The sequence below is a fragment of the Pantoea sp. B550 genome (assembly GCF_024158165.1).
Classification (GTDB): Bacteria; Pseudomonadota; Gammaproteobacteria; order Enterobacterales; family Enterobacteriaceae; genus Pantoea; species Pantoea alfalfae.
Map to the genome: position 1 here is coordinate 3388288 of NZ_JAMYXI010000003.1, position 56070 is coordinate 3444357.

The 56070-nt window shown below is 54.7% G+C and carries 60 protein-coding genes and 4 tRNA genes (2 of these 64 cut by a window edge); 39 read left to right on the forward strand and 25 right to left on the reverse strand.

The features are described 5' to 3' along the window. A protein-coding gene (locus NIM72_RS18830; RefSeq protein ID WP_222924211.1) for a metal-dependent hydrolase crosses the window boundary here: on the forward strand, nt 1–569 show its 3' portion. 406 nt of this gene lie to the left of the window's left edge; the window shows 569 of its 975 coding nt (coding positions 407–975); the start codon falls outside the window, past its left edge; it ends in the stop codon at nt 567–569. A gap of 46 nt (nt 570–615) precedes the next feature. On the opposite strand, the gene cycA is transcribed toward NIM72_RS18830, so the two are convergent. Continuing rightward, complete coding sequence (cycA, locus tag NIM72_RS18835; RefSeq protein WP_253421548.1) at nt 616–2001, reverse strand: D-serine/D-alanine/glycine transporter; 1386 nt, start codon at nt 1999–2001, stop codon at nt 616–618. 286 nt (nt 2002–2287) lie between these two features. On the opposite strand from cycA, the gene NIM72_RS18840 reads away from it, so the two are divergent. The 3 genes from NIM72_RS18840 (at nt 2288) to NIM72_RS18850 (ending at nt 5610) form a co-directional block, all read left to right on the forward strand. Further along, nucleotides 2288–2983: an extensin family protein gene (locus tag NIM72_RS18840; RefSeq protein ID WP_253421551.1), complete on the forward strand. Its 696-nt coding sequence runs from the start codon at nt 2288–2290 to the stop codon at nt 2981–2983. A gap of 1170 nt (nt 2984–4153) precedes the next feature. Then, a complete protein-coding gene (gene sdiA, locus NIM72_RS18845; protein WP_222924209.1) occupies nt 4154–4876 on the forward strand; it encodes a transcriptional regulator SdiA in 723 nt (240 codons plus the stop codon). A gap of 122 nt (nt 4877–4998) precedes the next feature. After that, nucleotides 4999–5610 carry an acyl-homoserine-lactone synthase gene (locus NIM72_RS18850; protein ID WP_161733856.1) on the forward strand — a complete coding sequence of 204 codons (612 nt, stop codon included), beginning with the start codon at nt 4999–5001 and terminating at the stop codon, nt 5608–5610. Nucleotides 5611–5643: 33 nt separating this feature from the next. Here NIM72_RS18850 and NIM72_RS18855 read toward each other — a convergent pair whose 3' ends face one another. Next, entirely contained in the window at nt 5644–5868 is a 225-nt protein-coding gene (locus tag NIM72_RS18855; RefSeq protein WP_003849983.1) for a DUF2594 family protein, read from the reverse strand. A 431-nt stretch (nt 5869–6299) separates the two neighbouring features. Between NIM72_RS18855 and uvrY the strand changes: the two genes are divergently transcribed. The 6 genes from uvrY (at nt 6300) to NIM72_RS18885 (ending at nt 9841) form a co-directional block, all read left to right on the forward strand. Next, nucleotides 6300–6959, forward strand: a complete 660-nt coding sequence (uvrY, locus tag NIM72_RS18860; protein ID WP_013357383.1) for a UvrY/SirA/GacA family response regulator transcription factor — start codon at nt 6300–6302, stop codon at nt 6957–6959. Then, complete coding sequence (gene uvrC, locus NIM72_RS18865; RefSeq protein WP_161733847.1) at nt 6952–8784, forward strand: excinuclease ABC subunit UvrC; 1833 nt, start codon at nt 6952–6954, stop codon at nt 8782–8784. The genes uvrY and uvrC overlap by 8 nt, the downstream gene beginning before the upstream one ends. A gap of 69 nt (nt 8785–8853) precedes the next feature. Continuing rightward, nucleotides 8854–9402: a CDP-diacylglycerol--glycerol-3-phosphate 3-phosphatidyltransferase gene (pgsA, locus tag NIM72_RS18870; protein ID WP_013357385.1), complete on the forward strand. Its 549-nt coding sequence runs from the start codon at nt 8854–8856 to the stop codon at nt 9400–9402. 152 nt (nt 9403–9554) lie between these two features. Then, nucleotides 9555–9630, forward strand: a tRNA-Gly gene (locus NIM72_RS18875). A 40-nt stretch (nt 9631–9670) separates the two neighbouring features. After that, nucleotides 9671–9744 (forward strand) — tRNA-Cys (locus NIM72_RS18880). A 10-nt stretch (nt 9745–9754) separates the two neighbouring features. After that, nucleotides 9755–9841 (forward strand) — tRNA-Leu (locus NIM72_RS18885). A 133-nt stretch (nt 9842–9974) separates the two neighbouring features. Here NIM72_RS18885 and NIM72_RS18890 read toward each other — a convergent pair. Continuing rightward, nucleotides 9975–10232 (reverse strand): hypothetical protein, encoded by a 258-nt coding sequence (locus NIM72_RS18890; protein ID WP_033732209.1) that lies wholly within the window; start codon nt 10230–10232, stop codon nt 9975–9977. A gap of 209 nt (nt 10233–10441) precedes the next feature. Between NIM72_RS18890 and NIM72_RS18895 the strand changes: the two genes are divergently transcribed. Then, nucleotides 10442–10517 (forward strand) — tRNA-Lys (locus tag NIM72_RS18895). A gap of 161 nt (nt 10518–10678) precedes the next feature. Next, nucleotides 10679–11524 (forward strand): substrate-binding domain-containing protein, encoded by an 846-nt coding sequence (locus tag NIM72_RS18900; protein ID WP_161733843.1) that lies wholly within the window; start codon nt 10679–10681, stop codon nt 11522–11524. Nucleotides 11525–11555: 31 nt separating this feature from the next. On the opposite strand, the gene NIM72_RS18905 is transcribed toward NIM72_RS18900, so the two are convergent. Beyond that, nucleotides 11556–11723, reverse strand: a complete 168-nt coding sequence (locus NIM72_RS18905; RefSeq protein ID WP_202604934.1) for a hypothetical protein — start codon at nt 11721–11723, stop codon at nt 11556–11558. Nucleotides 11724–11916: 193 nt separating this feature from the next. Here NIM72_RS18905 and NIM72_RS18910 point away from each other — a divergent pair, with 193 nt between their 5' ends. Next, nucleotides 11917–12117 carry a DUF6404 family protein gene (locus tag NIM72_RS18910; protein ID WP_161733841.1) on the forward strand — a complete coding sequence of 67 codons (201 nt, stop codon included), beginning with the start codon at nt 11917–11919 and terminating at the stop codon, nt 12115–12117. A 35-nt stretch (nt 12118–12152) separates the two neighbouring features. Here NIM72_RS18910 and NIM72_RS18915 read toward each other — a convergent pair whose 3' ends face one another. The 4 genes from NIM72_RS18915 to NIM72_RS18930 form a co-directional block, all read right to left on the reverse strand. Beyond that, entirely contained in the window at nt 12153–13658 is a 1506-nt protein-coding gene (locus NIM72_RS18915; protein WP_253421556.1) for a SulP family inorganic anion transporter, read from the reverse strand. A gap of 137 nt (nt 13659–13795) precedes the next feature. Continuing rightward, nucleotides 13796–14056, reverse strand: coding sequence for a biofilm/acid-resistance regulator YmgB/AriR (locus NIM72_RS18920; RefSeq protein ID WP_161733837.1), 261 nt, complete (start codon nt 14054–14056; stop codon nt 13796–13798). Nucleotides 14057–14450: 394 nt separating this feature from the next. Beyond that, nucleotides 14451–14858 (reverse strand): DUF2000 domain-containing protein, encoded by a 408-nt coding sequence (locus NIM72_RS18925; protein WP_222924206.1) that lies wholly within the window; start codon nt 14856–14858, stop codon nt 14451–14453. Between the two features lie 41 nt (nt 14859–14899). Beyond that, nucleotides 14900–15748: an AraC family transcriptional regulator gene (locus NIM72_RS18930; RefSeq protein WP_253421560.1), complete on the reverse strand. Its 849-nt coding sequence runs from the start codon at nt 15746–15748 to the stop codon at nt 14900–14902. A 145-nt stretch (nt 15749–15893) separates the two neighbouring features. Here NIM72_RS18930 and NIM72_RS18935 point away from each other — a divergent pair, with 145 nt between their 5' ends. The 6 genes from NIM72_RS18935 (at nt 15894) to NIM72_RS18960 (ending at nt 21251) form a co-directional block, all read left to right on the forward strand. After that, a complete protein-coding gene (locus tag NIM72_RS18935) occupies nt 15894–16325 on the forward strand; it encodes a MarR family winged helix-turn-helix transcriptional regulator (protein WP_013357394.1) in 432 nt (143 codons plus the stop codon). A 2-nt stretch (nt 16326–16327) separates the two neighbouring features. Continuing rightward, on the forward strand, nt 16328–18013 hold the full coding sequence (locus NIM72_RS18940) for an MFS transporter (RefSeq protein ID WP_161733831.1): 1686 nt from the start codon (nt 16328–16330) through the stop codon (nt 18011–18013). Further along, nucleotides 18010–19104: an HlyD family secretion protein gene (locus NIM72_RS18945; protein ID WP_161733829.1), complete on the forward strand. Its 1095-nt coding sequence runs from the start codon at nt 18010–18012 to the stop codon at nt 19102–19104. The genes NIM72_RS18940 and NIM72_RS18945 overlap by 4 nt, the downstream gene beginning before the upstream one ends. Continuing rightward, nucleotides 19101–20486, forward strand: coding sequence for an efflux transporter outer membrane subunit (locus tag NIM72_RS18950; protein ID WP_253421563.1), 1386 nt, complete (start codon nt 19101–19103; stop codon nt 20484–20486). The genes NIM72_RS18945 and NIM72_RS18950 overlap by 4 nt, the downstream gene beginning before the upstream one ends. A 407-nt stretch (nt 20487–20893) precedes the next feature. Beyond that, nucleotides 20894–21037, forward strand: coding sequence for a hypothetical protein (locus NIM72_RS18955; protein ID WP_010246429.1), 144 nt, complete (start codon nt 20894–20896; stop codon nt 21035–21037). Between the two features lie 40 nt (nt 21038–21077). Beyond that, nucleotides 21078–21251, forward strand: coding sequence for a hypothetical protein (locus NIM72_RS18960; RefSeq protein ID WP_253421566.1), 174 nt, complete (start codon nt 21078–21080; stop codon nt 21249–21251). On the opposite strand, the gene NIM72_RS18965 is transcribed toward NIM72_RS18960, so the two are convergent. Continuing rightward, nucleotides 21218–22402 carry a beta-glucosidase gene (locus NIM72_RS18965; RefSeq protein WP_253421569.1) on the reverse strand — a complete coding sequence of 395 codons (1185 nt, stop codon included), beginning with the start codon at nt 22400–22402 and terminating at the stop codon, nt 21218–21220. The two genes, NIM72_RS18960 and NIM72_RS18965, sit on opposite strands and share 34 nt — an antisense overlap. A gap of 155 nt (nt 22403–22557) precedes the next feature. On the opposite strand from NIM72_RS18965, the gene NIM72_RS18970 reads away from it, so the two are divergent. Continuing rightward, a complete protein-coding gene (locus NIM72_RS18970) occupies nt 22558–24018 on the forward strand; it encodes a phospholipase D family protein (RefSeq protein WP_161733825.1) in 1461 nt (486 codons plus the stop codon). A gap of 191 nt (nt 24019–24209) precedes the next feature. Here the strand turns inward: NIM72_RS18970 and mdoC are convergent, their stop codons facing one another. Continuing rightward, nucleotides 24210–25334 (reverse strand): glucans biosynthesis protein MdoC, encoded by a 1125-nt coding sequence (mdoC, locus tag NIM72_RS18975; RefSeq protein WP_253421572.1) that lies wholly within the window; start codon nt 25332–25334, stop codon nt 24210–24212. Nucleotides 25335–25602: 268 nt separating this feature from the next. On the opposite strand from mdoC, the gene NIM72_RS18980 reads away from it, so the two are divergent. From NIM72_RS18980 to NIM72_RS18990, 3 genes are all read left to right on the forward strand, one after another. Continuing rightward, on the forward strand, nt 25603–27138 hold the full coding sequence (locus tag NIM72_RS18980) for a glucan biosynthesis protein G (RefSeq protein WP_190285891.1): 1536 nt from the start codon (nt 25603–25605) through the stop codon (nt 27136–27138). Next, the gene (mdoH, locus tag NIM72_RS18985; protein ID WP_161733821.1) at nt 27131–29683 is read left to right on the forward strand and encodes a glucans biosynthesis glucosyltransferase MdoH; all 2553 of its coding nucleotides are present in this window, start codon (nt 27131–27133) and stop codon (nt 29681–29683) included. The genes NIM72_RS18980 and mdoH overlap by 8 nt, the downstream gene beginning before the upstream one ends. A 157-nt stretch (nt 29684–29840) precedes the next feature. Then, nucleotides 29841–30053 carry a YceK/YidQ family lipoprotein gene (locus NIM72_RS18990; RefSeq protein WP_161733850.1) on the forward strand — a complete coding sequence of 71 codons (213 nt, stop codon included), beginning with the start codon at nt 29841–29843 and terminating at the stop codon, nt 30051–30053. On the opposite strand, the gene NIM72_RS18995 is transcribed toward NIM72_RS18990, so the two are convergent. The 3 genes from NIM72_RS18995 to NIM72_RS19005 form a co-directional block, all read right to left on the reverse strand. Further along, nucleotides 30044–30445 (reverse strand): MysB family protein, encoded by a 402-nt coding sequence (locus NIM72_RS18995; RefSeq protein ID WP_013357421.1) that lies wholly within the window; start codon nt 30443–30445, stop codon nt 30044–30046. The genes NIM72_RS18990 and NIM72_RS18995 overlap by 10 nt on opposite strands. A 130-nt stretch (nt 30446–30575) precedes the next feature. Then, nucleotides 30576–30842, reverse strand: coding sequence for a hypothetical protein (locus NIM72_RS19000; protein ID WP_237566701.1), 267 nt, complete (start codon nt 30840–30842; stop codon nt 30576–30578). Nucleotides 30843–31382: 540 nt separating this feature from the next. Continuing rightward, on the reverse strand, nt 31383–32306 hold the full coding sequence (locus tag NIM72_RS19005; protein ID WP_253421576.1) for a Kdo(2)-lipid IV(A) acyltransferase: 924 nt from the start codon (nt 32304–32306) through the stop codon (nt 31383–31385). Nucleotides 32307–32559: 253 nt separating this feature from the next. On the opposite strand from NIM72_RS19005, the gene NIM72_RS19010 reads away from it, so the two are divergent. Further along, entirely contained in the window at nt 32560–33609 is a 1050-nt protein-coding gene (locus tag NIM72_RS19010) for a rhodanese-related sulfurtransferase (RefSeq protein WP_150009771.1), read from the forward strand. A gap of 39 nt (nt 33610–33648) precedes the next feature. Here the strand turns inward: NIM72_RS19010 and NIM72_RS19015 are convergent, their stop codons facing one another. The 9 genes from NIM72_RS19015 to grxB form a co-directional block, all read right to left on the reverse strand. Further along, nucleotides 33649–34224 (reverse strand): YceI family protein, encoded by a 576-nt coding sequence (locus NIM72_RS19015; RefSeq protein ID WP_253421578.1) that lies wholly within the window; start codon nt 34222–34224, stop codon nt 33649–33651. 1 nt (nt 34225) lies between these two features. Beyond that, nucleotides 34226–34801, reverse strand: coding sequence for a cytochrome b (locus NIM72_RS19020; protein ID WP_253421579.1), 576 nt, complete (start codon nt 34799–34801; stop codon nt 34226–34228). 295 nt (nt 34802–35096) lie between these two features. Further along, the gene (gene solA, locus NIM72_RS19025; protein ID WP_161733815.1) at nt 35097–36209 is read right to left on the reverse strand and encodes an N-methyl-L-tryptophan oxidase; all 1113 of its coding nucleotides are present in this window, start codon (nt 36207–36209) and stop codon (nt 35097–35099) included. Between the two features lie 94 nt (nt 36210–36303). Next, nucleotides 36304–36558, reverse strand: coding sequence for a biofilm formation regulator BssS (gene bssS, locus NIM72_RS19030; RefSeq protein WP_013357427.1), 255 nt, complete (start codon nt 36556–36558; stop codon nt 36304–36306). Nucleotides 36559–36802: 244 nt separating this feature from the next. Continuing rightward, nucleotides 36803–37075 carry a hypothetical protein gene (locus NIM72_RS19035; protein ID WP_150009763.1) on the reverse strand — a complete coding sequence of 91 codons (273 nt, stop codon included), beginning with the start codon at nt 37073–37075 and terminating at the stop codon, nt 36803–36805. A 144-nt stretch (nt 37076–37219) separates the two neighbouring features. Continuing rightward, nucleotides 37220–37465, reverse strand: coding sequence for a DNA damage-inducible protein I (dinI, locus tag NIM72_RS19040; RefSeq protein WP_003849907.1), 246 nt, complete (start codon nt 37463–37465; stop codon nt 37220–37222). A gap of 62 nt (nt 37466–37527) precedes the next feature. Then, nucleotides 37528–38571: a dihydroorotase gene (pyrC, locus tag NIM72_RS19045; RefSeq protein ID WP_253421581.1), complete on the reverse strand. Its 1044-nt coding sequence runs from the start codon at nt 38569–38571 to the stop codon at nt 37528–37530. A gap of 133 nt (nt 38572–38704) precedes the next feature. Beyond that, a complete protein-coding gene (locus tag NIM72_RS19050; protein WP_013357430.1) occupies nt 38705–39268 on the reverse strand; it encodes a lipoprotein in 564 nt (187 codons plus the stop codon). A gap of 116 nt (nt 39269–39384) precedes the next feature. Next, on the reverse strand, nt 39385–40032 hold the full coding sequence (gene grxB, locus NIM72_RS19055) for a glutaredoxin 2 (protein ID WP_161733809.1): 648 nt from the start codon (nt 40030–40032) through the stop codon (nt 39385–39387). A 288-nt stretch (nt 40033–40320) separates the two neighbouring features. Here grxB and rimJ point away from each other — a divergent pair, with 288 nt between their 5' ends. The 4 genes from rimJ (at nt 40321) to murJ (ending at nt 44148) form a co-directional block, all read left to right on the forward strand. After that, the gene (rimJ, locus tag NIM72_RS19060) at nt 40321–40914 is read left to right on the forward strand and encodes a ribosomal protein S5-alanine N-acetyltransferase (protein ID WP_150009757.1); all 594 of its coding nucleotides are present in this window, start codon (nt 40321–40323) and stop codon (nt 40912–40914) included. A gap of 13 nt (nt 40915–40927) precedes the next feature. Beyond that, the gene (locus NIM72_RS19065; protein WP_161733805.1) at nt 40928–41566 is read left to right on the forward strand and encodes a YceH family protein; all 639 of its coding nucleotides are present in this window, start codon (nt 40928–40930) and stop codon (nt 41564–41566) included. Between the two features lies 1 nt (nt 41567). After that, nucleotides 41568–42488 carry a Gfo/Idh/MocA family protein gene (locus tag NIM72_RS19070; protein WP_222924198.1) on the forward strand — a complete coding sequence of 307 codons (921 nt, stop codon included), beginning with the start codon at nt 41568–41570 and terminating at the stop codon, nt 42486–42488. Nucleotides 42489–42609: 121 nt separating this feature from the next. Continuing rightward, the gene (murJ, locus tag NIM72_RS19075; protein ID WP_161733801.1) at nt 42610–44148 is read left to right on the forward strand and encodes a murein biosynthesis integral membrane protein MurJ; all 1539 of its coding nucleotides are present in this window, start codon (nt 42610–42612) and stop codon (nt 44146–44148) included. Nucleotides 44149–44452: 304 nt separating this feature from the next. Here murJ and flgN read toward each other — a convergent pair whose 3' ends face one another. From flgN to flgA, 3 genes are all read right to left on the reverse strand, one after another. Next, nucleotides 44453–44884: a flagellar export chaperone FlgN gene (gene flgN / locus NIM72_RS19080; protein ID WP_161733799.1), complete on the reverse strand. Its 432-nt coding sequence runs from the start codon at nt 44882–44884 to the stop codon at nt 44453–44455. Between the two features lie 5 nt (nt 44885–44889). After that, nucleotides 44890–45195 carry a flagellar biosynthesis anti-sigma factor FlgM gene (flgM, locus tag NIM72_RS19085; protein ID WP_161733797.1) on the reverse strand — a complete coding sequence of 102 codons (306 nt, stop codon included), beginning with the start codon at nt 45193–45195 and terminating at the stop codon, nt 44890–44892. 104 nt (nt 45196–45299) lie between these two features. Further along, nucleotides 45300–45959: a flagellar basal body P-ring formation chaperone FlgA gene (gene flgA / locus NIM72_RS19090; RefSeq protein WP_253421584.1), complete on the reverse strand. Its 660-nt coding sequence runs from the start codon at nt 45957–45959 to the stop codon at nt 45300–45302. 154 nt (nt 45960–46113) lie between these two features. Between flgA and flgB the strand changes: the two genes are divergently transcribed. The 11 genes from flgB to flgL form a co-directional block, all read left to right on the forward strand. Beyond that, the gene (gene flgB / locus NIM72_RS19095; protein WP_003849889.1) at nt 46114–46527 is read left to right on the forward strand and encodes a flagellar basal body rod protein FlgB; all 414 of its coding nucleotides are present in this window, start codon (nt 46114–46116) and stop codon (nt 46525–46527) included. A gap of 2 nt (nt 46528–46529) precedes the next feature. Next, entirely contained in the window at nt 46530–46934 is a 405-nt protein-coding gene (flgC, locus tag NIM72_RS19100; RefSeq protein WP_013357440.1) for a flagellar basal body rod protein FlgC, read from the forward strand. Nucleotides 46935–46946: 12 nt separating this feature from the next. Next, nucleotides 46947–47621, forward strand: coding sequence for a flagellar hook assembly protein FlgD (gene flgD / locus NIM72_RS19105; protein ID WP_013357441.1), 675 nt, complete (start codon nt 46947–46949; stop codon nt 47619–47621). Between the two features lie 26 nt (nt 47622–47647). Then, complete coding sequence (gene flgE, locus NIM72_RS19110; protein WP_253421586.1) at nt 47648–48904, forward strand: flagellar hook protein FlgE; 1257 nt, start codon at nt 47648–47650, stop codon at nt 48902–48904. Between the two features lie 20 nt (nt 48905–48924). Beyond that, a complete protein-coding gene (locus NIM72_RS19115; protein ID WP_013357443.1) occupies nt 48925–49680 on the forward strand; it encodes a flagellar basal body rod protein FlgF in 756 nt (251 codons plus the stop codon). 17 nt (nt 49681–49697) lie between these two features. Then, nucleotides 49698–50480, forward strand: a complete 783-nt coding sequence (gene flgG, locus NIM72_RS19120; protein WP_003849881.1) for a flagellar basal-body rod protein FlgG — start codon at nt 49698–49700, stop codon at nt 50478–50480. A gap of 60 nt (nt 50481–50540) precedes the next feature. Then, complete coding sequence (locus NIM72_RS19125) at nt 50541–51251, forward strand: flagellar basal body L-ring protein FlgH (RefSeq protein ID WP_033732242.1); 711 nt, start codon at nt 50541–50543, stop codon at nt 51249–51251. A 9-nt stretch (nt 51252–51260) separates the two neighbouring features. Continuing rightward, nucleotides 51261–52370, forward strand: coding sequence for a flagellar basal body P-ring protein FlgI (locus tag NIM72_RS19130; RefSeq protein WP_161733791.1), 1110 nt, complete (start codon nt 51261–51263; stop codon nt 52368–52370). Continuing rightward, nucleotides 52370–53332 carry a flagellar assembly peptidoglycan hydrolase FlgJ gene (gene flgJ, locus NIM72_RS19135; protein WP_150009739.1) on the forward strand — a complete coding sequence of 321 codons (963 nt, stop codon included), beginning with the start codon at nt 52370–52372 and terminating at the stop codon, nt 53330–53332. The genes NIM72_RS19130 and flgJ overlap by 1 nt, the downstream gene beginning before the upstream one ends. 122 nt (nt 53333–53454) lie before the next feature. Next, a complete protein-coding gene (gene flgK, locus NIM72_RS19140; protein WP_161733786.1) occupies nt 53455–55104 on the forward strand; it encodes a flagellar hook-associated protein FlgK in 1650 nt (549 codons plus the stop codon). A 14-nt stretch (nt 55105–55118) separates the two neighbouring features. After that, a protein-coding gene (gene flgL, locus NIM72_RS19145) for a flagellar hook-associated protein FlgL (RefSeq protein WP_161733784.1) crosses the window boundary here: on the forward strand, nt 55119–56070 show its 5' portion. 14 nt of this gene lie beyond the right edge of the window; only the first 952 of its 966 coding nucleotides appear in the window; it begins with the start codon at nt 55119–55121; the stop codon falls past the right edge of the window.

Genomic DNA, 56070 nt, shown 5'->3' on the forward strand with positions numbered 1-56070 from the left:
CGTTGCCACTGCTGATAGGGCTGAGTGTCGCGCTGTGGCGTCGTGGTGACAAAGGCATGCGTGGGAACCGGATCGGCCTGGCGCTGAGTACGCTTTATCTGGTCTGGAGTGTGGCCATTCAGGGTGTCGCAGGCTGGCAGATCAGCGCATCGCTGGCGGAGCAGGGTATTCCGGACAATAAAGTGCTGGTGACGCCGACGGCCTTTAATACGCTGGTCTGGCGCAGCGTGATTATGACGCCGGATCGCTATGGCGAAGTTTACTGGTCGCTGTTGTCGCCCTCACGGCCACTGCAGGTGGCTTGGTACCCGCGTCATCCTGAACTGTTCGACGCCTTCCGGGGTAGCTGGTATGCAGAACGTGTTGCCTGGTTCAGCCACGGCTTCTACGCGCTGCGTGAGCAGGACGGGCAGACGACGATTGCCGACCTGCGCATGGGCGAAGGCGATAACTATACCTTCACCTTTGGTCTGGGCACGCCTCAGCAGCCCGATCCCCGGCCGCAGCGCTTACCTAATGAACGTCCCACGTTGTCCGCCATTTTCTCTGCGCTCAGTGAACGCCTGTAAAAAAAAGCCCGGTCAGGTGACCGGGCTTTTTTCATGCTGTCAGCGATTAGCGGCTGCGACGCGTACGCAGCATCCAGCCCACACCCAGCAGCGCAAACCAGAGTGGCGTCACCATCAGGGCCTGGCGTGTATCTTCCTGCAACGTCAGCAGCACCAGCACAAACGCAAAGAAGGCCATGCAGACCCAGCACATGAATTTGCCTAGTGGCATCTTAAAGGCCGATCTGGCATGGCGCTCAGGATGCTTTTTACGGTAAGCCAGATAGCTGCACAGAATGATGGTCCAGACGAACATAAACAGAATGGCTGAAACGGTGGTGACCAACGTAAAGACCTTCATCACATCCGGGATCAGGTAGATCAACGCCACGCCGAGTAACAGACACAGACAGGAGAAGAACAGGCCGGTAGTCGGGACCGAACGGGCAGAGAGACGGCCAAACGCGCGGCTCGCGACGCCCTGCTGCGACAGGCCATAGAGCATACGGCTGGTGGAGAAGATGCCGCTGTTGGCTGAAGAGGCGGCAGAGGTCAGCACAACAAAGTTAACGATACTCGCCGCAGCAGGCAGGCCAATCAGCACGAACATCTCAACAAACGGACTGCGGTCAGCCATAACCTGGGTCCAGGGCGTTACCGCCATGATCACCATCAGCGCCAGCACGTAAAACATAATGACCCGCAACGGAATTGCATTAATCGCGCGTGGTAAGACTTTATGTGGGTCGTGGGTTTCAGCGGCTGCCGTTCCAACCAGTTCAATGCCGACAAAGGCAAACACCGCAATCTGAAATCCGGCAAAGAAGCCGCTGAGGCCTTTCGGGAACATCCCGCCGTGATCCCAGATGTTGCTCAGCGCCGCGGTGCCGCCACCGGGTGAAGGGTAGTGAATCGATACCAGCACAATCCCGGTGACGATCAGCGCAACAATGGCGACGATTTTGATTATCGCGAACCAGAACTCCATCTCACCAAACAGCTTAACCGTGGCGATGTTCAGCGCCAGAAAAACCACCACGCAGAGCAGGGCGCTCATCCAGATTGAGAAGCCCGGAAACCAGAGCTGGAAATAGGCGCTGATGGCCACGACGTCGGCGATGCCGGTTACTACCCAGCAGAACCAGTAAGTCCAGCCGGTAAAATAGCCCGCCCACGGTCCAAGCAAATCCGCGGCAAAATCGCTGAAAGACTTGTACTCAAGGTTGGAAAGCAGCAGCTCTCCCATGGCGCGCATCACGAAGAACAGCATAAAGCCGATGATCATATAGACGAAAATGATCGAGGGACCAGCCAGACTAATGGTTTTACCGGAACCCATAAAGAGGCCGGTACCGATAGCACCCCCTATGGCGATCAGCTGAATATGGCGATTATGCAGGTTACGCTGTAGCTTGTCGGGCGCGTGTGCGGTTTCTTTAGATTGGTCAACCATAGAATTGTCTTTCCTGTCTTGATGTTGTGTCAGCTCTGCTGGCTGTTAGTAAACGAGTCTGCCCGAGGGGCAAGTGGGCATAAGATAGAGGAAGAGGGCCGGAATCGGGTAACGCTTTTTTATCAATTGTGAAGCCTGACGCCCCGCAAGCCGTAATAACGGGCAGTTTCGTTCAATCCTGCGTCAGTATGGGTAATTATTCATCACGTTATGTCAGGCAGACTGCGTGAAGCGGAATGGGCTTCTACACTTTTTAGTTATTAATCATTATGCTGCAAAGAGAATTATGCGCACGCTTATCCTGTTTCTGCTGTTAATTGCGCTGGGATGGGTCAGCTTACCCTGGCTTAAGCAGCATCTCCCGCCGCAGTTCAATCCCTTTACACCGCTCTCCGTCACCGATCCTCCAGGCTGGATGACGCAGATAAAGATGAAAAGGCTGGCCCAGAATCCTGACGAATGTCTGGCGGTGATGCGTCATGCCCAACAGGCGGGCTGGGTCAGTTTCAGCGAGCGTCCTGCTGTCACGGGCAACTGTCCGATCAGCCATCCACTGCGAATTCAGAAATTTGGCCCGGTCAGCCTCAGCAGCAGCTTTCTCGCCAGCTGTCCAATGGCCGTCGCCAGCACCATGTATGCCCTCCGCAGCCGGGAACAGATTGTCCGGGATATGCACAGTCCACTGGTACGAATTACCCATGTCGGCAGCTATGCCTGTCGTAATATTTATCATCGCGCAAAGGGGCGGCTCAGTGAGCATGCCACCGCAGAGGCCTGGGATGTGACCGGCTTCCAGCTGGCTGATGGCCAGCGGCTTGAGGTCAGTCGTCACTGGCAACAGCCAAAAGAGAAAGCGGCCATGCTGCACACGCTATGGCGTGGCGGCTGTGACGTATTCGGCAATGCGCTGGGACCGGACTACAACGCCGCGCACGCCTCACATTTTCATCTGGGTATGCGTGGCGCGGGCTACTGCCGATAAATCATCAGGCAGGATTAATACCGTGTTTGATTAAGAATCAAACTGCCGGTAAGGGAAAAACCAAACCAGTTATCATTGCCAGCGCGGACATACCTGACAATGAGTAGCAACAAATCAGGCGGCTGATCAGGCAGCCTTTTTCAGGGCCGCAAGTGACAACAGAAAAGTGCCCATAAATGCAATCAGCCGTAAAGTTTCGCCGCCTCATCTGGACAGTGCGAGCAACGTCAGGATGAAATTAATTCACGATGCTGCAAAGTGAATTAAGGGAAATTAACTGCATCGATAAAGTGTGCAGAATTAAATAACGATCGGGGATTATACCTTGGATTTTTTTAGTGATTTTGTTGCGTGACTATCGGTATAGTGATTTTCGTGACTAAAAGAGAGCCAGCGTTGAGCGTACTGCTGCCATAACATACTGTCAGCATAAATAGTGATCTGTACCACGCATTAGGTGCAGGCAGGAGATAAATAAAGCTGATTTTCTTTAATACGTTGCTTTCGGTTCAGATTATTCTCAGTCAAAAATTGTTTAAGGGTTGAGCGGGTCAATTTGTCCGGTAGTGATTGCTGTCGGGCAGAATATTCTAATTAAACAACTCTTCGCTACGCCTGTCGGATAGCTAAGGCAAAGGGAGCTGAATCAGCATTGAGAGGCGGCAGATGTAGTCTGCGCACCTGTTAGCTTTTCCGGTCAGAGAGGCGCGTGCTTCCGTGTAGAGAGACTGTGCACAGGAATGCGGTATCGCCTGAACAGCAGAGCTTATTTCCTGATAAAAAATATGCCAGCAATTTTCGGCTGCCGCTTCGCTTATTAGGACGCAATTAACGCATTGTTTACACATTATTTACTCGACATCCCGTAGACCGATTCAATATTCCCGACAGCTTTTCAACATCTGAGATGAAATTGATTCATTGGCAGGGATTGAATTTCTATCAGAAAAATCTTATTCTCCTGAGGTGATTGAAATTGCTGTGGCTGGCCTCACATTACAGGGGCAGGGGCATTTTTTCACTCTGCCATAACGTTGAATGGCATTTGCGCTGTTTAGGGTGAAGGATTCACCTCAACGATAAATTAATTTTCTAAGATTAATTAAATTTATCCGATGAATCCGAATGAATAATACCGGAAGGGCGAGTGAAAATTAACGCTGAGGCAATATGAGTACTGAAAACTATTTCGCCTGGCGAAATGAGGTGAAAGAAAAATTTCAGGCATTAACGGCTTCTTCTGAATTGAAGACGTTATTGCAACAGTTTACTGAATCATTAGGCTTCGATTATTTTGCCTTTTTGATTCAGCATCCGGTGCCATTTACCCGGCCGCGTTTTCATTTACATAGCACCTATCCCAAATTATGGGTTAAACGTTATGAGAAGCAGAATTATTACGCTGTCGATCCGGTGCTCACATTGTGTCAGCGACCGGGCAGAGGGATGGCCTGGATAGAGGAACAGTTCGCTGACGCCGGCAATCTTTGGCAGGAGGCGAGAGAGTATGGGCTCCAGAGCGGATTTTCTTGCTCCGCAATGGCACCAAATCGCGTCATTGGTATATTATCTATATCGTCGCAACAGCCCATTTCTGTCCAGCTCCGCCATGCTGAGCTGGAGGTGAAACTACACCTTTTAGCGGAACTAAGCCTGGATACGCTGGAACGCTTTAACGATGATGCAATGATGGTACTAAGAAAAACGTTTAGTCAGCGCGAGTTGGAAATTCTGAAATGGACAGCCGAAGGAAAAACGGCGGTCGAAATTTCACTTATTTTATCCATCTCTGAACATACCGTTAACTTTCACCAGAAAAATATGCAAAAGCGTTTCAATGTTTCCAATAAAACGCAGATTGCCTGCTATGCAGCGGCAATCGGACTGATTTGAACATAATACAACTGCTACATTTGGCAGTTCCTTTGTACAGGTCTGTTGTCTACCCTGCGCCGGGGCTTTGCCGGGCTGGCGCAAAGAAATCATTGCAAATATGGGGATGTCAGAGGCGCATGATGAAAATAGTGCAAACGCAATTAAAGGATATGCCATCCTCTTTGCTTGCCGAACTCGGCAGCTACCGTTATAGCGTTTTTGCGCGCGGCGAAGGGTGGTCAATACCCCCACGCCTGAGCACGCCAGGGCAGGAATATGATCGCTACGATCGTTCAGATGTCACCTGGCTAATCGCATGGAATGCGCGCGAGGGCATCAGTGGCTGCGCGCGTCTGATGCCCTGGTTCGAACCTGAGCAGAGTGAGGGCATTGTGCTGCCTTTCAGCCATGAGAAAGTGTGGGAGATGTCGCGCTTCTCGGCACGGCTGGAAGTTGACGCTGAACTGCCGCTGAACATTCTCTGGCACGCGGTACAGCTGGCAGAGCTGAACGGCATGGAGTACATCATCAGTTCGGCAACGCCGATGCTGGAGACGATGTTTGAGGAGCATGGCGTGGTGTATGAGCCGCTTACGCCGGGGCTCATTCTGTCAGAAGATAATCTGTTTGCGATCCGTATTCCGGTTGTTCAGCCCACTCTGGCAGAAAAATATCGGGGAACACGTCGTTTCAGCCCGGAAGAGGTACTGCCAACGCTGGGCGTTTCAGTTAACTGGCAGGCGCACAGTTAGCGTATTTGCCCCCACTACCGGGGGCAAAAAAGCTTACTGACGGTAGGCTGTTTTGATCTGTTTGATGGTATTGCTGAACACTTCCGCCTGAGGCTTGTCGCCCAGCGTCTGCACATAGCGTTCCATGTTAATAATCACTTTTCCGGCATCAGCCTGTCCCATACCTTTGAGAATCAGGGTAATCATCATCTTCAGGCCCGCGATTTCATCCGCTAATTTCCGGGCTTCCTGGGAAGTTGCAAAATCTTCATCGCTCATGCGTTTCTCCTTGGTGAATGACAACGTGTCGGCAATCTGTCCGAACAGCAGTGCGTGAGTATATCACAGGGGCGGTAAGTTGCTGAGACGGCCGCTCCGCTTCGCCCTGAAAGGCGGGTTTGTCCAGTACAACTAATCAATCGCTGAAAGTAATCACAGGCTTCATCGGCTCAGCAGCCGCGAGGATGCACGGCACTGAACCCTGAAGCGATACGGTCTTAATACACTGAAAAAACTATCATTTAACGGTTATTTCGCCATCTGGACACAATGCATAACCGTCCCTGAATCTCTTCAGGATGGACCTGGCAGCAATCATGTAATGCTTACACTGTTTTGCTTTGTTGATGTGCTTTTGAGGTAAAAGCGGGTATGATTGACGCCTGAAATCGTGAATTACTTCTTCTTTTTTAGCCTCTGGAGTTTCCCCGTTGATCAGTGTGCTTCTTGTTGATGACCATGAACTTGTCCGCGCGGGTATCCGTCGCATCCTGGAGGATGTGAAAGGTCTGGCCGTGGTCGGAGAGGTCAACTGTGGTGAGGATGCCGCCAGATGGTGCCGTGCCAATCAGGTTGATGTGATCCTCATGGACATGAACATGCCGGGGATCGGCGGACTGGAGGCGACGCGCAAAATCGTGCGTTATAATCCCGATATCAAAATTATCATGCTGACCATCCACACGGAAAATCCGCTGCCTGCTAAAGTGATGCAGGCGGGTGCAGCAGGCTACCTCAGTAAAGGTGCTGCGCCACAGGAAGTGATTAATGCGATTCGCTCGGTAAATGCTGGTCAGCGTTACATCGCGTCAGACATTGCTCAGCAGATGGCGCTGAGCCAGATTGAGCCGCAAAAAGCGGAATCGCCCTTTAGCTGTTTGTCGGAAAGGGAATTGCAGATTATGCTGATGATCACCCGAGGACAAAAGGTGACGGAAATTTCCGAGCAGTTAAATCTCAGTCCTAAAACCGTTAACAGCTACCGCTACCGAATGTTCAGTAAGCTGAATATCAGTGGCGACGTAGAGTTAACGCATCTGGCCATTCGACATGGCCTCTATAATGCGGAGCCGTTAATCAGTAGTGAATGACGTTTTTGATTCCAAAGCCTTTCTGAGTACGGTAACCAGCAAACCCGGTGTTTACCGCATGTATGACGCCTCAGGCACCGTCATCTATGTGGGCAAAGCCAAAGACCTGAAGAAGCGTCTCACCAGCTACTTCCGCACCCAGGTCGGCAGCCGCAAAACCGAAGCGCTGGTCAGCAATATCCAGCACATCGATGTCACCGTTACCCACACCGAAACCGAAGCGCTGCTGCTTGAGCATAACTACATCAAGCTCTATCAGCCGCGCTACAACGTACTGCTGCGCGATGATAAATCGTATCCCTACATTTTTCTTAGCAGTGATACCCATCCGCGGCTGGCGATGCACCGTGGCGCAAAGCATGCCAAAGGCGAATACTTTGGCCCGTTCCCCAACGGCTATGCGGTGCGTGAAACGCTGGGCCTGCTGCAAAAAGTTTTTCCTATTCGCCAGTGTGAAAACAGCGTCTACCGCAATCGCTCCCGGCCCTGTCTGCAATATCAGATTGGTCGCTGTCTTGGTCCCTGTGTCGCGGGTCTGGTCAGTGAAGAGGAGTATGCGCAGCAGACTGATTACGTACGCCTGTTTTTAGCCGGTAAAGACGATCAGGTTCTCAATCAGCTGGTCAAACGCATGGAAGAGGCGAGCATTGGCCTGCGCTTCGAAGAGGCGGCACGACTGCGCGATCAGATTCAGGCCGTGCGCCGCATCACCGAAAAGCAGTTTGTCTCCAATCAGGGGGATGACCTGGATGTGATGGGTGTAGCTTATGAAGCGGGTATGGCCTGTCTTCACGTGCTGTTTATCCGTCAGGGCAAAGTGTTGGGCAGCCGTAGCTACTTCCCGAAAGTGCCGGTGGATACCGATCTTGCCGAGGTGGTTCAGACTTTTGTCGGGCAGTTCTATCTGCAGGGCAGCGAGGCACGGACGCTGCCGGGTGATATTCTGCTGGACTTTACCTTGCCGGAGCGCGAATTGCTGGCGGAGTCGCTCAGTGCACTGGCGGGACGCCGCGTGAATATCCAGAGCAAGCCGCGTGGCGATCGCGCCCGTTATCTTAAGCTGGCGCGCACCAACGCCGCGACGGCATTAACCACGCGTCTGTCGCAGCACTCCACGATTCATCAGCGGTTGATGGCACTGGCAGAGTTTCTTGAGCTCGACCGGATCACGCGCATGGAGTGTTTCGATATCAGCCACACCATGGGTGAGCAGACCATCGCCTCCTGTGTGGTGTTTGACCAGAATGGTCCGCTCCGTGCTGACTATCGTCGCTATAACATTACCGGCATTACGCCGGGCGATGATTACGCTGCCATGAATCAGGTGTTACGACGCCGGTATGGTAAGGCGATTGAAGAAGATAAAATCCCGGATGTGATTCTGATCGATGGCGGTAAAGGCCAGCTCTCTCAGGCAAAGCAGGTTTTCGCGGAGCTGGATGTGCCCTGGGACAAAAACCGGCCCATTTTACTCGGCGTTGCGAAAGGCAGCGACCGTAAAGCCGGACTGGAAACGCTGTTCTTTGAAGCGGAAGGTGAGGGCGTTTCGCTGCCACCGGATGCGCCAGCACTGCATGTGATTCAGCACATTCGTGATGACGCTCACAATCATGCCATTTCTGGTCATCGTAAAAAACGAGCCAAAGTAAAGAACACCAGCGCACTGGAAAGCATTGAAGGGGTAGGGCCTAAACGGCGTCAGCAACTGCTTAAGTACATGGGGGGCCTGCAACCGCTGATGAATGCGTCGGTAGAGGAGATCGCCAATGTACCCGGTATCTCCCACGCGCTGGCAGAAAAAATATACTACTCGTTGAAACACTAGCATTGAAACGGGGGGGGCAATGTAGGAACATAGGCTAAATTTTACCTATATCCAGACAGTTACCGGCATATGCAATTAAACATCCCGACGTGTCTCACCCTGTTTCGAGTCGTGCTCATCCCGTTCTTTGTGCTGGCTTTCTATCTGCCGTTCACCTGGGCACCGCTGGCTACCGCACTGATTTTCGTTTTTGCTGCCATCACCGACTGGTTTGATGGTTTTCTGGCGCGCCGCTGGAAACAGACGACGCGCTTTGGTGCGTTTCTCGATCCGGTAGCGGATAAAGTGATGGTGGCGATTGCGCTGGTACTGGTGGCGGAATATTTCCACGCGTGGTGGATCACGCTGCCTGCAGCCACCATGATTGCCCGCGAAATCATTATCTCTGCGCTGCGTGAATGGATGGCGGAGATTGGCAAACGCAGCAGCGTGTCGGTTTCCTGGATTGGTAAAGTGAAAACCACCGCACAAATGTTCTCTCTGTTTGCCTTGTTGTGGCGTCCTGATGCCACCGTTGTCGCGGTGGGCGTAGTCGCGTTATACATTGCTGCCGTGCTGACTTTCTGGTCTATGTTCCAGTATTTAAGCGCCGCGCGCGGCGATCTGCTCGAACCGTGATCGATACGATTTAAAAAGCAGCAAACGGACACGCTGTAAGGATAATTTTATTGACTCATTGCGTCATCTAAGTAGAATGCAACGCATCGAACGGCAGCCAGGCTGCCAGAAGATAAATGAAATCAGCAGGTTCGACGAAATTGCTGAAAATTGCGGGAATAGCTCAGTTGGTAGAGCACGACCTTGCCAAGGTCGGGGTCGCGAGTTCGAGTCTCGTTTCCCGCTCCAGATTCGCAGGTCAGGTTAACCTGACGGCATATCAGTTTAAGGCGCGTTGGCAGAGTGGCTATGCAGCGGATTGCAAATCCGTGTACCTCGGTTCGACTCCGGGACGCGCCTCCAGTTACACCCTGCCCGGGTGGTGAAATCGGTAGACACAAGGGATTTAAAATCCCTCGGCTGTAAGGCTGTGCGGGTTCAAGTCCCGCCCCGGGCACCATATTTCTGGCGCAGAAAAACGAATAAAACAAAGTAATATGCAGTAATGTCGTAACCGCCCAAGGGCGGTTTTTTTGTGCCTGTTATCTGGCATGACGGCGACGAAACCATCCGACTGGCGGTATTAACCGCCGTCAGCCGCGGGAGCTGAACACCAGTTCATCATCCGTATCACTTACCAGCACCATTCGTTGCGCCTCTCCACTGGATGAAACAAAGGTCACTTCATGCCCGATGCTGATTGCATCGAATGCATCTGTTGGCTGTGACTGCTTCTGGATCTCCAGAACCATCCGCGAGGCAAAGGGTTTATCATTGACCCTATCCAGACGATAGTTGGCGGTAAAGCTCAGTTCGGGCTGATCAACCACGTAGAATTGTCCTGAAGGCATAGTCTTGACCTCTGTGTTGTGTTGGCCATATGTCCCGGCCGGGACAGGCTGCCTGAAATTTAAGGTTAGCGGAATAATCAATGTCTGCAGGTGCCCGTGCCTTGTTTATGGGATTATGCCGCGATTGCTGACTATACACGCCGCTTGCGCTTGTCAGTTCTGAAAGGAGTACTAACCTTGTTTACACAGTGCGCTTTCCTGGCAAACTTTCGGGCATGGTATAAAGGTATTACTGCAACTCTTAATGGGTTGACGATGCGGGTTCAATTCCTGCTGCCCGGTCCATCTCTCGCCTCTTCTTAACCCCCGCTGCTCTGCCTCCGCAAACCCAGTTACATCTGATTTCACTCATTTTTGCGGCCTGCATCGAACTCTGTAACCTGTTGTCACACCCTTGCTTACCGTAAAGTGGGGGATTGTTTGTCGTCTCAGAGAAGTTAACGCCAATGAGTTCACCTTCTATTCCTGTTTTAACGGAACCGGCTTTACCCCCGATTATCGGCGTTGTCGCCAGCCAGCTGCTCAACCCCTGCCAACAAAAAATGCTGGATGAGGTAACGCGCCAGCTCAATGCGCGCGGGGTTATCACCGTGCTGCTGAATGCCGAAACCGACGTGGCACTGACCGCACTCATCCAGCAGGCGACACCCCTTGCGCTACGGGGGTTGCTGCTGTTGCCCGGAAACAAGGCTATCAGTGCCTGCAATCTGCCGGTGCTGGAGATTGACGCAGAACCTGAATGGCAGGCGGATGCGCTACGGGCGGGCGAAGTAACCGCAGCGTTACTGCTCGCGCAGGGGCATCAGCGGTTTGGCTTTTTGCAGAGTCAGCCCGGTGACATGGCGCAGAAGCAGAGCTACTGCACCACATTACAGGCGGCCGGCATGACGCTGGATGCAGAACTGACTGCTGGCGCTGACGACCGTGACGGCGCTTATCAGGCGATGATGCAGTATCTGAAAAAAACCCGTGCCGCTGAGCGCATTCAGGCACTTTTCTGTGAAAGCGATCTGCTGGCGTTTGGTGCGATACAGGCAGTACGCGATTTTGGTCAGGGTACGCATCTGGCGGTGGCTGGATTCGGCGACAGTGAGGAAGCCCGCAGTCCGACCTGGCATCTGACCAGCTGGTCACCTGACATCAGACAGCTCATTGGCCGGGCGTTAGATCGCTGGCTGGGGCAGCAGGCAGAAAACAGCGGTGAAGAGGGGCAATTACAGCAGCGTCATTCTCATTCTGGCAAAGTCATTCCGGGTGAGATGTCAGCCTGCGGCTGCGCCTTCCGGCACTAGCCAGCCTGCGAGGCAGGCTGGCTAAAGAGCATTACGCCTGCGGCTGTCCTGCCGGGCCGACACCGCCCGGTGCACCCACTGGCTGCTGTCCGCCTGGCGGTGGGGGTGGTGGGGCATCTCTGCCCGGCGGTGGCGGTGCACAGGCGGTGAGAGTAGCAAGAATAGCCAGCGTCGATAACAGATAAGCCGTACGTTTCATCGTAATTCCCTGATCAGGTAAGCGGAACGTAAAGTATAGAGAATCGCCAAAAAATCGCGCAGTCAGCGTTGAGCGCCCACAACGTTGCGTAAATTAAGGGTGATTATTTGAAACGCCTCTCAACTCCTGCAAGCCGGAAATGCATTACGGGCAGGAGCACGCTAAGGTAGCGCTTTATTTAAGAGGAGTCGTTATGAATGGCATTATGAAGTTCGTCCGCGGCTGGCTGGTGTTCTCTGTACTGTGGGGCGTATTCATGTGGTTTATGTCATGGCAGCAGCAGGGCAAGGAGCCTGGTCTGGCGATTCTGACAAGTCTCTACGCCGGTTTAATCTATCAGGCGTTGATTACGATGGTGGGCCGTTATCGGGCGCGCCGACAACAGGCTGAGTAAATTCTGCTGCCTGAGAGGCAGCAGAACACACCCTCTTATCCGAAATTACCGGTCAGGCGCTGATGGAAATCAGTACTGCGTGGATCCAGCCCCTCAATGGTCACCTCTGCACCATAACGCTGATAGCGATACTCAATGCCATCCAGTGCCGCAACGCTGGATGCATCCCAGATTTGTGCGTGGGTTAAATCGATCGTCACCTTTTTCGGGTCATGTGCATAATCGAAATGCTCAAACAGATCGTTGCTGCTGGCAAAGAACAGTGGACCACGCACCACATAGCGCACTGACCTGCCATCGTCGCTCAGCTGGCGTTCCGCATGAATAACGTGGGCAATACGGCGGGCAAAGAGCAGCATCGCGAGGAGCACCCCAGCCAGCACGCCCAGCGCCAGATTCCCTGTCCAGACCGTCACTGCCACCGTCAGCACCATAATCAGCGTCTCTGACCACGGCATACGTTTCAGGGTAGCGGGCTGCAGGCTATGCCAGTTAACGGTTTTCACCGCCACCACCATCATGATCCCAGCCAGCACCACCATCGGGATTTGCGCCATAATCCGGCTGAGGCCGGTCACCAGTAACAGCAGCACCAGACCGGCGGCTACGGTGGAGACACGGCTACGCGCCCGGCCCAGCTCAACGTTAACAATCGTCTGCCCTATCATCGCGCACCCGGCAATGCCGCCATAAAAACCGGCAAAGATATTTGCTACCCCAAGGCCCCAGGCTTCACGTCGCTTACTGGAGGGGGTATCGGTCAGATCATCGACCAGTTTGGCGGTCAGCAGTGATTCCATCAGTCCGACAAAGGCGATGCTCAGTGCGGTGGGCCAGATAATCTGCAGGGTCTGCAGGTTGAGCGGCACCAGCAGACTGTTAAAACCGGGCAGGCCGGGGCTCATTGGCCCTTCGTCGCCCACGTTCGGCATGCGATAGCCCATTAACAGTGCGACCGCAGTCACCACAACAATGGCGACGAGAGGAGAAGGAATACTCTTTAACAGGTGCGGTAACAGCAGCACGATAGCCAGGGTGACGGCAAAGAAGATCCACACCAGTGATGACTGCCCCCAGACGTGCGGCACCTGAGCAAAGAAAATCAGCACGCCGAGCGCATTCACAAATCCCAGCATGACCGAGCGGGGGATATAGCGCATCATGCGCGCCAGACCGACGACGCCAAACAGAATCTGAATGACACCGCCCATCACCACTGCCGGCAAAATATATTCAACACCGTGCAGATGGACCATCGGCCCGATAACCAGCGCCACAGAACCTGCCGCTGCCGTGACCATTGCCGGGCGTCCGCCCAGTATCGACAGCGTCAGGCAGAGCACCACCGAGGCGACCAGGCTGACTTTAGGGTCAACGCCAGCAATAACGGAAAAGGAGATCACTTCAGGTATCAGCGCCAGCGCGGTAATCACACCGGCCAGGCATTCGCGGGTCAGCAGCGCAGGCGAACGCAGAACGCGCCCCACACTGACATCGCCCGCCACAACGTCGGTCGCGGCAATATCATTGGTTTGGGTCATAAAGTTTTGCAGGCTCTTTAGTTGTTTTGCTCCCGCACGAGGGGCGGGAAGATTTGGATAATGGTAAGGGCAGATAGTACCGGGCGACTGGCGAAGATGCCAGAAAAAGGGGGATGACTCCCTCCATGGAGTCGCGATTACAGTGAAAAATCGTCCGGGGTTTTATGGACTACCAGGTCAAGCAGCTGCCGGTAGATGTCCAGCATCTCCCTGTCGCTTTCCAGTTCCAGCCGGTGAATAAGCTTTGAGATAATGGCTTTATTACTCACTGGCATGCCTGACTGCAAAATTTCTGCAACAAGGATACCCAGCATTTCCATCTCGCTGGCTGGCTTATTGGCAGCAGGATTAAAGTAATCAGCAATTTCCTGATTGGTCCGGGGAAGAATAGTTTGCATGTGTAAGCCCTTCAGAACAGCCCGATTCCGGTTCGGATGTCAGGACAAAATCGATCAAAAAAACCATCACATGGACAGATGCGATGGTGCCAGCTGCAAAGACTGAACAGATAAAAAATAACCTCTGAAGGTGGAAATCCACTGACACCTTCAGAGGCGACGCAAGTGCATCATTCGTTACAGAGTCGCATGACAACTCATGGCAGTAAACTTATACAATGAAGGGTAATCTGTACAACCAGAACCTTTGATAAAAAGTGCTATTATTAACTTATCAGTCGCTTATAAGGATTAATCCGAATCAAAATCTGTACAAATAACCTATACAAACGACGGGGCCGGCTGATGGAGTGGGAGAGTCAAGGGAAACAGCAGTCTGCTTCCTGTTGAAAAACTAACTGAAAAGCGCCAGTTTTGCCGTCATCTTACGCAGCGCTTTCTTATCGCCAACGATAGCAAGTCCAGACAGACGCCAATGCTGACGCGGTTGTTGCCGTAGTACGTCACCCAGCGCCTGATAATCGGTGGTGCTCTGACCCGCTTCGGGAAACAGCACCAGATCGTACTCCGCCTGTTCGCACTGTTCCCGCAAAACACTGAGCTGTTCGTCGGTGGCGGCCAGGACCGGAATGCCGGTAGTAATCAAACCGGGAGAAGGGCGCATCTCTGCGTCCGTCAGCGCGTTGCCAACCAGCATCGGATGACGCTGTCCCAGGGTTAAGGCGATTACGGCGGCGGCGTTGGTTGCTTTGCCTGGCGGCAGAGCGGCATTGAGTATCATTACACATCGTTTGTCCTGCATAGCGCTTCTCCTGTCTGAAAAAACGCATTGTGGCAAGTGGCTTAACTCAGGTCTGGAAGATTTGTGCAGGCGTGCTGATAACGGGCGGGGGAGAGCTGGCAGGCGCGCTTAAACCAGCGGCCCAGATGACTCTGATCGGCGAAACCCAGCGCAGCGGCTACATCGGCGACAGGCTGGCCCTGCGCCAGCTGGCGTCGTGCCTGGCTCAGTCGCCACTGCACCAGCCAGGCGTGGGGCGGCAAACCCCAGTGCGTCTGAAACAGGCGCGACAGCCGGAAGCGATCTGTCTGAAGATGCTGTGCCATCTGCGCTACCCCGGGATTATCCGCATGATGGGCAATCAGCCAGTCACGCGCCTGCAGCGCCAGCCGGGCATCTTTGTCTATGGGCTGTGCGGGCAGTGACCAATGCCGGTGCGGGGTGAGCTGACCAAACATCCGGTCCATCGCTGCCTCTTTGATGATGGCAGGATGGTTGTGCCACAGCGCATCAAATGCGTGCCAGACGGCATACGCCAGCGGGCGGTCATCGCGCAGCGTGGCGGCAAACCGCAGCTCACGCGGTGAGGGGGCATCAGCCTGATCAGGGGCGAGGTGGCGGGCAATCTGCTGTGGAGAAAGATAGAGCATCCGGTAGGTGAAACCTCTGTCATTGATGGCATCCCCATCATGCAGCTCCTCCGGCTCCAGCATAAAGACCGTTCCGGGACGACTCTGATGCTGTTTGCGTCGCGAATGAAACTGCTGTACACCTTGCTCGGTCACGCCAATCAGATAACTGTCGTGCCAGTGCGGATCATAGGCGTGACCGGTAAAATGGGCGCGCAGAGCCTCGATACCACTGACGGCGTCGCGATGCAGATCGATCCAGTTTGCTGATGCCTGTTGCATGTTGTCTGGCTCCCGGTTGCGGCCTCTGGACATTCTGCCGCGATCCACTAATTTTTAACAGGCCGGACGCTTTTCAATCGTGTTTCGCTTTGCGTATAATAACGCTTCCACTCAATTAGAACTCTTACTATTAGGCTGCTAACATTTGTCTCAGCACACGCGTACCTTTACCCATTTACTGCATCTGACCGCCCATGCCTGGCGGCTGGCGGTGGATCGTCACCTCAAAGATAGCGGCTTAAGCATGAGCAGCTGGATGGCTATCGGGCTGATTGCCAGCGAACCGCAACGCATGACCCAGACCGAACTGGCTCAGTTGCTGGGACTGGAAGATGCCAGCATGGTGCCGCTGGTGGATCGGCTGGTCAAACAGTCACTGCTGACGCGGGTACAACCGCCGGAAGATCGCCGTAAACGCCACCTGGTGCTGACCGAAAAGGGCAACGAAGCGTTTGCTAAAGTGAAAACCGAAGCTGATGCACTCCGTACTGAAATGCTGGCCGATATTGATCCGCAGGATCTGGCCGTCACCGAACGTGTACTGCAACAACTGCTGAGCCGTATGGGAAGTATGTAGCAGTGGCAAAGCGAAATCCCTACGCTGTCCGCGAGTGGTTGCCGCATGAAAAACCGATGCTGCCGGGTTCGCCCTCGACCCCGCTGCATCCGATGCCAAAACGTCTGGCGTTTGGTCTGATCGGCTTACTGATCTCGTTGACTGGTGCGCTAAGTAACGCGCTGGTCACGGCAAATCTGGTTAATCTGCAGGGCACCTTTGGGGCCTGGTCGAATGAGATTGCCTGGCTGCCTGCGGTCTACGTAATGGGTAATATCTCGATCAACCTGCTGCTGGTGAAGTTCCGTCAGCAGTTTGGCCTGCGTGTCTTTACCGAAGCGTTTCTGGTGCTCTATGTGCTGGTGGCGTTCTTTCATCTGTTCGCCAACGACCTCAGCTCGGCGATCGTTGTGCGCACGGCCCATGGTATGGTGGCTGCGGCGCTCAGCTCGCTGGGTATTTACTACCAGGTACAGGCCTGGCCCGCGAAACACAGGCTGAAAGCGCTGGTGATAGGCCTGACGGTCTCGCAGCTGGCTATCCCGCTGGCCCGCTTATTCTCGTCGGAACTACTGCAGCTCAACGAGTGGCGCGGTCTCTATCTGTTTGAACTCGGTCTGGCGCTGATTGCGCTCGGTGGGGTCCTGCTGGTGAAACTGCCTCCGGGCGATCGCATTAAAACTTTTGAGAAGATGGACTTCGTCACCTTTATCCTGCTGGCGCCCGGCATGGCGCTGTTGTGCGGTGTATTGACGCTGGGGCGTATTGAGTGGTGGTTTACCACGCCATGGCTCGGTATCTGTACCGCGATTGCCCTGACGCTAATTGTCGCGGCGATCGTCATTGAGCATAACCGGCGCAACCCGCTGATTAATACCCGCTGGCTCAGCAGCGGCATGATGGTGCGGCTGGGCATTGTGATGATCATGATCCGTATTGTGCTGGCGGAACAGAACACCGGTGCGGTCGGCTTTTTGCAGCAAATCGGCCTGCAGAACGATCAGATGCGCGGTCTGGCATTGGCAATCATGGCCGGGGTTATCGCGGGCATTGCTGCCAGTGCGCTGACCATCAAGCCTGCACATCTTAACTGGCCAATTGTCACCTCGCTGCTGGTGATGATTATCGCCTCACTGATGGATGCGCAATCCAGTCCGCTGACCCGTGGCCCCGAGATGTATTTCAGCCAGTTTCTGCTGGGTTTCAGCAGCGCTTTTTTCATGGCACCCGCCATGCTGATGGGCATTGGCAGCGTGGTTACGCAGCCGAAAAATCTGGTGAGCTTTGTGGTGCTGTTTGGCATGAGTCAGAACCTGGGCGGGCTGATCGGCTCGGCGATTCTGGGCACGTTTCAGGTCTGGCGGGAAAAATATCACTCCAGCCTGCTGGGCGATCAGCTCTCATTGCTCGATCCCAATGTTACCGAGCGACTCAGCCAGTACAATGCGCTGTTTAATTCGCTGGTGGGTGACGACGTTCTGCGCAGTGCGCAGAGCACCAGCCAGTTACAGACGGTTGCCACGCTGCAGGCCAATGTGCTCGCCTGGAACGACACTTATTTGTTAACCGCGGCACTGGCGTTGATTACGCTGATGTGGGTGATCTGGCGTTTAACCCGACGTCGCTATCTTGACTGGCGTCAGGCGCAATTTAACCTGCGTGAGCAGCAACAGCTGGCCGCGTTACAGGAATCAACGGAGAAACAATGAGTCAGCAGGATGAGCTTCAGGCGGCGGAACGCGAGCGCGCGAATCGCCGCCGTATTCTTTCTATTGCCGCAGGCAGCGGCATTGTGGTGATTGGCGTACTGGTTATTCTCTACGCCTGGCAACTCTGGCCCTTCACCAGCGCTATACAAAGTACCGAAAACGCCTATGTGCGCGGTCAGGTCACCTTTATCAGCCCGCAGGTTAATGGCTATCTCACTTCGGTAGAAGTGATTGACCTGCAGCCGGTGAAAAAAGGGCAGCTGCTGATGACGATTGACGACCGTATCTATCGCCAGCGGGTGCATCAGGCGCAGGCGCAGCTGGCGATGAAGCAGGCGGCACTCAACAATAATCTGCAGCAGCGGCGCAGTGCCGAAGCTACTATCCAGAGCAACAAAGCGGCGCTGGAGAATGCTAAAGCCCAGGCGCTGAAAAGCGGCTTTGACCTGAAGCGCGTTGAAAATCTTACGGCAGATGGATCGCTGTCAGTGCGTGAGCGCGACGCCGCCCGAGCCGCAGACGCCCAGGCGCAGGCGCAGGTACGTCAGGCTGCGGCGCAGATCGCCGTCGCCCAGCAGAATCTGCAAACCGTCATCGTTAACCGTGATGCGCTGGAAGGCGATGTCGACAGCGCCCGCGCTGCGCTGGAGCTGGCGGAGATCGATCTGGCAAATACCCGCATTACCGCGCCCGATGATGGCCAGCTCGGTCAGCTGTCGGTTCGCACCGGTGCCTATGTCACGGCAGGTACGCGCCTGACCTCGGTGGTCCCGAATCACAAATGGATTATCGCGAATCTGAAAGAGACCCAGCTGGCCCATATTCGTCCCGGCCTGCCGGTGACAATTCGGGTCGATGCACTGGATGGCAAACGCTTTAACGGGCAGGTGGAATTTATCTCACCGGCCGCCGGTTCGGAGTTCAGCGCCATTTCGCCCGACAACGCTACCGGCAACTTCGTTAAAATCGCACAGCGTATTCCGGTTCGCATCCGCATCCACGATCAGGATATGCATCAGTTGCGTCCGGGGATGTCGGTCGAAGTTAACATCGACACCGCTGCTCAGCCCACTGCTGAGGCCGCGCCATGATACGACGCGGCTTACTGGTCAGCGCGCTGACGCTGGCACTGACAGGCTGCGCCACGCAGGTTGAAAAGGCACCGGCCTCTCTGCCGATCCCCGAAGCCTGGCGCAACAGTGTCGGGCCAGCGGCTGCGCCGGAAGCAGAGTGGTGGCGCGCGTTTCATGATGAATACCTCAACCGGCTGGTGACGCAGGCGTTGCGCAATAATCCCGATATTCTCACAGCGCGATCCCGCGTTGATCAGTATCGTGCTCAGCTACGCGCCACGCAGGGCGATAACTTTCCGACTCTGAGCGCCGGGGTTGCTGCGACCCGCGAACGTACGCTCTCATCAGTGACGGGCCAGCCGTATGAAACTGATGTTTTTCAGGGCTTATTACAGGCGAACTATGAGGTCGATCTCTGGGGAGCGCGCAGCAGTAGCATTTCGGCCGCACAGGCGACTTTAGCGGCGCAGCAGGCCGCCGCATCTGCGGCCGAGCTGACCATCGCCAGTTCGGTGGCGTCAGGATATCTTAACCTCTGTGCGCTGGATGAGCAGTTGCGGGTGACGGAGGCGACGCTGGCGACCCGCAACAATTCGCTGAAGCTGGCACAGCGTCAGTTTGAAACCGGCTATACCTCCAGACTGGAGTGGATGCAGGCCGCCTCGGAATATCAGTCAGCCAGAGCGCAGATGCCGCAGCTGCAGCATCAGATCACCCAGCAGGAGAATGCGCTAAGCATTCTGGTGGGCATGAATCCGCGCAGCATCGCCCGTCGTCAGCAGTTCGACCAGATCTTACCGCAGCAGATGCCGTCACTGCTGCCCTCAGAGCTGCTCAATCGCCGTCCGGACATTGTGCAGGCACAGCGTCAGTTACTGGCCGCAGATGCGAGCCTGGCATCGTCGCGGGCGAAGCTGTTGCCAGGTCTGAACCTCACCGCCACCGGCACCCTGCAGAGTTCGGTGCTACATCAGCTGGCGGATGACCCGTTCCGGTTGTGGAGCGTGGGTGGCAGCATCCTCGCACCGCTGCTGAACCGTGAAGCGCTGACGGCGCAGGTGGATGTCTCCATGGCGACACGCAATCAGGCACTTTATGGCTATGAAAAAGTGGTGCGCAACGCCTTCTCGGAAGTTAACGATGCGATAGACGCTATCAGGCAGCGTGAGGCACAACTTCAGGAGCTGCAAAAGCAGGAGGCCTATGTAACGGAGGCGCTGCGCATTGCCCGCAATCGCTATCAGAACGGTTACGCCTCTTATCTTGATGAACTGGATGCCCAGCGAACTCTGTTTTCAACCCAGCTCAATCGGGTGACGGTTAAAAATAATCTGCTGCTGGCGCAGATCGACCTCTACCGCGCGCTGGGCGGTGGCTGGACTCCCGCTGCCACACCGTAATTGCCCTGGCCGCTCAGTAATGTGCGCGCGGTTGCCATGATCTGTCGGCAGACGTTTTGAGTATAAAGATTGCCAGCAACCTGCCGACAAATCAGATGACCCGCTATTGCTGAACCGCAGAATAAACTTCTACTGTGAAAGCCTGATGCGGCGCTTATAAAGGCTTTCAGGCACGCACTCTTTAACACCAGCGGGAGCAACCCAACGAACGCCGGCTTCACACCGATAACGAAAAGAGTGCAGGGATGAAACTCGCTTACTCACAGGTCGACTGACAGGCTCGGGTTCCATGATTTCACGAGCCGGTTTATTTTCCGGACGAAAGAACCGGACGATAATCCGCCTTTCATTTACACTGTCACCTGCCGCATCACGTCCGGCGCCCCCCTATTTTTTACAGGATAGTTATGTCTTTGCCCTTGCCGCCCGACGATCACGATGAGCCAATTCGCCAGTCACTTGACGATGCGCACTTTGCGATAGTGGTGCTTGCGGTGACCTCGGTAACGCTTATAATCTTTGTGCTGATGATTACGCTCTGGATGAGCTGACGCACACAGGGGCTCCAACGGACTGAATAAGGAGAAGGCGATGGACTCCGGAGATGATAAATTAATCGCAATTATCGGTTTACTGGCTGCCTGCCTGATCGGAGTGACGTTCCTGTTTACGATGGTCTGGCTGACCGACGTTCGTCATCCTGCCGACCCCACGCTCGACGTTCAGTCGTGTCACCCCAAAAAGCTACCGTCTGAGCATGTCTGATTACGCGTCGCAAACTTAATCTGCTGACTGCGCAACACCAGCGCTAACGCCTCATGCAGGTTTCGGTTGCCATTAGGATCGGCGAGTCCCAGCAGCGGACCTGGCGACCGCCGGTCATCGGCCCAGGCGGGATATTCCACCACCGGATAGAGCGAAATACCCTCCACCGCAATGCCCTGATCCAGCGCCACCGCCACATTTTCACTGATTTCCTGCAGCCAGGGCGCACGTGCGTCACCTTCTGCGCCGGTTTCGGCAATCAGCATCGGCCGCTGGTAGCGCTGCCAGCACTGCGCCAGCATAATATGCAGCGGCTCGCGCACCGGATCATCCTGTGACATCGGTTGATCGGGGAAAAACCAGTGGTTGTCGGGATAGTAGTTCAGGCCGAGAATATCCAGGCAATCTTCACTGCCGCCTAACTCCTTATCAACGCGACCGGCCAGCATATCCCAGGCTTCGAACTGCGCCTGATGCTGTGCATCGGCATAGGGTTTGCTGTCCGGGTTATCGGGATGATGGGCAATCTGAACCAGCGGGTCGGTCAGCACAAAGCGTGCCTCCGGATAGATGTCGCGAATGGCATGAATGGCTGCCAGCGAGGCGCGGACCAACTGGCGCTTCAGCTCTTTACCACGCTGTGCGGCATGGGGATTAAACCAGGCGACATCTGCACCAGCCCATGACCAGAATGATATTTGATTAACCGGCGTAAAGAAGGGGCGTTCAATGCCCTGGTCGCACATCAGTTGCGCCATTGCGCGGGCGAACCGGCTAAAGTGATCAACAAATTCGGCTTTCCAGATATTAAGATGATCGGGATAACCGAAGTGCGCCAGCTCCCAGATGATCTCCATCTGCTGACGTCGTGCGGCGTCAATCATGGGCAGAAAGCTCTGCCAGTCATACTGACCTGGAATCTTTTCAATCAGATGCCAGCGCGCACCGTCACGGGCGGTATGCAGATGCTGCTCAGCCAGTGCGGCATAATCTTTTTCCAGCAGCATATCGTGTCCGCTGCTGATCACCATATCCAGCCGTTTCCCTGGCGTACGGCAGGCAGTGGAGCAGGGAAAACTGCCCTGGAAAAAGCTGCGGAACAGGCTGGGATGGTAGCGCTGGCGGGCATCTGTAAGGGATTGATGGGACATATTCCTCTCCTGCCGGACAAATGCCGGTCACAGATCGTCCGGTTAAGTCTAGACTAAAAAACGCCCGTGACCGCTCATTCAATCGGCGCAGAGGTATGGCGTCAGACGCCGGGCCGGGGAATAATAAAAATAACTGCATTTTACAGGGAATTTTCATGACCGAAGCGTTTGAGCTCTCGCAGCGATCAGAACAGACCAGCTGGCTGGAAACACGGCTGGAGCCTCAGTGCCAGCGCCACCCAGGGCTGAGCGGTGTCCATCAGTTGAGCGACGGGCTGGATGCCTTTGCTGCCCGTTATCTGCTGATGCAGAAAGCGGAGCGGTCACTCGATATTCAGTATTACATCTGGCAAAACGATCTCTCTGGCCGGCTGCTGTTCAGCGCCGTACTGGAGGCAGCCCGACGCGGCGTAAAGGTACGGCTGTTGCTGGATGATAATAATACGCCGGGCCTGGACGAGACGCTGGCCCAGCTTAATCGCCATCCCAATATTGAGGTCCGGCTGTTTAACCCATTCTCGTTTCGCACCCTGCGAGCGCTGGGCTATCTCACCGATTTTGCCCGTCTGAACCGCCGCATGCACAACAAGAGCTTTACGGTGGATGGCGTGACGACCGTGGTTGGCGGGCGCAATGTCGGCGACGAATATTTCGGCACCGGTAATGAACCGCTGTTTGCCGATCTCGACGTGATGGCGATTGGCCCGGTGGTGAAAGAGGTGGCAGAGGATTTTGAGCGCTACTGGCACAGTAAGCCGGTGTCCCCGCTGCAGAAGGTGCTGGATGATGAGGCGCCGGATGAGGACAGTGTGAGTCTGCCAGCAGAATGGCGTCACAGTGAGCCGGTTCAGCGCTATCTGAAGCGGCTGGAAAATTCATCGCTGCTGCAGGAGCTGGAAGAGGGGACGCTGGCGCTGACCTGGGCAAAAGCACGCCTGCTGAGTGACGATCCGCGTAAAGGGCTGGGTAAAGCGCGCGCCAGAAGCCTGCTGCCGCAGCGGATGCTGGAGGTCATTGGCACGCCGCAGGAGCAGTTCGATATCATCTCTGCCTACTTTGTGCCAACCCGTGCAGGCGTCGCCCAGTTGCTGGCGCTGAAGCGCAAAGGGGTGAAAATTGCCATTCTGACCAACTCGCTGGCGGCCAACGATGTGTCGATTGTTCATGCCGGTTACGCCAAATGGCGCAAGAAATTGCTGCGCCATGGCATTGCGCTCTATGAGCTAAAACCACAGGCGAACGTCCCTGAAGCCCCGCACGATCGGGGATTAACCGGTAACTCTGGCTCCAGCCTGCATGCCAAAACCTTTTCGGTGGATCAACAGACGCTGTTTATCGGCTCGTTTAACTTCGATCCCCGTTCAGCGGTGCTGAATACGGAAATGGGACTGGTGATTGAGAGTGCGGCGCTGGCCGGAGAAACGCATCAGCGCTTCAGTCAGTCGATGCGCGATCGGGCATGGACGCTGCGGCTGGATAAGTGGGGACGGGTAAACTGGCTGGAGTATCCGGATGAGCCGCAGCAGATCGTGCATAAACACGAGCCGGGCTGCTCCTGGTGGCAACGGCTGCAGGTGCGGTTAGTGTGGCGACTGCCGATTGAATGGCTGCTGTAAGCTGCAACTTACCTGGGTACAGGCTCTGGCTCAGAAAGCATACGCCTTCCGCAAAGACGCAAAACCCGCCATCCCTGGCGGGCTCAGCGCGGGCCGTACCTGGCCCGCTATGCTTTGCTGCGGGCGTATGCGCCCATCGCTGTTGAACTCTTTAGCTGTCTGCGGCTAAAACCATAAATGGCTGAACCATCTTATTTACGCTCAAACTTCCCCGAGAACAGGAACCGCAGCAGCGGGATGCGCAGGTGAATCTCATACAGCAGAAATGCGATGCCAAACACCATCAACAGGCCAACGAAGAAGCCCAGCGTGTTGTTTTCGATGCGCGGCGTGACATAAATGCCATACAGCAGCGTCAGCGGATGGTGCACCAGATAGATAAACAGTGATGCATTGACCAGATACATGATGCGCGGTGAATGCGCGTTAAGCAGTTTGTGACCAAAGCAGAAGCAGACGTTCAGCATGCAAAGTCCCATTAGCGTCGTGATGATTGCATCCAGCTCATATAACCAGCCATCGCCGCTGCTCAGACGCTGATTGGTACAGTAGGCGACAAACATCAACACCGCGCCAATCCACATCACGGGATTAAACCGCACAAACAGCTGCTTCAGCTGTGGATGCTTCCACGCCAGCGCCCCGAGCATAAAGAACGGCAGATAGAAAAGTGTCTGCATCACGATGATATTGAACAAACCATCCATCAGCCAGGCGGGCTGGAACAGAAACACCAGACGGCGAAACACGCACCAGACCAGCGCCCACGCCAGTACGCCAGCGGTCAGTGCACCCCAGCCAACCCGCGTGTAATCAATGGTGCGATGCTGATCGCGCAACCAGCGGAACGTCACCATGCCCAGCGTGGTCAGCATCACCAGTACTACCAGGAACCACAGGTGTGAAATCAGTTCCCACATCAGGTTATTAAATTTCTCATACGGCGTGAAACGAGGCCAGTCAGCCAGCTTATCTGTCCACGCTTTCAGCATGAAAAATTGTGGCAGCGTGAGCAGTGGAACGGCGGTGAGAAGCGGTATCCCCACACGTTCCAGACGCACCTTCAGGAAACGTCGTGGCTGATAGCGCAGATACAGCATGTAGGAGAAGTAGCCCGAGATGACAAAAAAGACCTGCATACGAAACGCATGAATAAAATCATTCAGCAGCGTCAGCCATAATGAGGCCTCCTGGCTGTTTACTGCCCATTTCTGTGCTGAGTAGATGAGGGAGACGTGAAACGGCACCCCCAGTAACATCAGATACGCGCGGATGGAGTCGAGGAAGTATTCACGTTCAGGTTTTACAGTACTCATAAAGTTCCAGTTCGTTAGTACGTTTGGCCAGTTTCACCCTGAAACCGGATTATGCTCGGGCAAAATTCTACCTGGGATAAACCGGGTATACTATCAGTGGAATCCGTAGTGTCTAATTGTCCTAAAAGTAGCGTTAAGCCTGACGAAATGCGGGAACAATGTTGCGCATAAGCTGTCGGAAAACCGAATAATCCTTTAAGATAAACGGGTTTGATTTAAGCACACGAAAGGGGGGGATGTGCTGACTAAAGAAAAAAATAAAGCCGGACTGATGAAGGTACGCTGGATTGGTACTGCAGTTCTGCTGGCGTTATACGCTAATAACAGTTGGGCGTTTAATATCGATGATGTTGCAAAACAAGCCAAAGCGTTGGCAGGGAAAAGCTTCGAAGCGCCTAAAAGCAATTTACCCTCTCAATTTCGTGAAATGAAATTTGCTGATTATCAGCAGATCCAGTTTAACCACGATAAAGCGTATTGGGGCAAACTGCGCACGCCATTCAAGCTGGAGTTCTATCATCAGGGCATGTACTTCGATACCCCGGTGCAGATTAACGAAGTGACCGCCAGCGCGGTGCGCGAGATTAAATACAACCCCGATTATTTTAATTTCGGTAATGTAAAACATGACGCGGATGCGGTGAAAAACCTCGGTTTTGCCGGTTTCAAAGTCCTTTATCCACTGAACAACAAGGGTAAAAACGATGAGATCGCCAGCTTCCTGGGTGCCAGCTACTTCCGGGTGATCGGTGCCGGTCAGGTTTATGGCCTGTCGGCGCGTGGACTGGCCATTGATACGGCGCTGCCGTCCGGTGAAGAGTTCCCGCGTTTCAAAGAGTTCTGGATTCAGCGTCCTAAACCACAGGACAAACAGCTGGTGATCTATGCACTGCTCGATTCGCCGCGCGCGGCGGGTGCGTATCGCTTTGTGCTGCATCCGGGTGAGGCGTCAACCGTAGATGTGCAGTCAAAAGTTTACCTGCGTGATAACGTTGGCAAACTGGGTATTGCACCGCTGACCAGTATGTTCCTGTTCGGGCAGAACCAGCCATCTACGGTGAACAACTTCCGTCCGGCTCTGCACGACTCTGACGGTCTCTCCATCCACAATGGCAACGGGGAGTGGATTTGGCGTCCGCTGAATAACCCGCGTCATCTGGCGGTGAGCACCTATACTATCGAGAATCCAAAAGGCTTTGGTCTGCTGCAGCGCGGGCGTGACTTTAACAACTATCAGGATCTTGATGACCGTTATGATCTGCGTCCAAGCGGCTGGGTTGAGCCAATCGGCGACTGGGGTAAAGGCCGGGTCGAACTGGTTGAAATCCCGACGGCCGACGAAACCAACGACAACATTGTTGCGTTCTGGACGCCAGAGACGCTGCCAGAGCCTGGCAAAGAGATGAACTTCAAATATCGTCTGCACTTCTCACGCGATGAAAACCAGCTGCACTCCGACGATACGGCCTGGGTCAAAAACACCCTCCGTTCAGCGGGTGACGTGAAGCAGTCTAATCTCGTGCGTCAGCCGGATGGCACCGTGGCTTTCACCATCGACTTCGTGGGTAAAGACATGAGTAAGATGGCGGAAAACAGCCAGGTGGCACCGCAGGTCAGCGTCGGCAAAAATGCTGATGTGGTCGAGCAGAGCGTACGTTATAACCCGGTCACCAAAGGCTGGCGTCTGGTGTTGCGTCTGCGTGTAAAAGATGCCAAACAGTCCACCGAAATGCGTGCGGCCCTGGTCAGCGGCGACAAGACATTGACGGAAACCTGGAGCTATCAGTTACCTGCCAATGAATAAATCCACTTTTACACCTCAACGTTATGTGGAATCTCTGCCGCTGGATGCGGCAGGGAAGGCCCGCCTGAGCGTCTCATTGCAGAATGCCAGCGAGTTCCACTTCATCCATGATGCGCTGGGCAGGGATGTCGCAGCCAGTGATCGTCCCGACGATGCGCCGTTAAAATCGGTCTCATCGCGGGTCGAAATGGCCTGGCCCGATTCGCTGGCCGACGGCCAGCAGTTGGGTAAAGATTATCTCGACCGTACCACGCTGAAAGCGATGCCGAAGGTTAAACGCTCACTGATGTTCCCGGAAGCCTGGCGTACCAACCCGGTTGCCCGTGCCTGGGACTCACTGCGTGGTCACAAATCGGTGCCGCGTTATGCCAATGCGGAAGAGCAGCGTGCCGAAGAGAAGTGGCGTCATGTCGGTTCGATTCGCCGCTATATCCTGCTGATCCTGACCATTTTCCAGACCGTGGTCGCCACCTGGTACATGAAAAGTATTCTGCCCTATCAGGGCTGGACGCTGCTGGACCCGATGGAGATGATCAATCAGAACTGGCAGCAGTCAGTGATGCAGATCCTGCCCTATGTGTTGCAGACCGGCATCCTGTTCCTGTTCGCTATCCTGTTCTGCTGGGTTTCAGCCGGTTTCTGGACCGCCCTGATGGGCTTCCTGCAACTCTTGATTGGCCGTGACAAATACAGTATTTCGTACTCAACGGTCGGAGATGAGCCGCTTAATCCGGAACATCGTACCGCGCTGATTATGCCGATCTGTAATGAAGACGTTGAGCGTGTCTATGCGGGTCTGCGTGCAACCTGGGAGTCTGTGGTTCGCACCGGTAACGCTGAACATTTCGATGTCTACATCCTCAGTGACAGCTACGATGCGGATATCGCCATTGCCGAGCAGAAAGCCTGGATGGAACTGGTGCGGGATGTTGGCGGGGCGGGCAAGATCTTCTATCGCCGTCGTCGTCGTCGTGTGAAGCGTAAAAGCGGTAACATCGATGACTTCTGCCGTCGCTGGGGCAGCAACTACAGCTACATGGTCGTACTGGATGCCGATAGCGTCATGAGCGGTGAGTGTCTGACCGGTCTGGTGCGCATGATGGATGCGAATCCGAATGCCGGTATCATCCAGTCGTCGCCGAAAGCCTCGGGTATGGATACGCTCTATGCGCGCTGTCAGCAGTTCGCAACCCGCGTCTACGGTCCGTTGTTTACTGCCGGTCTGCACTTCTGGCAGTTGGGCGAGTCTCACTACTGGGGTCACAACGCCATTATCCGCGTGAAACCCTTTATTGAGCACTGTGCGCTGGCCCCGTTACCGGGTGAAGGCTCTTTTGCCGGTTCAATCATGTCACATGACTTCGTTGAAGCCGCGCTGATGCGTCGTGCCGGCTGGGGCGTCTGGATTGCCTATGACCTGCCGGGTTCCTATGAAGAGCTGCCACCGAACCTGCTGGATGAGCTGAAGCGTGACCGTCGATGGTGTCACGGCAACCTGATGAACTTCCGCCTGTTCCTGGTAAAAGGGATGCACCCGGTTCACCGTGCGGTGTTCCTGACCGGCGTCATGTCTTACCTGTCGGCTCCGCTGTGGTTTATGTTCCTGGCGCTCTCCACTGCCTTACAGGTGGTGCATACGTTGATGGAACCGACCTACTTCCTGCAACCGCGGCAGCTGTTCCCGGTCTGGCCGCAGTGGCGTCCTGAGCTGGCGATAGCGCTCTTCTCGACCACGATGGTGCTGCTATTCCTGCCGAAGATGCTGAGTGTGGTGTTGATCTGGTTTAAAGGATCGAAAGCCTACGGTGGGCCGCTGCGCCTGCTGGCATCACTGGTGCTGGAAACGCTGTTCTCAGTGCTGCTGGCACCGGTGCGCATGCTGTTCCATACGGTGTTTGTGGTCAGTGCCTTCCTGGGCTGGGAAGTGGTCTGGAACTCACCGCAGCGTGATGACGATGCCACGCCGTGGAGCGAGGCGTTTAAACGTCACGGTTCGCAGATGGCATTGGGTCTGGTATGGGCAATTGGTATGGGACTGCTGGATCTCAACTTCCTGTGGTGGCTGGCTCCTATTGTTTTCTCACTGATCCTGTCGCCGTTTGTTTCGGTGATGTCGAGCCGCGCAACATTGGGCCTTAAGAGCAAGAAAGCCAAACTGTTTCTGATCCCGGAAGAGTACTCGCCGCCGCAGGAGCTGGTCGATACCGATCGCTATGTGCTGCTGAACCGCGAACGTGCGCTGGAAAATGGCTTTATGCATGCCCTGTTCCATCCCGCCTTTAACGCGCTGGCAACGGCACTGGCGACATCACGTCATAAACAGAGTCAGTTACTGGACTATGCCCGCGATCGACGTGTAGATCAGGCGCTGAGCGATGCTCCGGACAAACTGGGTCGCGAGCAGCGTTTGCAGTTGATCAGCGATCCGGTGGTGCTGGCCCGTGTTCATACCCGACTGTGGGAAAATGCGGACAAGTATCATCAGTGGGTAGAGAGTTATCAGAAACTCACGCTTAACCCTCACGCGCTGGCAAAAAACGCGTAATCTGAAAAAGCGGCAGCGATGCCGCTTTTTTTATCGGATTAAAACAGCATCAGGATGATAAATTGAGTGCTGGCCGTCACCGCAGGCAGCGTGTGACGATTTCAAAGGCTGTTCAGGGCGGATATCAGTGGTGAAAGGGTTATTTAAGACAGGCGTTATCGTTGCGGCTGTGCTCTGTTTAAGCGGATGCGGCAGTATTATCAGCCGTACCGTGCCCGGACAGGGGCACGGTAATCAGTATTATCCCGGCGTGCAGTGGGACGTGCGTGACAGCGGGTGGCGGGTACTGACCATCCTTGATCTGCCGCTGTCACTGGTGATGGACACCCTGTTATTACCGGTGGATGCCAGTCACGGTCCTTACGAATAACTGCGATCGGAGTCGCTGTTATCATCCTCCCACTCTTGTGCCGCAGCTTCACCCTCTTCGGTGTCAAGCGGCGGCTCCAGCTGGAATTCGCCATCATCCCACTCATGCAGCGTATTTTCCGCTAACCACTCCTGACGCAGCTCCACTTCATCAAAGTCAGCATCAAAAATAGCCTGCGCACCTTCGCCACTGCGGAAAGGCAGACATTCACCCGCATCACCTTCATCTGCCAGGAACTCAGCCTGCCACATGATATCGCCATCCTGCATCACATATTTTTGCAGACCAAACTGACCGATTGAAGCTTCTTCTTCATCCACTTCAGGGTTGTTAGCGAGGAACTCCTCACGTGCAGCATCAATCGCTTCCTCTAACGTACTGTACATGCTCATCGCTCTTCTCCTTACGGGTTCATTAACTACGGATTGTTTTGATTTCAGTGAAGGATAGACGAAATCTGAGGGAGGGAAAGGGCAGGGCGGTGCAACTGGCGGGAAATAAGCCATTTTCCGCCAGCCAGGATCAGATCATCTTTTGCGGAAAGTGCAGGACGGGTTGAACAGACTCATGAATCACCGGTGCTGAGTAGCGGATACAACATTTTATACAGGGCTTCACTTTCTTAAAATTAATTCTGGCGATCGAAAGTGCCTGACTCAGATTATATAATGTGCCGATAAATATCAGCTCGTCTTTATCAGGCAAGCGTTTGCACCCCTTTCGATGGAGAAAATGATAATTGTCCTGATCGGTGCCGATAGTAACGTAATAGTAGAGACCTTTGTTCATATAATCTGTCCCGTTAGAGGTTGCTGTGTATTGTCTTTTTTATAGTTTTGGCCAGGTCTGTTAAAGGTCTGACTGTTACAAATGAAATTACCGATAATCACAAACGACTTCAAATTCCATAACGATCTATCAGTATGTTAAAAAAATAAAAAATGGAATATAAGCCAGATTTACTGAGTAATCGATTGTAAAATCAGTTAATTTTTATCGATTCATAAGCGCAGAGATATCATTAAGGCCGGCTAAATAGGATTAGGCCTGGCATGCGGAATAAATAGCGCCAAATAAAACTAAACAGAGATCGCTGCAATATTAATTAATAAAAAGCTAAAGTGAGCGTTCAGCGGTCTGCGGTGAATTAATTGGTTAGCGATTTTAACGGTAAACAGAAATAAATTATATTCCGGTTATAGTCCCATACTCCTCGCTGGCCCTGAAATATGACTGAAAGGATTCTTCTGTGCTGAGTGACTGATTTATTTAGCAGGATGTCGGGTCAGAAACGCGCTAAATGTCAGGTGAACATTTAGCGCGAACTGATTAATAACGTGAAGGCTCGCCTTCAGGGCGTGTTTTAAAGCGGCGGTGGAGCCACATGTACTGTTCGGGAGCCAGCAGGACGCCCTCTTCGACCACTTTATTCATCCTGGCGGCGGTCACTTCATCGCTTTCCAGCGTAAATTCGGCGCTGATGTCAGGCAGTATCATCAGTTCATAACCACGGCCGTCGAGCAGACGACGCGGCACAAAGGGGATAACTGCCGGTTTACCGGTGCGGATCAGCAGATGCGTGCCCACTGTCGTGGCTGCTTTTTCTACAGCGAAAAAGGGCACAAAGACGCTGCTACGCGGGCCATAATCATGATCGGGTGCGTACCAGATGATGTCACCGTGCTTCAGTGCGCGGATCATGCCTTTGAGATCTTTACGATCGATCATGCTTTTATTTGACCGCATCCGGCCTTTTACCTGCAGCCAGTCGATCAGTTTATTGTCATTGGGGCGATAGACACCAATGCCAGGATTATGGATGCCAAACATGCGTGCACCAATCTCCAGCGTCAGAAAGTGCATGCCGATGAGCAGCACGCCACGCTGACTATCTCGCGCCTGCTGGATATGCTCCAGACCCGAAGGCTTATGCCATTTGTTGATGCGCCAGTCTGGCCAGAACCACGCCATACCGGTCTCAATCAATCCCATACCGACTGATTCAAAATTGTGCTTAACCATCGCTTCGCGTTCGTTAACCGGCATATCAGGAAATGTTAATTCCAGATTACGTCGGGCGATACTGACGCGTCGCGTCATAAAACGCATCCCAATACGACCAATATTGCAGCCGAGCACATAAAGCAGGGGATAAGGAAGTAGCACCAAAAGATAAAGAGAAGCGACACCCAGCCAGGTCAGCCAATAGCGCGGGTGAAGCAGTTCTCGTGAAAACTGAGGCAACTGAGTCATGTGAAGATTAATTTTCCTGCGTCGCGCACCATGCAGTGCTGATATCTCATTGATTCACGCTATTGTGCCAGTTTTTATCGTGCGTATAAATATCACTGACAGAACGGACGACTGCAGGCTGCTGTTAAATAGCCAGATAGTGCCGGAAAAAACAGCAACCCGCGCCTGATTCCGAGACTGGTCTTTGCATCCCGGTGAAATCAGGTATCATGTGCCCGCTAAATTTCTCCTATTGATAACAGGAAAGAACACCATGCCAGTGTTACATAACCTCGTTTCCAATAAAGAGCTGAAGGCGCGCATGCTGGCTGAAACTGAGCCGCGCACCACAGTCTCTTTTTATAAATATTTCCAGATTGCCGACCCTAAAGCTTTCCGCGACGCGCTCTACCTTGGCCTGACGTCACTCAAGGTCTTTGGCCGCGTCTATGTCGCGCACGAAGGTATTAATGCACAGATCAGCGTGCCCGCCAGCCAGTATGAAAAGATGAAAGAGTGGCTGTATGGCTTTGATCCGGCGCTGAACAACCTGCGAATGAATATTGCGCTGGATGATGATGGAAAATCATTCTGGGTATTGCGCCTTAAAGTGCGCGATCGCATTGTTGCGGACGGTATCGATGACGCCAGTTTTGATGCCAGCGACGTAGGTCAGTATCTGAAAGCGGCCGAGGTTAACGCCATGCTGGACGATCCTGATGCCCTGTTCGTTGATATGCGTAACCACTATGAATATGAAGTGGGCCGCTTCGATAATGCGCTGGAAGTGCCTGCTGACACCTTCCGCGATCAGCTGCCGATGGCGGTTGATATGCTGCAGGATCAGAAAGACAAAAAGATCGTAATGTACTGCACCGGCGGGATCCGCTGTGAAAAGGCGAGCGCCTGGATGCGGCATAACGGCTTCGAGGATGTTTACCACATTGAAGGCGGTATCATCGAGTATGCCCGGCGCGCCCGTGAACAGGGATTACCGGTTCGCTTCAAAGGCAAAAATTTTGTGTTTGATGAGCGGATGGGTGAACGGATCTCTGACGACGTGCTATCGAACTGTCATCAGTGCGGCGAGCCCTGTGATACCCATGTCAATTGCGTCAATGACGGCTGTCATCTGCTGTTTATCCAGTGCAAAAGCTGCGCAGAGAAATTTGAGAACTGCTGTAGCCCGATCTGTCAGGAAGAGGCGAAACTCTCACCGGAGGAGCAGCGCGCTCGTCGGGCTGGACGCGAGAATGGCAACAAGATCTTTAACAAGTCGCGTGGCCTGTTAAACATGACCATTCCGTCACCAGTGAAGAAATAATCGTGGCCGCCTGAAGTCAGCTTCAGGCGGCTTGCTGTGTTACTGGCGCACACCTTCAACCGAGATCATCAGCTCCACTTTCTGCGAAGCTGGCCCCAGATCTTTGATAATGTTAAAATCTTTCAGTGTAATTTCGCCTTCGGCTTCAAAGCCAGCGCGGTAGCCGCCCCACGGGTCTTTGCCTTCACCCAGCATTTTTGCCTCCAGCGTCACCGGCTTAGTCACGCCATTCAGCGTGAGATCGCCGGTAATCATCAGCTCATCACCCTCTTTCTTTACTGCTGTGGATTTGAAGGTGGCCTGCGGGTTTTTGCTGCTGTTCAGGAAGTCAGCGCTACGCAGGTGCTTGTCACGTTCCGCGTGATTGGTATCGACGCTGCTGGTGTTAATGGTCACGTCAACTTTATCTGCTGCCGGGTTCTTCTCATCGAAGGTGAAGCTGCCGTCAAAATCTTTGAAGGTGCCGTAGAGCCAGCTGTAACCCAGGTGCTGAATGCGGAACTGGATAAAGGCGTGCTGGCCCTCTTTATCAATCTTATAGTCTGCGGCACCCGCAGTCATTGAGCCGAGCAGCAGGCTGGCACCGGTCATCGCCAGCAGGGTCTTCTTAAACATATTATTTATCCTTTTCAGAGGGGAAGGGGAGACGTAAACCTGACATCCGTTTTAGGGTGATATCGCGATCGATAACGTGATGCTTTAGCGCAGCCAGACCATGCAGTACCGACAGGACCACAACCGTCCAGGCCAGCCAGAGATGAATGTCGCCTGCCAGGTCTGCCTGTTCGCCTGCGCCGCTGAACAGCGCGGGCAGCGTAAACCAGTTAAATACGGAGATGGGCTTGCCATCGGCGGTGGAGATCAGATAGCCACTGATCAGAATGGCCAGCAGCAGGGTATAAAGGAGCAGGTGCGCCACTACTGAACTGATGCGCACCAGCGGGGAATAGCTGCTCAGCGGCTTTGGCGGTGGGGAAATAACGCGCCATAGCAGGCGAATGATCAGCGTCAGCAACAGAATGACGCCAATACTTTTATGGATTTCCGGCGCGTCGTGATACCAGCTATCGTAATAGCCAAGACCAACCATCCAGAGTCCTAGCGCAAACATGGCATAAATCGCCAGCGCCATTGACCAGTGCAGTAGCACAGCAACCAATCCAAACTGATGGGGTGCATTACGTAATAACATAATGTGGGTTTCATAAAGAAATAATCTGAAATAAGCATCCACATTATGAAATATAAAAGCAATCGTCCTTACGCTTCTATAAATTTTAATTTCCAGGATGAAAAGGTTGAATAAAACTGCAGCGAGATGAGCAATATTACTGAATGAGATATTTCTGGCGGGAGAGTCGTCAACGTTAAATGGCGGCAATTAACCATATGGGCGAAATAAACACTATCATTATGTCAGGAAAATTCAGTTTTCGTCAGATTATGTCAGCCGGGTGGCATCAGACTGATGCCACCCGTTATCAGAGTCAGAAACGCGAGAGGCGGAAGCGGGACAAATCAAAGGAGAACGGTTTTTGCTGTGCGAATTCCGCAGCAAGCTCGCCTAAAACGCTGGCAAATTTAAACCCATGTCCGCTGAGTCCGGTGATGACCATGCGGTCGGGTTCACCCGGCAGGGTATCGATAATAAAGTCTTCGTCCGGACTGAAATCGTAGCTGCAGGCTTCGCCATGCAGACAGACGCCGACACCAGGTAAAAACTGACGGAGAAAACCAAAGGCCTCACTGCCGTCCGCCGCTACCGTGCCAAAAGGTTTACGATCTTCAGGCTGCTGCATCAGCTGACCGCCATCATGGCGACCTACCTTCAGTGCGTTGTTATCCGCTGGGAAGCCGTAAAACTGGCTGCCATCTGCCATCTCAACCGTAAAGCCGGGGAACTGATTATTCTCGCTGTAGCGGCCATCTGCCTGATACCAGGCAAATACCTTGCGGGTAGGGGCGACCGGCAGGCCAGGAATTAATTTGCCGACCCAGGTTCCAGCGCTTATCAGCATTTTGCGTCCCCGATAGATACCATCCAGGGTGGTGACCTGCTGCAGGTCGCCATCACGACCAATCTCAGAGACCGGGCAGTTAAACAGCTGCGCACAGCCCGCCTGTTCCGCCAGCTGGATCCAGCTGCGAACCGCCTGTTCACATTTCAGAAAGCCGGACTGCGGCTCAAATATGCCCAGATAACCCTCTGGCACGTTGATTTGCGGCCAGCGCTTTCGCACTTCATCAGGCTGCATCACCTCGATATTGAGCTGCCAGCGGGTCGCACTGTCGATAACGTTCCGGATAAAGGGGGAGTGGTCAGGAGCAAGGTTAAGTACGCCGCTGCGATGCATGATGCGCTCACCGGCGCGCTGTTCCAGCTCATCCCACAGCGTCTGCGCCCGCAGAACCAGCGGAACATAATGTTCGCCTTCACCATAGGCGTGACGAATCAGCCGGCTCTCACCATGATGCGTTCCCTGATTGTGAGGAGGATGGGCGCTGTCAATCATTAATACCGATAAACCTGCCTGGGTAGCATAGTAGCCAGCCGCCGCGCCCACTGAACCACTGCCGACGACGATAAGATCATAAATCATGATAACGACACTCTAAGAGTCAGATAATCAAAAGCATACCAGAAACAGAAACGAAAAAGGCACCCCTGAGGGCGCCTCTTTGATGCGGCAGAAATTAATGCTTATTAAGAAGTCGTTCTGGTTGCTCAGCTGATTCTATCTTGGCGATGCCCGCTTCGAGGATCGAGATAAACTGCCTTGCCACATCCGTTGTCAGCCAGTAGGTCGGGCCAACATCCGCTTCTTCTTCTTTTTGATCCTGCGACGACAGCGAGTGCAGGCGGATCATCATGGCATCATAGCTATCAACGGTACTGATGTCCCAGCCCACCAGAGGATGGGTCTGGATAACGTCTTTTCTTCTGTCCATTATAACCTCCTTATTACTCGTTAAACGAAGTGCATGATGAGGTTCAATGCGGCTTTTTTATTGCGATAGCGGAACAATTATAACAGTAAACCTGGGTATCACTGTTTAAAAAATGCCGTGAACCAGCTTCTCATAGAATATTTGCGTTTGAAAGGAGGGCGTTGAAAAATAAAATGCCTGACGGGCAGGCATTTTTATCACTGTTCAATGGGCATGTAAAAGCGGGTTAGCCACGTGAGCGGGCTTAAAGTGTCGGGGTTTCCGGCACGATGCCACCGCCACGTTTTTGCAGTGTTTCTGCAAGACGGGCAAAGTGCTGCTGGAGCTGCTCATCATGGTTTTGATTTTGGGCTTCCAGCGACAGATTGTGCACCAGCAACTGACTGGCACGATCGTCAAGACAGAAAATCAGACTGGAAAAGGCATTTTCCAGCACCGTTAAACGACGCTTCTGATCACCAATCAGTGCTAACAACTCACCAAAGGTCATCGCCTCTTCCGGTTTATCAGTAGTCATGGTGTCGCACCTCCTGTTATGCGTGACGAGCGCAAGGATAGGGCATTGATCATTAAGAGTCTAGATGCAGAGAGGGGGAAGTGCGAGAGGGGAGAAAAGATAAAAAAACCGGGTGGCGACACCCGGAAAAAAGCACAGTGGCGGTTAATCAGTAATGAACCAGTCGTCAGCGCTTTCCCACGTCTGCTGCAGGATTTCGCTGATCTGGTCGCGCGTCTCTTTTCCACCGCCCAGCACGCTGAGATTGTTGGCACTGGCGTAACGTACCTTGACGTGATTGGTCGAGTCAGGGAACTGTTCGTCGATGCGGCGCGATAATTCATCGCTTAACGCTTCAATCGCGCCAGCAGGAAGAGGTCGGGTATTGGATACGGTAATTTCAACGCGCATAATAGCCTCCGGTTAAGATGCTGTATATATTTACAGTATCAATGAGCCGGAGGCAAGCAAAATTATGCGATGCGCCAGTTCAGCGTTTCACCGGCCAGGAACGGCACCAGTGAGTGGCTGCCAAGCGCAATTGACTCTGGTACCTGCCACGGCTCACGCACTAGCGTGATCGTCCCCTCATTCAGTGGCAGACCGTAAAAACGCGGGCCATTTTCAGAACAGAACGCTTCAAAATGTTCCAGCGCGTTCAGCTCTTCAAAAACGGTGGCGTAGGCGGGCAACGACGTCGGCGCATTAAATACGCCCGCACACCCGCAGCTGGCCTCTTTGAGATGACGCAGATGCGGTGCTGTGTCGGTGCCGAGGAAGACGCGCGGATGACCACTCGCCACTAATTTGCGCAATGCTTCCTGATGCACGTTGCGTTTAAGAATCGGCAGGCAATAGAGGTGCGGACGAATACCGCCCACCAGCATGTGATTGCGGTTAAACATCAAATGCTGCGGGGTAATGGTCGCGCCCAGCGTCTCATCGGCGGCGGCAACATACTCTGCGGCGTCCTGAGTGGTAATGTGCTCCATCACCACTTTCAGTGCCGGAAACTGGCTGCGCAGCGGCACCATAACCGTTTCGATAAACCGGGCTTCGCGGTCAAAAATGTCGACATGCGCATCGGTGACTTCACCATGGATCAGCAGTGGCATACCGAGCGTCTGCATCCGATCCAGCACGCAGGCAATGGACGCGATGTTGGTCACGCCATGACTGGAGTTGGTGGTAGCGTGCGCCGGATAGAGCTTCGCCGCAGTGAACAGACCGGCGGTGAAACCGCGCTCAAGCTCATCAGGATCCAGCGAGTCGGTCAGGTAGCAGGTCATCAGCGGCGTAAAGGCGTGATCGGCGGGCAGCGCCGCCAGGATGCGATCGCGGTACGCTTCACCTGCTGCCACGCTGGTCACCGGCGGCACCAGGTTAGGCATCACAATGGCACGACCATTCACCGCGCTGGTATAGGGCAGGACCGTGTTGAGCATCTCATCGTCGCGCAGATGAATATGCCAGTCGTCAGGGCGACGCAGGGTAAGTTGCTGAGGTTGTGCTGTCATCAGTGAAGCTCCGGCAGAAGGGAAACAAAAGGCGTGTTTTGGCCGGGGTCTAAGCATAAGGATTCAGGCAACCGTTTGCACCTGCTTTTTATGCCGCCAGAGAAAATCCGCGCCAGGGGCGCGGAAATCGGGATTACTGCGTAAAGGGAATAACCAGTTCGCCAGGCTTCACTTCCAGTCCTTTGGCAAATTTCTTCGCCAGCGACTCGCCTTTGCTGCGGTCTGCGCTGAGCACATAGGCGGGTTTTTGATCAAAGTAGCTTTTCAGCGACTGATTCAGATAAGGCGTCAGCGTCTTCATGATTGAGGCCATTTTTTCCGGGGCCACCTGGGCGTCAACAATCTCCAGATCGCGCAGATAAATTGCGCCCTGCTGCTGATCATAAACCGGCTGAGCACGCATTTTCAGTTGCATATCGGCCTGCTGCGGGCCAAACAGTGAGGTGACGTTGATTTTTGCGTTACCGGAGAGCGTCACTTTACCTGGTTCTTCGCGACCAATCTGACTGGTCAGATTGTTCAGCACGATGTGTGCGTTAACCAGGCCGGAAACGCCAATATCTTTCTCGTAGTTGTTGTGCTTCTGCAGCGCCTGGTTTACTTCCTGTTCGCTGATGGTGTATTGCGTCAGTTGATTACAGCCGCTGACCAGCAGCGCCATCAACAGGGCAGTCAGCCCGAAAAAAGCCTTTTTCATCGATCTTTATCCTGAATATCAGAGCCAGTAAACAGGCCATAGCCTGCCTGAATGCATGGCGGGTGTCATCAGGAAAGGGATGAGAAACGCCGCAGCGTCTCTCATCGGAGGCGGGACTAATGCGCTATCGAAGAGAGCAGATTAACCTGAGTCTGTTTGGCCATGTTATCGCGGTAGTCCGCGACCCGGCTCGGCCAGTCGATACCGGCGACCAGCGTCAGAGAGCGGAGTAGCGGGAAGAGATTAAAATCATCTTCCGATAGCTCGCCGTTTACCGCATTGGGCTGAACGATTAATTTGTCCAGTTTGCGCAGATCTTCACTCACATTCTTAATCAGCCCGGCCGAGTGGCTTTTCAGCGTTTCAAAATCACCGAGGCTCGCCTGTTTTTTGCTGCGGAAATAGTCACGCGCCTCAGGCGTAGCGAACTCGGCAAACGCCGCTTCGGCAATGCGCGGCAGCAGCAGTTTATTGACATAGCTGTTCATGTGACGCAGCCAGTCGCCAATTGCCGGGTTCAGCGCGCCGGTGATCAGCGGTGCGCCATCCTGCTGATCGACGTACTGCACGATCTCCATGCTCTCAGGCATTGCACTGCCATCCTGCTTTTGCAGAATCGGTGCCATTTTCTGCCCGATCAGTCGTTTTGGCGTCTCTTCATCGTCGTTGAGCATCACCACCAGCTCAACCGGCTTATTTTTCAGACCAAAAATCATTCGCGCTTTAACGCAGAAAGGACAATGGTCATAGATATACAGTTTCATCCTGATCTCCCGGATTTTTACAGGTTTAGTGTTTAACAGAGTGAATCAATTCATCCTGTTTTCGGGCGCGTAAAAAGTATGGAAGAGATTACCCTGCAGGGCAAACCTGCCAGCCAGCATGTGGGACTTTAGCCGGGCGAACCGACGGATCATCGCTGTGATAACAGAGTAAAATCAACCTCTTTAAAGCTAAACCACTGTAACGTTTTACCGCAGCCCAGGCGGCGGTTATAGTGAACGCCGGGTAATGACGGCTTTCACTCACAGCCATTGATTTCAGGAGTCAGGATGTTTGGCTATCGTTCTGCCGCGCCCAGGGTGCGATTAACCACCGATCGTCTGGTGGTCCGTCTGGTTCACGAACGTGATGCCTGGCGAATGGCAGATTACTATTCGGAAAACCGCCTGTTTTTAAAACCATGGGAGCCGGTGCGCGACGATAGCCACTGCTACCCTTCGGGCTGGCAGGCGCGCCTCGGGCTGATTTCCGACATGCATAAGCAGGGAACGGCCTTCTATTTTATTCTCATGGACAGCGATGAAACCGAAGTGCGGGGCGTGGCGAACTTCAGTAACGTGCTGCGCGGTTCCTTTCACGCCTGTTATCTCGGCTATTCACTGGGTGAAAAGTGGCAGGGGCAGGGGCTGATGTTCGAAGCCTTGCAGTCGGCTATCCGCTATATGCAGCGCCAGCAGCATATTCATCGCATTATGGCGAACTACATGCCGCACAACCAGCGCAGCGGCGATCTGCTGGCGCGACTTGGTTTTGAGAAAGAGGGTTACGCGAAAGATTATCTGCTGATCGACGGACGCTGGCAGGATCACGTGCTGACAGCCTTAACTCTGCGGGAATGGACGCCTGACCGGCGTGGACAATAATGAGGACGCGAGCATGAAGATGGCTTTATCAGCGCAGGCGTTGCGCGTGCTGGGCTGCCTGCTGGAGAAGCAGGTCACCACGCCAGAGCAGTATCCGCTGTCACTGAATGGCGTGGTAGTGGCCTGTAATCAGAAATCGAATCGCGAGCCGGTGATGGAGCTGAGTGAAAGCGAGGTACAGAATCAGCTCGAGCAGCTGGAAAAGCGTCATCTGATCACCGCCAGCAGCGCCGCCGGACAGCGGGTGGTAAAATATGAGCAGCGTTTCTGTAACTCTGCGTTTGGCACACTGAAACTCAACAGTGCGGAAGTGGCTCTTCTCACCCTGCTGATGCTGCGCGGGCCGCAGACGCCAGGCGAACTGCGAACCCGCAGCGGTCGTCTGCATGAGTTCAGCGATGTCGGCGACGTGGAACAGACGCTGGAAGGCTTGATGCAGCGTGACGACAGTGCACAGGTCATCCGCCTGGCGCGTGAGCCAGGCAAGCGCGAAAGCCGCTTTATGCATCTGCTGGGCGATGAAGATGATGCACATCAGGCTGCCGACGCGCCGGACGAGCAGGGCGATCTGGCGGCGCGTGTTACTACGCTGGAACAGCAGGTCGCAGCACTTCAGGCGCAACTTACCCAATTGCTGCAAACGGAGAGCTGAGATGACATTACGTATAGGCGTGGTGGGATTGGGTGGTATTGCGCAGAAAGCCTGGCTGCCGGTGCTGTCTGCGGCGACGGACTGGACGCTGGTGGGGGCGTTTTCCCCGAATCAGGCCAAAGCCCGCCCAATCTGTGACAGCTATCGCATGCAGTGCTTTGGCTCACTGAATGAAGTAGCCGCAGCCTGCGACGCGGTGTTTGTCCACAGCAGCACCGACACCCACTATGAGGTGGTCAGAGCTCTGCTGCTGGCAGGAAAAGATGTCTGCGTCGACAAGCCGCTGGCTGAAACACTGGAGCAGGCTGAAGCGCTGGTGGCGCTGGCGGAAAAACGCCAGCGTAAACTGATGGTGGCATTTAACCGCCGCTTTGCCCCGCGCTATCAGCAGCTGCAGGCGGAGATGGCTGGCGCGGCTTCTCTGCGGATTGAAAAGCACCGCAGCGACAGCGTCGGGCCACGGGATCTTCGTTTTACCCTGCTTGATGACTACCTGCATGTGGTGGACACCGCGCTCTGGCTGGGCGGCAAGCCTGTTCGCCAGGTTCACGGACGCATTGATACCAACGAGCAGGGGCAGATGCTCTATGCCGAACACCATTTCGCTGTTGAAGGCCTGGCGATCACCACCAGTATGCACCGGCGCGCAGGCAGTCAGCGCGAGCGGATCAGCGCAGTGTGTGACGGTAAGTGCATCGACATCAGCGAGATGCGCGACTGGCAGGAAGAGCGCAGTGATGGCCTGCTAATCACTCCGCCGCCTGCCTGGCAGAGCCATCTGACGCAGCGCGGCTTCAGCGGTGCAGCACGCCATTTTATTGACTGCGTACAAAATCAGACGAAGCCTGAAACCAGCGGTGAGCAGGCGCTGATGGCGCAGCGTGTGGTGGAAAAACTGTGGCGTGAGGCGACGCAGGAATAACGCCTTGTAACACTCCGTGCTGGTCATTTCCCTCCGTGGCAGTAGACTGTCGCCGGGCATCCTCGGGTGCCCGCGCTAATTCTCCTTTTTTGCCGATTCTTTTCAGGATGCGCCGTCAATTATGAATTTGTTGAAATCGCTGGCAGCGGTCAGTTCTATGACCCTGTTTTCCCGCGTACTGGGCTTTGCCCGTGATGCCATCGTGGCGCGGGTGTTTGGTGCCGGAATGGCGACCGATGCCTTCTTTGTTGCGTTTAAACTGCCCAATCTGCTGCGCCGTATTTTCGCTGAAGGCGCATTTTCTCAGGCGTTCGTGCCGATTCTGGCTGAATATAAAAGCAAGCAGGGTGAAGAGGCGACAAAACTGTTCCTGGCGTACGTCTCAGGCCTGCTGACGCTGGCACTGGCGCTGGTCACGATGGCGGGGATGATCGCTGCGCCCTGGGTCATCATGGTCACGGCGCCCGGCTTTGCCGACAGTGCCGATAAGTTTGCACTGACCAGCTCGCTGCTGCGGGTGACGTTCCCCTACATTATGCTGATTTCGCTGGCCTCGCTGGCGGGGGCGGTGCTGAACACCTGGAACCGCTTCTCGGTGCCGGCGTTTGCGCCAACCCTGCTGAATGTCAGCATGATTGGTTTTGCGCTGTTTGCTGCGCCGCATTTTCATCCACCGGTGATGGCACTGGCCTGGGCCGTGGTCGCGGGCGGCGTGCTGCAACTCGGCTATCAGCTTCCTCACCTGAAGAAGCTGGGAATGCTGGTGTTGCCGCGCCTGAATCTGCGTGACGCAGGCGTATGGCGGGTGATGCGTCAGATGGGACCGGCCATTCTGGGTGTTTCCGTCAGTCAGATCTCGCTGATCATTAACACCATCTTCGCCTCGTTTCTGGTTTCGGGTTCGGTCTCCTGGATGTACTACGCGGATCGGCTGATGGAGTTTCCTTCGGGTGTGCTGGGCGTGGCGCTGGGCACCATTCTGCTGCCGTCGCTGGCTAAAAGTTTTGCCAGCGGCAACCATGATGAATATTCCCGACTGATGGACTGGGGTCTGCGCCTCTGCTTCCTGCTGGCGCTGCCGAGTGCCGTGGCGCTGGGCATGCTCTCCGGCCCGCTGACCGTGGCGCTGTTCCAGTACGGTAAATTCACCGCCTTTGATGCATTGATGACGCAGCGTGCGCTGATCGCCTACTCCGTGGGACTGATGGGCCTGATTGTGGTTAAGGTGCTGGCACCGGGCTTCTATTCCCGTCAGGACATCAAAACGCCGGTGAAAATCGCGATTATCACGCTGATCATGACGCAGCTCATGAACCTGGCGTTTATTGGTCCGCTGAAACATGCCGGTCTGTCACTGTCGATTGGTCTGGCGGCCTGTCTGAATGCGTCGCTGCTCTACTGGCAGCTGCGTAAGAAGAATATCTTTATGCCGCAGCCGGGCTGGAGCAGCTTCCTGCTCCGCCTGCTGATTGCCGTGGTGGTGATGGCCGGCGCGCTGTTTGCCATGCTGCAGTGGATGCCGGCATGGGAACAGGGCTCCATGCTGTGGCGACTGCTGCGTCTGGCGGCGGTTTGTGCAGTGGGTGGCGGGGCTTATTTCCTGGCGCTGGGGCTGCTGGGCTTCCGGTTGCGTGACTATGCGCGGCGCACCGCTGTGTAAAGCTTGCCGCAATAAATAAATTCAACGCGCAGGGAACAGGGGCAGAGGAGGAAAGCGTCCCGCGCCATGGACAAAAACGCCGGGAGCGTTTTTGAACAACGCAACGCGTTGGCCCGGCAACGGGCGCACCTCAGCGATGAGGTGCGTAAACGCGCGGGCCGAGCGGCCAGGGATTGGCTTTAGCGTCTTTCCGATCTGCCCCTGTTCCCTGTGCAGGCTCAATTTTAAAGCTCATCATGGTGAAGGAAAAACGCACCAATAAAAAATCCCGCACCAGGCGGGATTTTTTTCGCTACTTTCCGGTTCAGGCTTTGCGACTTAACGTCGCCTGGCCTTTACCCATCCCATCCGGGCCGTAAAAGGCCTGGGTCTGATGCGGCTTCAGCACTTCAAGTGCATTTTCCGTGTAGCGGATCTGGTGTTGCAGCAGCAGGCCATTATGAACATTGGCGTCCTGCAGACGACGGGTATGCTGCTGAATGCTGTCCCAGCGGCGCGCCATGTCGTTCTGACCACGATAAGGTGCTGCTGTCGCCTGACTCTGTTCAGCGGTGCGGCGCATCTCATCCAGATAGTTCAGCGTACTGAGCAGTGCACTTTTATCTTCGGTGATGCGCTGCAACAGGTTGCTGTTAATGCTGCCCGCTGCCAGTTGCTGCTGCTCTTCTTCCAGCACCGCTGAAAGCGACGCCAGCACGTCCTGCATCTTATCTAATGTGGTCTGCAAATTACTCATGGCAATTAATTACCCTCTAAATACGCCTTAGTGTCGGCAATCAGCGCATCGGCGATTTTGCCGGTATCCATCTTCAGTTCGCCATTACGAATGGCCGTTTTCAGTTGTTCAACGCGCTCGACGTTAATATCTTTGCTGCTCGGCTGCATCAGCTGCGACTGCGCGCTGCTCAGGCTGACCTGGGCTGCAGCGGGGGTCGTGGCTGCTACCGGGCTGGCACTCTGACGCACTTTGCTGCTGCCAGTCTCGCTGCTGTCGCGGCTCTGGACGGTGCTGGCGGGTTTCAGAGGTTGCGTTCTGTCAATGCTCATATTCGGGCTCCTGTACGGTCAGGGGAAGTCTGCCACCTGAATCATAATAGCGTTATCGCTTTGTTGATTCTTCTATCGGCAGCACTACGGGCTTCTTTAACACTTTACAGCGTTATAAGAATATTCCCATCCTCGCGAACTTTACCGCTGACAATCTGGCCATTTCCCATCCTTACCCGAACCAATTGCGAGCGGGCGGCATTGTTCAGCGCCTTGCCCTCACCGCTGGCGTCAAAGCCGTCACCGCTGGCAATCACCATCACATTCTGACCCGCCTTAACACGCCATGGCTGACGCAGCGTGGAAGGATTAATCGGCTGTCCTGGCTGGATATCACGCAGCACGACGGCGTCTGCAACTGCGTCCGCATTCAGCAGGGCGCGGGCAGGCAGGGTATCAAGGCGGCCGGTCTGCAGCGTGAAATCACTTTCGCTGACGCTGCTGCCCTGGCTCAGCAGCCGGGTCGCCACCAGATAGGAACCGGTGACCTGAACCTGTACCTGGATATAACGGCGATTCTCATCGCAGTTTGCCGCCACGCTCATGTTGCCCCATAACCGGCTATTGCCTGGCAGGGTGAACTTTGGCATGTCACAGGCTGGCCATTGCTCTTTCGGCGTGCGCACCACGACAACCATGCCTTCAGCATGCTGAGCGTCACGCGCTTTAAAAAATTGATTCAGTTGTGCATTGAGATCCCCGGCAGAAGCCGGCAGGGCGATCATGACCAGCAGGCTGGTCAGCAGAGTCAGATATCGACGCATTGTGCAGTTCCTCACTGATGATGGCGACGAGTGTACCCGTTAAGAAAAATCCTCAATTGTCAAAATAGCGGTCATTTAAGGCGTTATTCAGACGATGACGGCTTGCTTTTTCAAATTAAGCTGCGAGCTCAAAATTCTCATACGCGGAGGAAACATGCTCGACAAACTGGATGCGGCGCTGAAATTTGGAACGGAGGCCCTCAACCTGCGTGCTCAACGTCAGGAGATCCTGGCGTCAAATATTGCCAACGCCGATACCCCTGGTTATCAGGCCCGGGATATCGACTTTGCCAGCGAGCTGAGTCGGGTGATGTCCAATGGTCGTGCGGAAGGCAGCAGCATGGCGTTAAAAGTCACGTCAGCTCGCCACATTGAAGCACAGACAAACGGGGCGCCATCAATGGATATGCTTTATCGCATTCCTGACCAGCCTTCTGCCGACGGCAACACCGTAGATATGGACCGTGAGCGTACGCAGTTCGCGGATAACAGCCTGAAATATCAAACCGACCTCACCCTCATCAGTAGCCAGATCAAAGGCATGATGAGCGTGTTACAAGGGCAATAATTATGGCCTTGCTGAATATTTTTGACATTGCCGGCTCAGCGATGACCGCGCAATCACAGCGATTAAACGTCAGTGCCAGTAACCTGGCAAACGCCGACAGCGTCACCGGCCCCGATGGCAAGCCTTACGTGGCAAAGCAGGTGGTCTTCCAGACCGATGCGGCCCCGGGTTCAGCGACCGGCGGTGTGAAAGTGGCACGCGTCGTGGACGATCCGACACCTGCGAAGCTGGTCTATGACCCGGGCAACCCGATGGCCGATGCCAAAGGCTACGTGAAGATGCCGAACGTGGATGTGGTTTCTGAAAGCGTCAACACCATGTCGGCGTCACGCAGCTACCAGGCCAACGTCGAGGTGCTCAACACCGTGAAGTCGATGATGATGAAAACCCTGACGATCGGGCAATAACGGAGAAAAATGATGGCTATCGCGGTAGGCGTTAATGAAAAGCTGGACCCCACGGTCCTTAGCTCATCCAGCACCAGCGGCACCGGCAACAACGCGCAGGATCTGCAGAATCAGTTCCTGACCATGCTGGTGACGCAGTTAAAGAACCAGGATCCAACCAATCCAATGGATAACAGCCAGCTCACCACGCAGCTGGCACAGATCAATACCCTGAGCGGCATTGAAAAACTGAATACCACACTGGGATCGATCTCCGGACAGATCAGCACCAGCCAGTCGCTGCAGAGCTCCACGCTGATTGGGCATGGCGTGATGGTTAATGGCGGACAGATTCTGGTAGGCAACGGCACCACCACGCCATTTGGCGTGGAACTGGCTTCCGCCTCTACCGGCGCATCCGCCACCATTAAAGATGCGAATGGCACGGTGATCGACACCGTCGATCTGGGCGCGCTGAGCGCTGGCGTCCACACCTTCTCGTGGGATGGCAAGCTGACTGATGGCTCTGTCGCACCGGATGGTAAATACAGCGTTGCGATTGCCGCAAGCAATGGCAACACACAACTGGTGGCACAACCGCTTAACTACGCCTACGTCAATGGGGTGAGTACTGCGAACAACACCACAAAACTGGATCTCGGCACCATGGGCTCCGCCACCCTTGACGACGTACGTCAGATTCTCTGATTAACCTGTAGACAGGAAACAAACACATGTCATTTTCCCAAGCGGTCAGCGGCCTTGGTGCTGCTTCAAGTAACCTTGATGTCATCGGTAACAACATTGCCAACTCCGCGACAGCGGGCTTTAAATCCAGCACCATCGCGTTTGCCGATATGTTTGCCGGTTCTAACGTCGGTCTTGGTACCAAAGTCGCTGCGGTGATCCAGAACTTTAACGACGGTGCGACCACCACCACCAGCCGTGGCCTGGACGTTGCGCTGAGCGGCAACGGTTTCTTCCGTATGACCGACAGCAGCGGCGGCGTCTTCTATTCACGTAACGGCCAGTTAACGCTGGATGCCAACCGTAACCTGGTGAACACCCAGGGTCTGAACGTGACCGGCTATCCGGCAAGCGGTTCACCGGCCACCATCCAGGCGGGTGCCAACCCGGTGGCGCTGACTATTCCTACCACGCAGATGTCAGCCCGCGCCACTACCACCGCCGGTCTGGTTGCCAACCTGAACTCAACGGATACCACGCCAACGGTAACCACTTTCTCGACGGCGAACGCAGACAGCTACAACAAGAAAACCACCGCCACCGTGTTCGATTCGCAGGGTAATGACCATGCGCTCGACATGTATTTCGTGAAAGACACCACCAGCAACAGCTGGACAGTCCACACCATTGATGGCAACACCGGCACCTCAGCGGGTGACTTCAGAATGGCGTTTGATACCAGCGGTAAGCTGACCAGCGTCTCTAAGCTGGCTGCAAACGGTACGGTAGCGAGCACCACCACAGATGGCACTGTTGGCCTGACGCTGAACGTAGGTGGCGCCAATGGCGCGGTCGCCAATCAGCCAATCAACCTGAGCATGCTGGGCAGCCTGCAGCAGAACACCGGCGCGACCACCTTTGGCAGCCCGACGCAGGATGGCTATGCGCCAGGCGATCTGACCAGCTACGCGATCAATGATGACGGCACCATTACCGGTAGCTACTCAAACCAAAAAACCCAGCTGCTGGGTCAGATTGTCCTGGCGAGCTTCTCTAACCCGGAAGGTCTGCAGTCACAGGGCGACAATGTCTGGCAGGCTTCGAGCGCATCCGGTCAGGCAGCAATTGGTCTGGCTAACACCGGCACCTTCGGTTCACTGACGGCGGGCGCACTGGAATCGTCCAACGTCGACATGAGTAAAGAGCTGGTGAACATGATCGTCGCGCAGCGTAACTATCAGGCGAATGCGCAGACCATCAAAACTCAGGACCAGATTCTCAACACGCTGGTTAACTTACGTTAATTCGCTAACAGGATTGCCATATGGATCACGCGATATATACCGCGATGGGCGCGGCCAGCCAGACGCTGGATCAGCAGGCGGTGACCGCCAGCAACCTCGCCAACGCCTCAACACCGGGTTTTCGTGCACAGCTGAATGCGCTGCGCGCGGTGCCGGTGAGTGGCTGGTCGCTGCCGACCCGTACGCTGGTCGCCGCCTCGACACCCGGCGCCGACATGAGTCAGGGCGCGATGGATTACACCGAGCGTCCGCTCGATGTGGCGGTGCAGCAGGATGGCTGGCTGGCGGTGCGTACCGCTGACGGCAGCGAAGCCTATACCCGCAACGGCAATATGCAAATCAGTCCGACCGGTACGCTGACGGTTCAGGGCAATCCTGTGATGGGCGATGGCGGTCCGATTGTGATCCCGCAGGGTACGGAAATCACCATTGCGGCAGACGGCTCCATCACCGGGCTGAACGCCGGTGATTCGCCGAATGCCACGGTTCAGCTGGGCAAGCTGAAGCTGGTCAGGGCAACCGGGCAGGAGCTGCAGCGCAGTGATGACGGCATGTTCCGTCCCACTGCGTCGACGCAGGCGACCCGTGGTGCCGCACTGCAGGCTGACGCCACTATGCAGGTGATGCCTGGCGTGCTGGAAGGCAGCAACGTCAAACCAGTGGAAACCATGGTCGATATGATCGCCAACGCCCGACGTTTTGAGATGCAGATGAAAGTCATCACCAACGTCGACGAAAATGAACAAAAAGCCAATCAGCTCCTGAACATGAGCTAAGGCGCGAGGATAACAACATGATTCGTTCTTTATGGATCGCTAAGACCGGTCTTGATGCGCAGCAGATGAACATGGACGTCATTGCCAACAACCTGGCAAACGTCAGCACTAACGGCTTTAAACGTTCACGTGCCGTGTTCGAAGATCTGATGTACCAGACTATGCGCCAGCCGGGCACGCAGTCGTCAGAACAGACAACGCTGCCATCGGGCCTGCAGATCGGTACCGGTGTGCGTCCGGTGACCACTGAGCGTCTGCATACTCAGGGCAACCTGTCGCAGACCAGTAACTCAAAAGATATTGCTATTAACGGTCAGGGTTATTTTCAGATTCAGATGCCGGACGGCACCTCTGCTTATACCCGTGATGGCGCGTTTCAGGTTGATCAGAACGGACAGCTGGTGACCAACTCCGGTTTCCCGGTACAGCCAGGCATTACCATTCCGGCCAACGCCACCAGCATTACGGTGTCGCGTGACGGTGTGGTCAGCGTGACGCAGCAGGGTCAGGCTCAGGCCGCACAGGTCGGTCAGTTAACGCTGAGCACCTTTATGAACGACGCCGGTCTCGATAGCGTGGGTGAAAACCTTTACAAGGAAACCCAGGCATCGGGCGCACCGACGGACAGCACGCCAGGCCAGAACGGCGCGGGTCTGCTCTATCAGGGCTATACCGAAACCTCGAACGTTAACGTAGCGGAAGAGCTGGTCACCATGATCCAGACGCAGCGCGCTTATGAAATCAACAGCAAGGCGATCAGCACCTCTGATCAGATGCTGGCGAAATTAACCCAGCTTTAATCCCGAACAGGGCCAGCCCGTGCTGGCCTGAGATACAGACATTAATAAGGTCGTGACACCGTGGCGAAGCAACAGATTCTCAAGCCTGGACATTGGTTAGTCGCCTCGTTGCTGCTAACTCTTAACGGATGTGCCCTGGTCCCGCGTACTCCGCTGGTCGAGGGGGCAACCACGGCGCAGCCGATGCCGTCCGCGCCACCGGTGGTAAACGGCTCTATATTCCAGGGCGTCGCGCCACTTAACTACGGCTATCAGCCGCTGTTTGAAGATCGCCGTCCACGCAACATCGGCGATACCCTGACCATCACGCTGCAGGAAAACGTCAGCGCCAGCAAAAGCTCCTCAGCCAGTGCCAGCCGCGACGGCAGCAACAGCTTTGGTGTGAGCGGCGTGCCGACGGGTCTGGCAGGCCTGGTGGGTGCAGGTGGCGAAAAAGCCAATCTCAGCGCCGAAGGCAAAAACGACTTCGCAGGTAAAGGCGGCGCATCCGCCAATAACACCTTTACCGGCACCATTACCGTCACCGTGGATCAGGTGTTGTCAAACGGCAACCTGCACGTAGTCGGTGAAAAACAGATCGCCATTAATCAGGGCACGGAGTTCATTCGCTTCTCGGGCGTGGTCAACCCACGCACCATCAGCGCCAGTAACGCCGTGTTATCTACCGCTGTCGCCGATGCACGTATTGAGTACGTCGGAAATGGTTACATCAATGAGGCGCAGACCATGGGCTGGTTCCAGCGTTTCTTCCTGAACATCTCGCCGATGTAAGAGGTTTCAATGAAAAAGTTAACGCTGTTACGCGCTGGGCTGGCGCTGCTGCTGGGCGTCAGCCTGCTGGCCAAAGCCGATTTGATTCGTGATTTAACCACGGTACAGGGCGTACGTGATAACCAGCTGCTGGGCTACGGCCTGGTCGTGGGTCTGGATGGCACCGGTGACCAGACCACGCAGACGCCCTTTACTACCCAGACGGTGAGCAACATGCTGTCGCAGCTTGGCATCACCGTGCCTGCGGGCACCAATATGCAGCTGAAAAACGTGGCAGCCGTTATGGTGACCGCTAAGCTGCCGTCGTTTGCCCGTCAGGGACAGAACCTGGATGTGGTGGTCTCATCGCTGGGTAATGCTAAAAGCCTGCGCGGCGGCACGCTGTTAATGACGCCGATGAAAGGGGTTGATAACCAGGTCTATGCGCTGGCTCAGGGTAACATCCTGGTCGGTGGTGCAGGTGCCTCTGCGGGCGGCAGCAGTGTTCAGGTCAACCAGCTGAACGGTGGCCGCATCACTGGCGGTGCAACGGTTGAACGTGAACTGCAGAGCAACTTTGGCTCGCAGAACACCCTTAACCTGCAGCTTAACAATGAAGATTTCTCGATGGCGCAGCGTATTGCGGACGCGATCAACGCCCGTGGCGGTTATGGCGCAGCGCAGCCGCTGGATGCCCGTACCGTGCAGATCCGCGTGTCACCGAATAATGGTGCGCAGGTGCGTCTGCTGGCTGAGATCCAGAACATTGATGTTTCGATTCCGGTTGAAGATGCCAAAGTGATCATCAACTCCCGTACCGGCTCGGTAGTCATGAACCGCGAAGTCACGCTGAATCAGTGTGCAGTGGCGCAGGGCAACCTGTCAGTGACGGTTAACCAGCAGCAGAACGTCAGTCAGCCTGATACACCGCTGGCCGGTGGTCAGACCGTGGCAACGACGCAGACCCAGATCGATCTCCGCCAGACCGGCGGTGCGCTGCAGCGCGTCAATGCCAGCGCTAATCTGAATAACGTAGTCCGTGCGCTGAATGCGCTGGGTGCATCACCTATCGAGCTGATGTCGATTCTGCAGTCGATGCAGAGTGCTGGCTGTCTGCGTGCCAAACTGGAAATTATCTGATGGCTGATATGCAATCTGTCACGAGTCCGGCTTTCGACAGCCGCTCCCTGAATGATCTTAAACGCCAGGCGAGCAACGATCCGAAAGGACATGCGTTGCAGGTTGCACGTCAGGTCGAAGGGATGTTTGTACAGATGATGCTGAAGAGTATGCGCGATGCGTTGCCGCAGGACGGCATTATGGGCAACGAGCAGACCAAACTTTTTACCTCTATGTATGACCAGCAGATTGCACAGGAGATGGGCAAGCGTGGCCTCGGTCTGGCGGAAACCATCGTCAAACAGATGCAGCCCGCCACTGCGCCGGATGAAAAAGCCGGTACGGTGCCGATGAAGCTGGATAACAGCTTTATTCTCAGCACCAGCGGAGCCACACCACTGCCCGCCCAGCAGCTGGAGCAGATGGTGCGGAAGGCGATGCCACGACTGCCGCCGGTCGCGTCACCCACGGGGCTGCCGAGCGACAGCCGTGAGTTTATCGCTCAGCTGACGCAGCCAGCGCAGGCGGCCAGTCAGCAGAGTGGTATTCCACATCACCTGATTCTGGCGCAGGCTGCGCTGGAGTCGGGCTGGGGCCAGCGACAGATCCTGACCCGCGACGGCAAGCCGAGCTATAACGTGTTCGGGATTAAAGCCAGCGGAGACTGGAAAGGTGACACCACCGATATCATGACCACCGAATATGAGCAGGGTGCAGCGAAGAAAGTCCGTGCCAGCTTCAGGGTGTACAACTCCTATTTCGAGGCGCTGACCGACTACGTCAAACTGTTGACCAAAAACCCTCGCTATGCGGCAGTGACCAACGCCTCAAGCGCAGAGCAGGGCGCGCAGGCGTTACAGGCGGCAGGCTATGCCACCGACCCGAAATATGCGCAAAAGCTGGTGGGAATGATTCAGCAATTCAAAAGCATGGGCGATAAAGTCGTCAAAGCATACAGCCAGGATATTGGCGACCTGTTCTGATCATTTCGCCTCAAGTTTCACTTAAGCAAGCCGATAACATCCCTATAGCCAGAAGCGTTTCGCCTGCTGGCGCCCACTTTGATGTCTGCCAGCCCGGTTGACGGGGAACGTAAGGAACCGAGATGTCCAGCATAATTAACTCCGCGATGAGCGGATTGAGTGCCGCGCAGGCCGCTCTGAGCACCACCAGTAACAACATTTCTAACTACACCGTGGCGGGCTATTCACGTCAGACCACGGTACTGGCGCAGGCGAACAGTACCCTTCAGGGTAATAGCTATTATGGTAACGGCGTGAACATTACCGGTGTACAACGTGAATATGATTCATTTATTGCCACACAGCTGCGGGGTGCCAGCGCGAGTTACAGTGCAGTCGACACTCAGCATACGCAGATTTCTAACATTGACGATCTGCTGTCGACCGCGACGACCAGCCTGTCGACCTCGCTGCAGGGCTTCTTTACCAACCTGCAGAACGTCGTCAGTAACGCCAACGATCCGTCAGCGCGTCAGTCGATGCTCAGCAATGCACAGGGTCTGGTGAACCAGTTCCAGACCTCAGCGCAATACCTGAACAATATGCAGAACAGCGTCAATGCTGATGTCAGCTCCAGTGTTAAACAGGTCAACACCCTCACCAGCCAGATTGCCGATCTTAACCAGCAGATTGGCAAGTTGACTAATGGCAACGGTGCGGCGCCTAACGATCTGCTTGATAAGCGTGATCAGCTGGTCAATGACCTGAATAAAGTCGTTGGCGTGACGGTATCGCAGCAGGATGGCAATTACACAGTATCAATGGCCAACGGCCTGACGCTGGTTAACGGCAACAAATCTCACGAGCTGGTGGCGATGAGCGCCAGCAGCGATCCGACGCGTACCACGATTGGCTATGTCGACAGGCAGGCGGGCAACGTTGAGATTCCGGAAAAACTGATCACCACCGGCTCGCTTGGCGGTCTGCTGGCGTTCCGCACTCAGGATCTGGATCTGGCACAGAACCAGCTGGGTCAGTTAGCGGCGGCGTTTACCACCAGCTTCAACGACGTCCATAAGCAGGGCTTTGACAGCCACGGCGACCAGGGCGTCGACTTCTTTAATATCGGCAGTCCAGCCGTGGTGAGCAACAGTAAAAACAGTACCGCCGCCTCCGTGACCGCTGAATGGACCGACACCAGCGCGCTGAAAGCCACTAACTACACCGTGAGTTATGACGGCAATAACTGGACCGCAACGCGTGCGTCAGACAGCACCGCAGCCGCCATCACCCAGAGTACCGATGCCAGTGGCAATACCACGCTGAGTTTTGATGGCCTGAAACTGACTGTGGGTGCCTCGCCTGCACCTGCCGCCAAAGACAGCTTCCTGGTGAAGCCGGTCCAGAATGTGATTAACGACATGTCCGTGGCAATCACCAGTGAATCTCAGGTGGCTGCTGCGAGCGCGGTTGGCGGTGAAAGTGATAACCGCAATGCGCAGAAACTGCTGAATCTGCAGGATGTAAAGCTGGTCGGCGGCAACGCCACGCTGTCGCAGGCCTATGCGGCTATCGTCAGCACCGTGGGTAACAAAACCAGCTCGCTGGAAACCACCAGCACGACGCAGAAAAGTGTGGTCAGTCAGCTGACCGAACGCCAGCAGTCAGTCTCTGGCGTCAACCTCGATGAGGAGTACGCCAATCTGACCAAATACCAGCAATATTACATGGCCAATGCGCAGGTGCTCCAGACTGCCAGCACCGTGTTTAACGCATTGATTAATATTCGCTAAGGGCAGGAGATAACATGCGAATCAGTACAAATATGATTTTTGAACAGCAGGTGCGCGGCATTACTGACTCGCAAGCCTCCTGGCTGAAAGTGGGTGAGCAGCTCTCCAGCGGTCGCCGTGTAACGAATCCCTCCGATGACCCGATTGCCGCGTCACGTGCTGTTGTGCTGACTCAGACTCAGCAGCAGGGTGAACAGTATGCGCTGGCGCGTACCTTTGCTGAGCAGGGCCTGTCACTGGAAGACAATACGCTGAAGGGCGTTACCAATGGCATCATTGCGGCGCAGACGCTGATCGTCAATGGCTCAACCGGTACGCTGAGTGACGATGACCGTGGCTCGATTGCCACTCAGCTGGAGGGGATCCGCTCACAGCTGCTTAACCTGGCCAACAGCAAAGATGCCAATGGCCGCTATATTTTTGCCGGCTATAAAACTGACAGCGCGCCGTTTGTTGATACGGCAGGCACGGGCGTCAGTTATGCTGGCGGCACCGAAGCGATCACCCAGAAGGTTGATACCAGCCGTACCATGACCGTGGCGCATACCGGTGACAGCATCTTCATGTCAATCACCGGCAATGCCACCAAAGAGCCGGATGGCAGCGCCAGCGAAACCAATGTGTTTAAGATGCTGGATAGCGCTATTGCGGCATTAAAAGTCCCGCAGGATGATGCGGACGCCACGACTAAACAGACCTTCCAGGCCGCAATGGATAAAACCAACCGCGGGCTGGGTAATGCGCTGAATAATGTCTCAACCGTGGTTTCTGAGATTGGTACTCAGCTTGGTGAAATCGATACGCTGAATGCGCAGGGTGATGACCGTAAAGTGATTTACAGCTCGCAGATGAGTGACCTGGTTAACGTGGATTTAACTGAAGCGGCTTCCAGCTACACCATGCAGCAGACAGCACTTCAGGCTTCTTATAAGACCTTTACTGATATGTCTAAGATGTCACTGTTCC

Bases quoted from the DNA above. Each gene is read 5' to 3' on its own strand.
- NIM72_RS19010 (WP_150009771.1), top strand. From the start codon at position 32,560: ATGCCAGTGTTACATAACCTCGTTTCCAATAAAGAGCTGAAGGCGCGC.
- NIM72_RS19035 (WP_150009763.1), bottom strand. From the start codon at position 37,075: ATGACTACTGATAAACCGGAAGAGGCGATGACCTTTGGTGAGTTGTTA.
- rimJ (WP_150009757.1), top strand. From the start codon at position 40,321: ATGTTTGGCTATCGTTCTGCCGCGCCCAGGGTGCGATTAACCACCGAT.
- flgM (WP_161733797.1), bottom strand. From the start codon at position 45,195: ATGAGCATTGACAGAACGCAACCTCTGAAACCCGCCAGCACCGTCCAG.
- NIM72_RS18995 (WP_013357421.1), bottom strand. From the start codon at position 30,445: ATGAGCATGTACAGTACGTTAGAGGAAGCGATTGATGCTGCACGTGAG.
- NIM72_RS18900 (WP_161733843.1), top strand. From the start codon at position 10,679: ATGAGTTCACCTTCTATTCCTGTTTTAACGGAACCGGCTTTACCCCCG.
- NIM72_RS18955 (WP_010246429.1), top strand. From the start codon at position 20,894: ATGTCTTTGCCCTTGCCGCCCGACGATCACGATGAGCCAATTCGCCAG.
- NIM72_RS19000 (WP_237566701.1), bottom strand. From the start codon at position 30,842: ATGAACAAAGGTCTCTACTATTACGTTACTATCGGCACCGATCAGGAC.
- NIM72_RS19005 (WP_253421576.1), bottom strand. From the start codon at position 32,306: ATGACTCAGTTGCCTCAGTTTTCACGAGAACTGCTTCACCCGCGCTAT.
- NIM72_RS19050 (WP_013357430.1), bottom strand. From the start codon at position 39,268: ATGAAAAAGGCTTTTTTCGGGCTGACTGCCCTGTTGATGGCGCTGCTG.
- pyrC (WP_253421581.1), bottom strand. From the start codon at position 38,571: ATGACAGCACAACCTCAGCAACTTACCCTGCGTCGCCCTGACGACTGG.
- bssS (WP_013357427.1), bottom strand. From the start codon at position 36,558: ATGGACAGAAGAAAAGACGTTATCCAGACCCATCCTCTGGTGGGCTGG.
- flgC (WP_013357440.1), top strand. From the start codon at position 46,530: ATGGCCTTGCTGAATATTTTTGACATTGCCGGCTCAGCGATGACCGCG.
- flgA (WP_253421584.1), bottom strand. From the start codon at position 45,959: ATGCGTCGATATCTGACTCTGCTGACCAGCCTGCTGGTCATGATCGCC.
- flgN (WP_161733799.1), bottom strand. From the start codon at position 44,884: ATGAGTAATTTGCAGACCACATTAGATAAGATGCAGGACGTGCTGGCG.
- NIM72_RS18965 (WP_253421569.1), bottom strand. From the start codon at position 22,402: ATGTCCCATCAATCCCTTACAGATGCCCGCCAGCGCTACCATCCCAGC.
- solA (WP_161733815.1), bottom strand. From the start codon at position 36,209: ATGATTTATGATCTTATCGTCGTCGGCAGTGGTTCAGTGGGCGCGGCG.
- NIM72_RS18840 (WP_253421551.1), top strand. From the start codon at position 2,288: ATGCGCACGCTTATCCTGTTTCTGCTGTTAATTGCGCTGGGATGGGTC.
- NIM72_RS18910 (WP_161733841.1), top strand. From the start codon at position 11,917: ATGAATGGCATTATGAAGTTCGTCCGCGGCTGGCTGGTGTTCTCTGTA.
- NIM72_RS18890 (WP_033732209.1), bottom strand. From the start codon at position 10,232: ATGCCTTCAGGACAATTCTACGTGGTTGATCAGCCCGAACTGAGCTTT.
- NIM72_RS19115 (WP_013357443.1), top strand. From the start codon at position 48,925: ATGGATCACGCGATATATACCGCGATGGGCGCGGCCAGCCAGACGCTG.
- flgD (WP_013357441.1), top strand. From the start codon at position 46,947: ATGGCTATCGCGGTAGGCGTTAATGAAAAGCTGGACCCCACGGTCCTT.
- NIM72_RS18970 (WP_161733825.1), top strand. From the start codon at position 22,558: ATGACCGAAGCGTTTGAGCTCTCGCAGCGATCAGAACAGACCAGCTGG.
- NIM72_RS19020 (WP_253421579.1), bottom strand. From the start codon at position 34,801: ATGTTATTACGTAATGCACCCCATCAGTTTGGATTGGTTGCTGTGCTA.
- pgsA (WP_013357385.1), top strand. From the start codon at position 8,854: ATGCAATTAAACATCCCGACGTGTCTCACCCTGTTTCGAGTCGTGCTC.
- flgK (WP_161733786.1), top strand. From the start codon at position 53,455: ATGTCCAGCATAATTAACTCCGCGATGAGCGGATTGAGTGCCGCGCAG.
- NIM72_RS19130 (WP_161733791.1), top strand. From the start codon at position 51,261: ATGAAAAAGTTAACGCTGTTACGCGCTGGGCTGGCGCTGCTGCTGGGC.
- NIM72_RS18850 (WP_161733856.1), top strand. From the start codon at position 4,999: ATGAAAATAGTGCAAACGCAATTAAAGGATATGCCATCCTCTTTGCTT.
- mdoC (WP_253421572.1), bottom strand. From the start codon at position 25,334: ATGAGTACTGTAAAACCTGAACGTGAATACTTCCTCGACTCCATCCGC.
- NIM72_RS18930 (WP_253421560.1), bottom strand. From the start codon at position 15,748: ATGCAACAGGCATCAGCAAACTGGATCGATCTGCATCGCGACGCCGTC.
- NIM72_RS18920 (WP_161733837.1), bottom strand. From the start codon at position 14,056: ATGCAAACTATTCTTCCCCGGACCAATCAGGAAATTGCTGATTACTTT.
- flgJ (WP_150009739.1), top strand. From the start codon at position 52,370: ATGGCTGATATGCAATCTGTCACGAGTCCGGCTTTCGACAGCCGCTCC.
- murJ (WP_161733801.1), top strand. From the start codon at position 42,610: ATGAATTTGTTGAAATCGCTGGCAGCGGTCAGTTCTATGACCCTGTTT.
- NIM72_RS18950 (WP_253421563.1), top strand. From the start codon at position 19,101: ATGATACGACGCGGCTTACTGGTCAGCGCGCTGACGCTGGCACTGACA.
- NIM72_RS19015 (WP_253421578.1), bottom strand. From the start codon at position 34,224: ATGTTTAAGAAGACCCTGCTGGCGATGACCGGTGCCAGCCTGCTGCTC.
- NIM72_RS19070 (WP_222924198.1), top strand. From the start codon at position 41,568: ATGACATTACGTATAGGCGTGGTGGGATTGGGTGGTATTGCGCAGAAA.
- NIM72_RS19065 (WP_161733805.1), top strand. From the start codon at position 40,928: ATGAAGATGGCTTTATCAGCGCAGGCGTTGCGCGTGCTGGGCTGCCTG.
- sdiA (WP_222924209.1), top strand. From the start codon at position 4,154: ATGAGTACTGAAAACTATTTCGCCTGGCGAAATGAGGTGAAAGAAAAA.
- NIM72_RS18960 (WP_253421566.1), top strand. From the start codon at position 21,078: ATGGACTCCGGAGATGATAAATTAATCGCAATTATCGGTTTACTGGCT.
- mdoH (WP_161733821.1), top strand. From the start codon at position 27,131: ATGAATAAATCCACTTTTACACCTCAACGTTATGTGGAATCTCTGCCG.
- flgE (WP_253421586.1), top strand. From the start codon at position 47,648: ATGTCATTTTCCCAAGCGGTCAGCGGCCTTGGTGCTGCTTCAAGTAAC.
- NIM72_RS18925 (WP_222924206.1), bottom strand. From the start codon at position 14,858: ATGCAGGACAAACGATGTGTAATGATACTCAATGCCGCTCTGCCGCCA.
- NIM72_RS18915 (WP_253421556.1), bottom strand. From the start codon at position 13,658: ATGACCCAAACCAATGATATTGCCGCGACCGACGTTGTGGCGGGCGAT.
- grxB (WP_161733809.1), bottom strand. From the start codon at position 40,032: ATGAAACTGTATATCTATGACCATTGTCCTTTCTGCGTTAAAGCGCGA.
- NIM72_RS18945 (WP_161733829.1), top strand. From the start codon at position 18,010: ATGAGTCAGCAGGATGAGCTTCAGGCGGCGGAACGCGAGCGCGCGAAT.
- flgB (WP_003849889.1), top strand. From the start codon at position 46,114: ATGCTCGACAAACTGGATGCGGCGCTGAAATTTGGAACGGAGGCCCTC.
- NIM72_RS18905 (WP_202604934.1), bottom strand. From the start codon at position 11,723: ATGAAACGTACGGCTTATCTGTTATCGACGCTGGCTATTCTTGCTACT.
- flgG (WP_003849881.1), top strand. From the start codon at position 49,698: ATGATTCGTTCTTTATGGATCGCTAAGACCGGTCTTGATGCGCAGCAG.
- cycA (WP_253421548.1), bottom strand. From the start codon at position 2,001: ATGGTTGACCAATCTAAAGAAACCGCACACGCGCCCGACAAGCTACAG.
- NIM72_RS18855 (WP_003849983.1), bottom strand. From the start codon at position 5,868: ATGAGCGATGAAGATTTTGCAACTTCCCAGGAAGCCCGGAAATTAGCG.
- dinI (WP_003849907.1), bottom strand. From the start codon at position 37,465: ATGCGCGTTGAAATTACCGTATCCAATACCCGACCTCTTCCTGCTGGC.